Source organism: Nocardioides sp., from assembly GCA_037045645.1.
GTDB lineage: Bacteria > Actinomycetota > Actinomycetes > Propionibacteriales > Nocardioidaceae > Nocardioides.
Genome location: JBAOIH010000011.1, coordinates 1 through 57,671 on the forward strand (window position 1 = coordinate 1; position 57,671 = coordinate 57,671).

The 57,671-nt window shown below is 66.5% G+C and carries 45 protein-coding genes, 1 tRNA gene, 6 pseudogenes and 2 other annotated features (1 of these 54 running past the window's edge); of the genes and pseudogenes, 28 read left to right on the top strand and 24 right to left on the bottom strand.

Annotation, left to right across the window (positions count from 1 at the left end; genetic code table 11):
* Positions 1 to 67: 67 nt before the first annotated feature.
* The 12 genes and pseudogenes from V9G04_18025 (at position 68) to V9G04_18080 (ending at position 13,095) form a co-directional block, all read left to right on the top strand.
* Positions 68 to 766: pseudogene (locus tag V9G04_18025) on the top strand (ABC transporter permease).
* A gap of 150 nt (positions 767 to 916) precedes the next feature.
* A complete protein-coding gene (locus V9G04_18030; protein MEI2715135.1) occupies positions 917 to 1,705 on the top strand; it encodes a hypothetical protein in 789 nt (262 codons plus the stop codon).
* A 294-nt stretch (positions 1,706 to 1,999) separates the two neighbouring features.
* A pseudogene (locus tag V9G04_18035) lies at positions 2,000 to 2,191 on the top strand (ACT domain-containing protein).
* Between the two features lie 259 nt (positions 2,192 to 2,450).
* Complete coding sequence (locus V9G04_18040) at positions 2,451 to 2,798, top strand: GAF domain-containing protein (protein ID MEI2715136.1); 348 nt, start codon at positions 2,451 to 2,453, stop codon at positions 2,796 to 2,798.
* 53 nt (positions 2,799 to 2,851) lie between these two features.
* Entirely contained in the window at positions 2,852 to 4,303 is a 1,452-nt protein-coding gene (locus V9G04_18045) for a putative PEP-binding protein (GenBank protein ID MEI2715137.1), read from the top strand.
* Between the two features lie 118 nt (positions 4,304 to 4,421).
* Positions 4,422 to 4,610, top strand: coding sequence for a hypothetical protein (locus V9G04_18050; GenBank protein MEI2715138.1), 189 nt, complete (start codon positions 4,422 to 4,424; stop codon positions 4,608 to 4,610).
* A complete protein-coding gene (locus tag V9G04_18055; GenBank protein ID MEI2715139.1) occupies positions 4,585 to 5,316 on the top strand; it encodes a hypothetical protein in 732 nt (243 codons plus the stop codon). Before V9G04_18050 ends, V9G04_18055 begins: the two co-directional genes overlap by 26 nt.
* A gap of 331 nt (positions 5,317 to 5,647) precedes the next feature.
* Complete coding sequence (locus V9G04_18060) at positions 5,648 to 6,463, top strand: hypothetical protein (GenBank protein ID MEI2715140.1); 816 nt, start codon at positions 5,648 to 5,650, stop codon at positions 6,461 to 6,463.
* 151 nt (positions 6,464 to 6,614) lie between these two features.
* Positions 6,615 to 7,376 (top strand): annotated as a pseudogene (locus V9G04_18065) (DNA methyltransferase).
* Between the two features lie 645 nt (positions 7,377 to 8,021).
* Positions 8,022 to 9,262, top strand: a protein-coding gene (locus V9G04_18070) for an IS3 family transposase (GenBank protein MEI2715141.1) whose coding sequence is annotated in 2 segments (ribosomal slippage) — positions 8,022 to 8,304 and positions 8,304 to 9,262 — 1,242 coding nt in all. Because the reading frame shifts where the segments join, the coding sequence is not laid out codon by codon here.
* Positions 8,303 to 8,431, top strand: a sequence feature (AL1L pseudoknot). Its footprint overlaps the gene before it by 129 nt.
* A gap of 933 nt (positions 9,263 to 10,195) precedes the next feature.
* Complete coding sequence (locus V9G04_18075; protein ID MEI2715142.1) at positions 10,196 to 11,236, top strand: hypothetical protein; 1,041 nt, start codon at positions 10,196 to 10,198, stop codon at positions 11,234 to 11,236.
* Positions 11,233 to 13,095, top strand: a complete 1,863-nt coding sequence (locus V9G04_18080; GenBank protein MEI2715143.1) for a hypothetical protein — start codon at positions 11,233 to 11,235, stop codon at positions 13,093 to 13,095. The genes V9G04_18075 and V9G04_18080 overlap by 4 nt, the downstream gene beginning before the upstream one ends.
* On the opposite strand, the gene V9G04_18085 is transcribed toward V9G04_18080, so the two are convergent.
* Both V9G04_18085 and V9G04_18090 read right to left on the bottom strand, forming a co-directional pair.
* Positions 13,059 to 14,299, bottom strand: a protein-coding gene (locus V9G04_18085; protein MEI2715144.1) for an IS3 family transposase whose coding sequence is annotated in 2 segments (ribosomal slippage) — positions 13,059 to 14,017 and positions 14,017 to 14,299 — 1,242 coding nt in all. Because the reading frame shifts where the segments join, the coding sequence is not laid out codon by codon here. The two genes, V9G04_18080 and V9G04_18085, sit on opposite strands and share 37 nt — an antisense overlap.
* Positions 13,890 to 14,018: a sequence feature (AL1L pseudoknot), on the bottom strand. It overlaps the preceding gene by 129 nt.
* 196 nt (positions 14,300 to 14,495) lie before the next feature.
* Positions 14,496 to 14,582: transfer RNA gene (locus tag V9G04_18090), tRNA-Ser, on the bottom strand.
* 104 nt (positions 14,583 to 14,686) lie between these two features.
* Between V9G04_18090 and V9G04_18095 the strand changes: the two genes are divergently transcribed.
* Genes V9G04_18095 through V9G04_18115 form a run of 5 tightly spaced genes read left to right on the top strand, consistent with a single transcriptional unit; the run spans position 14,687 to position 22,784 of the window.
* Entirely contained in the window at positions 14,687 to 16,234 is a 1,548-nt protein-coding gene (locus V9G04_18095; GenBank protein ID MEI2715145.1) for a wax ester/triacylglycerol synthase family O-acyltransferase, read from the top strand.
* The gene (locus tag V9G04_18100; protein ID MEI2715146.1) at positions 16,231 to 18,072 is read left to right on the top strand and encodes a lysophospholipid acyltransferase; all 1,842 of its coding nucleotides are present in this window, start codon (positions 16,231 to 16,233) and stop codon (positions 18,070 to 18,072) included. Before V9G04_18095 ends, V9G04_18100 begins: the two co-directional genes overlap by 4 nt.
* Positions 18,069 to 19,514, top strand: a complete 1,446-nt coding sequence (locus V9G04_18105; protein ID MEI2715147.1) for an HAD-IB family hydrolase — start codon at positions 18,069 to 18,071, stop codon at positions 19,512 to 19,514. Before V9G04_18100 ends, V9G04_18105 begins: the two co-directional genes overlap by 4 nt.
* Positions 19,514 to 21,010 (top strand): wax ester/triacylglycerol synthase domain-containing protein, encoded by a 1,497-nt coding sequence (locus V9G04_18110; GenBank protein ID MEI2715148.1) that lies wholly within the window; start codon positions 19,514 to 19,516, stop codon positions 21,008 to 21,010. The genes V9G04_18105 and V9G04_18110 overlap by 1 nt, the downstream gene beginning before the upstream one ends.
* Before the next feature lie 10 nt (positions 21,011 to 21,020).
* On the top strand, positions 21,021 to 22,784 hold the full coding sequence (locus tag V9G04_18115; protein MEI2715149.1) for an acyl-CoA dehydrogenase: 1,764 nt from the start codon (positions 21,021 to 21,023) through the stop codon (positions 22,782 to 22,784).
* Between the two features lie 122 nt (positions 22,785 to 22,906).
* Here the strand turns inward: V9G04_18115 and V9G04_18120 are convergent, their stop codons facing one another.
* The 4 genes from V9G04_18120 to V9G04_18135 all read right to left on the bottom strand — a co-directional run bounded on the left by V9G04_18120 (position 22,907) and on the right by V9G04_18135 (position 24,422).
* Positions 22,907 to 23,311 carry a hypothetical protein gene (locus V9G04_18120; protein ID MEI2715150.1) on the bottom strand — a complete coding sequence of 135 codons (405 nt, stop codon included), beginning with the start codon at positions 23,309 to 23,311 and terminating at the stop codon, positions 22,907 to 22,909.
* A complete protein-coding gene (locus tag V9G04_18125) occupies positions 23,301 to 23,492 on the bottom strand; it encodes a helix-turn-helix transcriptional regulator (GenBank protein ID MEI2715151.1) in 192 nt (63 codons plus the stop codon). Before V9G04_18125 ends, V9G04_18120 begins: the two co-directional genes overlap by 11 nt.
* Before the next feature lie 235 nt (positions 23,493 to 23,727).
* Positions 23,728 to 23,907, bottom strand: a complete 180-nt coding sequence (locus V9G04_18130; GenBank protein ID MEI2715152.1) for a hypothetical protein — start codon at positions 23,905 to 23,907, stop codon at positions 23,728 to 23,730.
* Positions 23,908 to 23,996: 89 nt separating this feature from the next.
* On the bottom strand, positions 23,997 to 24,422 hold the full coding sequence (locus tag V9G04_18135) for a nucleoside deaminase (GenBank protein MEI2715153.1): 426 nt from the start codon (positions 24,420 to 24,422) through the stop codon (positions 23,997 to 23,999).
* A 65-nt stretch (positions 24,423 to 24,487) separates the two neighbouring features.
* On the opposite strand from V9G04_18135, the pseudogene upp reads away from it, so the two are divergent.
* The 3 pseudogenes from upp to pntB all read left to right on the top strand — a co-directional run bounded on the left by upp (position 24,488) and on the right by pntB (position 28,250).
* A pseudogene (upp, locus tag V9G04_18140) lies at positions 24,488 to 25,130 on the top strand (uracil phosphoribosyltransferase).
* 127 nt (positions 25,131 to 25,257) lie between these two features.
* Positions 25,258 to 26,801: pseudogene (locus V9G04_18145) on the top strand (Re/Si-specific NAD(P)(+) transhydrogenase subunit alpha).
* Positions 26,802 to 26,830: 29 nt separating this feature from the next.
* Positions 26,831 to 28,250, top strand: a pseudogene (gene pntB, locus V9G04_18150) (Re/Si-specific NAD(P)(+) transhydrogenase subunit beta).
* Positions 28,251 to 28,337: 87 nt separating this feature from the next.
* On the opposite strand, the gene V9G04_18155 reads toward pntB, so the two are convergent.
* The 4 genes from V9G04_18155 to V9G04_18170 form a co-directional block, all read right to left on the bottom strand.
* Positions 28,338 to 28,883, bottom strand: a complete 546-nt coding sequence (locus tag V9G04_18155) for a hypothetical protein (protein MEI2715154.1) — start codon at positions 28,881 to 28,883, stop codon at positions 28,338 to 28,340.
* A gap of 297 nt (positions 28,884 to 29,180) precedes the next feature.
* The gene (thpR, locus tag V9G04_18160) at positions 29,181 to 29,747 is read right to left on the bottom strand and encodes an RNA 2',3'-cyclic phosphodiesterase (protein ID MEI2715155.1); all 567 of its coding nucleotides are present in this window, start codon (positions 29,745 to 29,747) and stop codon (positions 29,181 to 29,183) included.
* Between the two features lie 45 nt (positions 29,748 to 29,792).
* Positions 29,793 to 30,239 carry a DUF2231 domain-containing protein gene (locus V9G04_18165; protein ID MEI2715156.1) on the bottom strand — a complete coding sequence of 149 codons (447 nt, stop codon included), beginning with the start codon at positions 30,237 to 30,239 and terminating at the stop codon, positions 29,793 to 29,795.
* Positions 30,240 to 30,328: 89 nt separating this feature from the next.
* Positions 30,329 to 31,066, bottom strand: coding sequence for a VIT family protein (locus V9G04_18170; GenBank protein MEI2715157.1), 738 nt, complete (start codon positions 31,064 to 31,066; stop codon positions 30,329 to 30,331).
* An 85-nt stretch (positions 31,067 to 31,151) separates the two neighbouring features.
* Between V9G04_18170 and V9G04_18175 the strand changes: the two genes are divergently transcribed.
* Positions 31,152 to 32,585, top strand: coding sequence for an ATP-binding protein (locus tag V9G04_18175; protein MEI2715158.1), 1,434 nt, complete (start codon positions 31,152 to 31,154; stop codon positions 32,583 to 32,585).
* A 398-nt stretch (positions 32,586 to 32,983) separates the two neighbouring features.
* On the opposite strand, the gene V9G04_18180 is transcribed toward V9G04_18175, so the two are convergent.
* From V9G04_18180 to V9G04_18190, 3 genes are all read right to left on the bottom strand, one after another.
* A complete protein-coding gene (locus tag V9G04_18180; protein MEI2715159.1) occupies positions 32,984 to 33,253 on the bottom strand; it encodes an acyl-CoA dehydrogenase family protein in 270 nt (89 codons plus the stop codon).
* Positions 33,254 to 33,351: 98 nt separating this feature from the next.
* The gene (locus V9G04_18185; GenBank protein MEI2715160.1) at positions 33,352 to 33,690 is read right to left on the bottom strand and encodes an acyl-CoA dehydrogenase family protein; all 339 of its coding nucleotides are present in this window, start codon (positions 33,688 to 33,690) and stop codon (positions 33,352 to 33,354) included.
* 65 nt (positions 33,691 to 33,755) lie between these two features.
* Positions 33,756 to 34,055: an acyl-CoA dehydrogenase family protein gene (locus V9G04_18190; GenBank protein ID MEI2715161.1), complete on the bottom strand. Its 300-nt coding sequence runs from the start codon at positions 34,053 to 34,055 to the stop codon at positions 33,756 to 33,758.
* Positions 34,056 to 34,518: 463 nt separating this feature from the next.
* Here V9G04_18190 and V9G04_18195 point away from each other — a divergent pair, with 463 nt between their 5' ends.
* The 5 genes from V9G04_18195 to V9G04_18215 are packed head-to-tail and all read left to right on the top strand — an operon-like array spanning position 34,519 to position 38,996.
* A complete protein-coding gene (locus tag V9G04_18195; protein MEI2715162.1) occupies positions 34,519 to 35,979 on the top strand; it encodes a glycosyltransferase family 2 protein in 1,461 nt (486 codons plus the stop codon).
* A 42-nt stretch (positions 35,980 to 36,021) separates the two neighbouring features.
* The gene (locus tag V9G04_18200) at positions 36,022 to 36,732 is read left to right on the top strand and encodes a hypothetical protein (protein ID MEI2715163.1); all 711 of its coding nucleotides are present in this window, start codon (positions 36,022 to 36,024) and stop codon (positions 36,730 to 36,732) included.
* 8 nt (positions 36,733 to 36,740) lie between these two features.
* Positions 36,741 to 37,187 carry a hypothetical protein gene (locus tag V9G04_18205; GenBank protein ID MEI2715164.1) on the top strand — a complete coding sequence of 149 codons (447 nt, stop codon included), beginning with the start codon at positions 36,741 to 36,743 and terminating at the stop codon, positions 37,185 to 37,187.
* A complete protein-coding gene (locus tag V9G04_18210) occupies positions 37,180 to 38,058 on the top strand; it encodes a response regulator transcription factor (protein ID MEI2715165.1) in 879 nt (292 codons plus the stop codon). The genes V9G04_18205 and V9G04_18210 overlap by 8 nt, the downstream gene beginning before the upstream one ends.
* 20 nt (positions 38,059 to 38,078) lie before the next feature.
* On the top strand, positions 38,079 to 38,996 hold the full coding sequence (locus tag V9G04_18215; GenBank protein MEI2715166.1) for a carboxypeptidase regulatory-like domain-containing protein: 918 nt from the start codon (positions 38,079 to 38,081) through the stop codon (positions 38,994 to 38,996).
* Here V9G04_18215 and V9G04_18220 read toward each other — a convergent pair.
* The gene (locus V9G04_18220; GenBank protein ID MEI2715167.1) at positions 38,968 to 40,653 is read right to left on the bottom strand and encodes a HAMP domain-containing sensor histidine kinase; all 1,686 of its coding nucleotides are present in this window, start codon (positions 40,651 to 40,653) and stop codon (positions 38,968 to 38,970) included. The two genes, V9G04_18215 and V9G04_18220, sit on opposite strands and share 29 nt — an antisense overlap.
* Before the next feature lie 284 nt (positions 40,654 to 40,937).
* On the opposite strand from V9G04_18220, the gene glgX reads away from it, so the two are divergent.
* Complete coding sequence (glgX, locus tag V9G04_18225; protein ID MEI2715168.1) at positions 40,938 to 43,103, top strand: glycogen debranching protein GlgX; 2,166 nt, start codon at positions 40,938 to 40,940, stop codon at positions 43,101 to 43,103.
* 5 nt (positions 43,104 to 43,108) lie between these two features.
* Positions 43,109 to 47,497, top strand: coding sequence for a malto-oligosyltrehalose trehalohydrolase (gene treZ / locus V9G04_18230; protein ID MEI2715169.1), 4,389 nt, complete (start codon positions 43,109 to 43,111; stop codon positions 47,495 to 47,497).
* Positions 47,498 to 47,570: 73 nt separating this feature from the next.
* Here treZ and V9G04_18235 read toward each other — a convergent pair whose 3' ends face one another.
* The 10 genes from V9G04_18235 to gabT all read right to left on the bottom strand — a co-directional run.
* Positions 47,571 to 48,536: a hypothetical protein gene (locus V9G04_18235; GenBank protein MEI2715170.1), complete on the bottom strand. Its 966-nt coding sequence runs from the start codon at positions 48,534 to 48,536 to the stop codon at positions 47,571 to 47,573.
* A gap of 162 nt (positions 48,537 to 48,698) precedes the next feature.
* Complete coding sequence (locus tag V9G04_18240; GenBank protein ID MEI2715171.1) at positions 48,699 to 49,385, bottom strand: NAD-dependent deacylase; 687 nt, start codon at positions 49,383 to 49,385, stop codon at positions 48,699 to 48,701.
* 1 nt (position 49,386) lies between these two features.
* Positions 49,387 to 49,836, bottom strand: coding sequence for a DUF4333 domain-containing protein (locus V9G04_18245; GenBank protein ID MEI2715172.1), 450 nt, complete (start codon positions 49,834 to 49,836; stop codon positions 49,387 to 49,389).
* Between the two features lie 114 nt (positions 49,837 to 49,950).
* Complete coding sequence (locus tag V9G04_18250; protein ID MEI2715173.1) at positions 49,951 to 50,703, bottom strand: alpha/beta hydrolase; 753 nt, start codon at positions 50,701 to 50,703, stop codon at positions 49,951 to 49,953.
* A gap of 239 nt (positions 50,704 to 50,942) precedes the next feature.
* The gene (locus V9G04_18255; GenBank protein ID MEI2715174.1) at positions 50,943 to 51,878 is read right to left on the bottom strand and encodes a 1,4-dihydroxy-2-naphthoyl-CoA synthase; all 936 of its coding nucleotides are present in this window, start codon (positions 51,876 to 51,878) and stop codon (positions 50,943 to 50,945) included.
* Positions 51,879 to 51,913: 35 nt separating this feature from the next.
* A complete protein-coding gene (locus V9G04_18260; GenBank protein ID MEI2715175.1) occupies positions 51,914 to 53,254 on the bottom strand; it encodes an NAD-dependent succinate-semialdehyde dehydrogenase in 1,341 nt (446 codons plus the stop codon).
* 62 nt (positions 53,255 to 53,316) lie between these two features.
* A complete protein-coding gene (locus V9G04_18265; GenBank protein ID MEI2715176.1) occupies positions 53,317 to 54,507 on the bottom strand; it encodes an acyl-CoA dehydrogenase family protein in 1,191 nt (396 codons plus the stop codon).
* Entirely contained in the window at positions 54,504 to 55,658 is a 1,155-nt protein-coding gene (locus V9G04_18270) for a CoA transferase (protein ID MEI2715177.1), read from the bottom strand. Before V9G04_18270 ends, V9G04_18265 begins: the two co-directional genes overlap by 4 nt.
* Entirely contained in the window at positions 55,655 to 57,205 is a 1,551-nt protein-coding gene (locus tag V9G04_18275; GenBank protein MEI2715178.1) for an aldehyde dehydrogenase family protein, read from the bottom strand. The genes V9G04_18270 and V9G04_18275 overlap by 4 nt, the downstream gene beginning before the upstream one ends.
* Positions 57,202 to 57,671 carry the 3' portion of a 4-aminobutyrate--2-oxoglutarate transaminase gene (gabT, locus tag V9G04_18280; GenBank protein ID MEI2715179.1) on the bottom strand. The gene runs 865 nt beyond the window's last position, so the window shows 470 of its 1,335 coding nt (coding positions 866-1,335); its start codon lies off the right edge, out of view — the gene reads right to left on this strand; it ends in the stop codon at positions 57,202 to 57,204. The genes V9G04_18275 and gabT overlap by 4 nt, the downstream gene beginning before the upstream one ends.

Genomic DNA, 57,671 nt, shown 5'->3' on the forward strand with positions numbered 1-57,671 from the left:
GCAATGAACTGGCGCGCGGTCTGGGCGATCTACAGTTTCGAGATGGCGCGCACGCTGCGCACGCTGGCGCAGAGCGTGGTGTCGCCGGTGCTGTCTGACCGCGCTCTATTTCGTGGTGTTCGGCGGCGCCATCGGCTCGCGCATCGAGGCCATCGACGGGGTCAGCTACGGCGCGTCCATCGTGCCCGGGCTGATCATGATGTCACTGCTGACGCTGTCGATCTCGAACGCCTCCTTCGCGATCTACTTCCCCAAGTTCACCGGCATGATCTACGAGATGCTGTCGGCGCCGGCGTCGGCCTTCGAGGCGGTGCTGGCCTATGTCGGCGCGGCGGCGACCAAGTCGATCGTCATCGGCCTGATCATCCTGGCCACCTCGGCGCTGTTCGTCGACCTGGAAATCCGCCACCCCTTCGTGATGCTGCTGTTTTTGGTGCTGACGGCATTGGCGTTTTCGCTGTTCGGCTTCATCATCGGGGTGTGGGCCGATGGGTTCGAGAAGCTGCAACTGATCCCGCTGCTGATCGTCACGCCGCTCGCCTTCCTTGGCGGCACATTCTACTCCATCTCCATGCTGCCGCCGGTCTGGCAGACGATCTCGCTGGTCAACCCGGTGGTCTATCTGGTCAGCGGCTTCCGCTGGGCGTTCTTCGAGACGTCGGACGTGGGGGTGGGGCTGAGCCTTGTGGCGACCGTCGGCTTCCTCGTGCTCTGCCTGGGCGTGGTGACCTCGGATCTCCGCACCGGCTACCGGCTCAAGAACTGAGCCTGTCGGCAGTTCCGCCAAGCCCTGCTTGCACTGACACAACCCTTTGGCTAAGGAGGCCGCGCATGAGCGCCTCGGCATGCCGGGGCGTTTTCGTTTGAATTCGGTCGGTCGGCGCGAGCCGCCGGCGGGGAGACGGGCCGCAACGGCATGGCGCGCATCGTGATGAAATTCGGCGGAACGTCGGTCGCCGACATCGCCCGCATCCGCAATGTCGCGCGCCACGTCAAGCGCGAGGTCGACGCCGGCCACGAGGTCGCCGTCGTCGTCTCGGCCATGTCGGGCAAGACCAACGAACTGGTCGGCTGGGTGCAGGCATGCCGAAGGCGCCGGTCGCACGCCATTCTACGACGCGCGCGAATACGACGCGGTGGTCGCCTCGGGCGAGCAGGTGACGTCCGGGCTTGCTGGCGATCGCGCTGCAGGCGATGGGCATCAACGCGCGCTCCTGGCAGGGCTGGCAGATCCCGATCACGCACCGACAACGCGCATGGCGCCGCGCGCATCGCCGACATCGACGGCAGCGATCTGATCAAGCGCTTCGGCGAGGGCGCAGGTCGCGGTGGTCGCCGGCTTCCAGGGCATCGGCCCGGACAACCGGCATCGCGACGCTCGGCCGCGGCGGCTCGGACACCTCGCGCGGTGGCGATCGCGGCGGCGGTGAAGGCCGACCGCTGCGACATCTACACCGATGTCGACGGCGTCTACACCACCGACCCGCGCATCGAGCCGAAGGCGCGGCGGCTGGCCAAGATCTCCTTCGAGGAAATGCTGGAAATGGCCTCGCTCGGCGCCAAGGTGCTGCAGGTGCGCTCGGTCGAGCTTGCCATGGTGCACAAGGTGCGCACCTTCGTGCGCTCGTCCTTCGACGATCCCGGACGCGCCGGGCATGGGCGATCTGCTGAACCCGCCCGGAACGCTCATTTGCGACGAGGATGAAATCGTGGAACAGCAGGTCGTCACCGGCATCGCCTACGCCAAGGACGAGGCGCAGATCTCGCTCCGCCGCGTCGCCGACCGGCCGGGCGTCGCCGCCGGCATCTTCGGCCCGCTCGCCGAGGCGCAACATCAATGTCGACATGATCGTCCAGAACATCTCCGAGGACGGCTCGAGCACCGACATGACCTTCACCGTGCCGTCGGGCGACGTCGACAAGGCGCTGGCGGTGCTCGACAAGGTGCAAGCGAGACGATCGGCTTCGACGTCGATCCAGCACGAGGACGGCATGGTCGAAGGTGTCGGTCATCGGCATCGGCATGCGCAGCCATGCCGGCGTCGCGGCCACCGCGTTCAAGGCGCTGGCCGACAAGGGCATCAACATCCGCGCCATCACCACGTCGGAGATCAAGATTTCGATCCTGATCGACGGCCGCCTATACCGAACTTGCGGTTCGGACTTTGCATTCCGTCTACGGTCTGGATAAGCAATAGCTGAAGTCACCGTCGGCACGGCAGCCGGCCGCGGCGGCGCGGTGCGCCGGCCGGCCGCGATACTGGCGCGTTGGAGAGAGCGCCGATGCGAGACCACGTCGGCCGGCCCGCGCGTGCTCCTGAGACGGCTCCGCGAGCTCATGGCGGAGCCGCTCGAGCCGCAGGACGCGGCTCGACCGGATCGTCGCGCGAGATCGCCGCACAACATGGTCGCGGAAGTGTGCTCGCTCTACGTGCTGCGCGCCGATCGGCGTGCTCGAGCTCTACGCCACCGAAGGCCTCAACCCGAGGCCGGTCCACCATGGCGCAGCTGCGGCTCGGCCAGGGCCTCGTCGGCACGATCGCGCGCGAGCGCGCGGCCGCTCAACCTGTCCGACGCGCAGAAGCCATCCGGCCTTCGCCTACCTGCCGGAGACGGGCGAAGAGATCTACAACTCCTTCCTCGGCGTGCCGGTGCTGCGCGCCGGCCGCACGCTCGGCGTGCTCGTCGTGCAGAACCGCACCAAGCGCACCTACTCGCGAGGACGAGGTCGAGGCGCTCGAGACCACGGCGATGGTGATCGCCGAGATGATCGCCGCCGGCGATCTGGCGCGCGCTGACCCGGCCCGGGCTGCGAGCTCGACCTGCGCGCGGCCGCGCAAGCTTCAAGGGCCTGGCGCTTCAACGACGGCGTCGGCCTCGGCCATGTCGTGCTGCACGAGCCGCGCATCGTCGTCACCAACCTGTTCAACGAGGACACGCGAGGCACGAGCTGCGGCGGCTCGACGAGGCGCTCGGGTCGCTCCGGCTCTCCATCGACGACATGCTGTCGCGCCGCGAGGTCGCCTTCGAGGGCGAGCACCGCGCGGTGCTCGAAGCCTACCGCATGTTCGCCCACGACCGCGGCTGGGTGCGGCGGCTGGAGGAGGCGATCCGCAACGGCCTGACGGCGGAAGCCGCGGTCGAGAAGGTGCAGAGCGATACGCGCGCGCGCATGCTGCACATGACCGACCCCTATCTGCGCGAGCGGCTGCGCGATTTCGACGATCTCGCCAACCGGCTGCTGCGCGCAGCTGATGGGGCACGGGCCGGAGACGCTGGCCGGCAGCCTGCCGAAGGACGCGATCATCGTCGCGCGCTCGATGGGCGCGGCGGAGCTGCTGGACTATCCGCGCGACAAGCTGCGCGGCCTGGTGCTGGAGGACGGCGCCGCCACCAGCCATGTCGTGATCGTGGCGCGCGCCATGGGCATCCCGGTCGCCGGCCAGGTCGAAGGGCGCCGTGTCCATGTCGGAAAACGGCGACGCGATCATCGTCGACGGCGAGGACGGCACGCGTGCATCTGCGGCCGCAGCCGGACCTCGAAGCGGCCTATGCCGAGAAGGTGCGCTTCCGCGCGCGCCGGCAGGAGCTCTACCGCGAGCTGCGCGACCAGCCGTCGGTGTCGCAAGGACGGCGTGCAAGATCGACCTGCATGATGAATGCCGGGCTGGCGGTCGACCTGCCGCAGCTGGCCGAGTCGGGCGCGGCGGGCATCGGCCTGTTCCGCACCGAGCTGCAGTTCATGGTCGCGGCGACCTTCCCGCGCGCCGAGGCGCAGGAGCAGCTCTACCGCGACGTGCTGGACGCGGCGCAGCGGCAAGCCGGTGACCTTCCGCACGCTCGACATCGGCGGCGACAAGGTGCTGCCCTATTTCCGCGCGCGCGCAGCGAGGAGAACCCGGCGCTCGGCTGGCGCGCGATCCGGCTGACGCTCGACCGGCCGGGCCTGCTGCGCACCCAGGTGCGGGCGCTGCTGAAGGCCGCCGGCGGGCGCGAGCTGCGCGTCATGCTGCCGATGGTCACCGAAGTCTCGCGAGATTCGCGAGGCGCGCGAGCTGATCGACCGCGAAGTGCGGCCATCTGTCGACGCTTCGGCCACCAGCTGCCGACCAGCCTGAAGGTCGGCGCGATGCTGGAAGTGCCGGCGCTGCTGTTGGCAGCTCGACGAGCTGATGGCGGCGGTGGACTTCGTCTCGGTCGGCTCGAACGACCTGTTCCAGTTCGTCATGGCGACCGACCGCGGCAATGCGCTGCGTCGCCGACCGGTTCGATCCGCTGTCGGCGCCGTTCCTGCGCGTGCTGAAGCAGATCGCCGACGCCGGCAGCGCGCACGAGCACGCCGGTGACGCTGTGCGGCGAGCTTGCCGGCAAGCCGATGTCGGCGATGGCGCTGATCGGCGCTCGGCTACCGCTCGATCTCGATGTCGCCGGCCGCGATCGGCCCGGTCAAGGCGATGCTGACCGAGCTGCCGCTCGGCGAGCTGGAGGTGTTCATGGCCGAGAACCTCGCAGGCAATGCCGCGATGGCGCCGATGCGTGCGCTGTTGCAGGGGTTCGCGGATCATGGGGAATACCGCTTTAGTCATGGCTTTTGGGGTTTTCATACATAGGTCCAATTCGATCTATGAAGACCGCCCAGCCGAGCAATACCAATTTCCGCGCCAATATCTTGGGCGAGTTCGTCCGCTCATCGGCGATTGGATCGTTTACCTCGAGCCGAGCAAGGTCCGAAATTCAAGAGGCTACTTTGCGATCGCCCAGGTACGCGATGTGATCCCCGACCCGGCTGCGGACGCAATGTATCTAGCGCTCATTGAGCCCGGGTCTTACCTCGATTTCACTAACCCGGTGCCGTTCTCCAACGCAGATGGGCTCGTCGAGCGCGGGCTCTTGAACGATGTGGGCAGGATTTCCGGGAGGGCACAATCGGCAGCACGGCCAATCTCTTCGATGGACTTCAATCGCATTCTCGAACTGGGATTTGATGAAGGCGAGGAGTTGCTCCCGCGGGTTGGAGCGGTACCAGCCAATCAATGGGGGGAAAGCCAACAAACTCCATTCGAGTACGACCAGGGCCGATCTCGGGTAAGCTATCTAAGTTCCCGAATTGTAAGAGACAGGATCTTTCGCAAGGTCGTTTTGCGTGCCTACGATTTCCGCTGTTCAATAACCGGCCTGCGTTTGATCAACGGTGGCGGGCGAGCCGAAGTAGACGCAGCTCATATCAAGCCAGTCGAAGCTAACGGGAACGGGAAAAAGCGAGGTGAGCCTGTCGGAACGGAAAGTGAGGTGGAGAGAGCAGAAGCCGGGTGTTGACGAAGTTCTGACAGCCGGACGGCAGGCGTGGAAAGAATCCAAAGGGGAAGCCGACAAGGCCACGGCGGCTTTCAAACTTTGGTGGAAACGAGTGCCAAAGCACCACCCAGCCAGCCACCTCCGCAGGTACGGGAACATTTGTGCCGAAACAGGGAGAGTCTTTTCTGTTTCTGACATCGGGTGGCCCGGAGGTGGAGGGCCACGCTATGAGGTCGTACATCCCATAACCAAGAAGCCTGTCCCAGTTCCCAAGGGAGGTTGGAGGTTCGGCACGCCCAAGAGCATGAGGCAGGCAATCCAAGATGGGCGTGTCCTGTTCAGAGAGGACCACATGAAGGGTATAAGCAAGAAGACCTTTCTTGACGAAACTACTGCTTCCCCAATCCCCTCTGCGTTCAATCAGGCTCGCGGGCGTGCATCCGTAAACCTCGCACGGCTGCTTGGTGAGAAGCGGTTTCCGTTTCCGAAGGACCACACGGTGTTGGCGCGGTGGTTTCGGATGGTGGCCCCGAAGGACGCGGTAATTCTCGACTTCTTTGGTGGGTCGGGCAGCACGTTGGAGGCGGTGTTGCGTCTGAACGCCGAGGATGGCGGGACGCGGCAGTGTGTGTTGGTGACGAACAACGAACTCGCGGCAACGGACCAGAAGCGGCTCACCAAGGAGGGGCACCGTGCGGGTGACCCAGCGTGGGAGGCGCTGGGGGTTCACGACTATGTGACCCGGCCTCGTGTCGAAACCCTGCTCACTGGGGTGCGCCCGGACGGCAGCGAATACGCGGATACGGTGCCGGGGAATGTGGTGTTCACGCGGCTCACCTACGAGAACGGGCAGTCGGTGGCGTACAACCGTGCGTTCACTCGTGTCGCGTGGCTGCTGTGGCTGAAGGCGGGGGCCACCGGCTCCTGTGTGGAGCACGTGACGGACACGTTCGCGGTGGCTGACACGTATGGGGTGTTGTTTGACCTCGACCACACCACCGGGTTCGTCCAAACCGTCGAAGCGGCTGGCACGGTGAGGATGGTGTTTGTGGTGACTGACGACGACGCGGGCTTCCAGACCGTGTGCGCCCGCCTCCCCCAGCACGTGGAACCTGTGCGCCTCTATGAGTCGTATCTGTCGAACTTCCGGGTCCAGCACGGCGGATAACGCTGTCCTGCTACGCAGGGTCGGTGGTCGTCTCTAGGGTGGCTTCCTGAAGGTAGGGGCCTGCTACGGGTGGTCCCTCGCTGATTGAGGGAGTCGGGCCGACGTGTCGACGCTGCGGGAACTGCTGGCCCAACTGGAGAAGACCGACCCAATGCTCGCGGGTGCCCTGTCGCGTGAAGTGCGAGCGTTGGCGCAACGCCGCGAGTTTGGTCTGAACTTTGAACGCCACACCCCCGAAGCAGTCGAGTTGCCAGGTCGTCCCGTCCGTAAGGGCGACAAGGTGCGGGTGCTGCCTGCACGTGACGGCAACGACAAGACCGACACCCGGCTCTGGGTGGTTACCCGGCTCACCACCAGCGACGGTGGGGAACGTGTCGCCCACCTGACCGCTGCCGTGGCGGACAAGGCCGGTGACCGTGACACGACCACACACCTCGTGGCGGATGTGGTGGTGGTTGCCGAATTCCGCGACACCATCTACCCCGGCCTCAAGTCCACCGGGACCGTGGAACACGGCGGCGATAAGCCGTTCCACACCGTGTTGAACGCCGAGAACTATCACGCCCTCCAAGCCCTGCTTTACACGCACGCAGGCCGGGTGGACGCCATCTACATTGACCCGCCCTACAACACGGGCGCGAAGGACTGGAAATACAACAACGACTACGTGGACGGGGAAGACATTTACCGTCACTCCAAGTGGTTGGCGTTCATGGAACGACGCCTCAAACTCGCTCGACGGCTACTCAACCCGACCAACTCGGTGCTCATCGTCACCATTGACGAGCGGGAGGTTCACCGGCTGGGTTTGTTGTTGGACCAACTGTTCGTTGGGGCGAAGCGGCAGATGGTGACTATCGCCATCAATCATCGTGGCGTGGCGCGTAACCGCGAGTTCACTCGCGTCGAGGAGTACGCGTTCTTTGTGTTCCTTGGCGAGGCGGGGCCGACCCTCAGTGTGGACGACCTCCTGTCTGCTGAATCGAAGTCTGACGCCTCGGAGCCAGTGCGGTGGGAACGACTCATTAAGGGCAGCAACAACGCCCGAAGGGTTGACCGGCCACGCCTGTTCTACCCGGTGTTCGTGGACCCGAAGAAGCGGTCAATCGAAGGCGTCGGGGACGCAATCGAACTGTCGGAGGGCCGAGATACCGTTCGGGTTCCCGAAGGCTGTGTGGCGGTGTGGCCGCTGTCTCGTGAAGGTGACGAGAAGCGGTGGCAAGTGTCGCCTGCGACCCTGCGAACACATGTGGCAAACGGTACCGCGAAGGTCGGCGCGTACGACGCGAAGAACGACCGATGGAGCATCCTCTACCTGAACCGTGGACAGTTGGAGCGCATCGAACGCGGCGAAATCAAAGTCACGGGTAGAGACACAAATGGGGTTCTGGAGTTGGTGTCAGTGACCCGCCCCCTGCGAGCAGCGATGACGGTGTGGAACCGTCCATCGCACAACGCCGGGTACTACGGCTCCGGCGTCGTCAACGCGTTGCTACCCGGTCGTAATGAACCGCCCCGGCATGTCCGGAGAGCTGCATTCGTTGGAAGGATCACTCTCATGGCACGTCCCTCGAGGTACCCGACCGAGCTGCGTGAGCGCGCAGTGCGGATGGTGATGGAGTCCAGGCGGGACTATCCGCACGAGTCCGCCGTGATCAGGTCGGTCGCGGCGAAGCTGGGCATCACCTCTACTGAATCGCTGCGTAAGTGGCTGCGGCAGGCCGAGATCGACGGCGGTGTCCGCGTCGGCAAGTCCAGCGAGGAGATCGCTGAGATCAAGGCGTTGAAGAAAGAGGTCGCCGAACTGCGGCGGGCGAACGAGATCTTGAAGAGCGCTTCGGCTTTCTTCGCGGCGGAGCTCGACCGCCCCAACAGGTTCTGATCGACTACATCGAGGACCACAAGGTGGAGTTCGGGGTCGAGCCGATCTGCCGCGTGCTCAGTGAGCACGGGATCAAGATCGCTCCGTCCACCTACTACGAGGCTCGCTCACGCCGGCCTTCCAAGCAGCAGATCCGCGACGCGGAGCTGGTCGAGATCATGGTCGCCGAGCGCAACCGGCAGAAGCTGGTCGCGCGGTTTGGTGCACGCAAGATGTGGCTGCACCTGCGCGGACGGGGCCATGACGTCGCTCGATGCACCGTCGAGCGGCTCTACCGTGAACAACGCTGGGTCGGGGCGCTACGTCTGAAGAAGTTCCGGACCACCATCGGCGACCCGGCCGCCGAGCGACCACTGGACCTGGTCGATCGGCAGTTCTGGGCGAGCAGGCCCAACCAGCTATGGGTCGCCGACTTCACATATGTCGCGACCTGGTCAGGCACTGTCTACGTCGCCTTCATCTTCGACGTCTTCAGCCGTCGGATCGTGGGCTGGCGGGCCGCCACGCGGATGACGACCGACCTGGTGCTCGACACCCTTGAGCATGCGATCTGGACCCGCCAGCAGGCCGGTGTCACCGACCTTTCCGGCCTCATCCATCACACCGATGCAGGGTCTCAATACGTCAGCTTTGCCTTCACCCAGCGCCTCGTCGACGAGGGGGTCGACCCCTCAGTCGGGTCTGTTGGCGATGCCTATGACAACGCCCTCGCCGAGTCCCAGATCGGGCTCTACAAAGCCGAACTCATACGTCCTGAAGGTCCCTGGCGCGGCGTCGAACACGTCGAACTAGAGACCCTGAACTGGGTCGACTTCTTCAACAACGAGCGCCCTCACGAGGCGCTCTCCGACCTCACGCCCATGGCGGCCGAGGAACTGCACTACGCTGCAAGAAACGAGCTCACGCCAACCGGCTGAGCCACCAAACCCAGCCTCCGGACTCGCCGGGGCGGTTCAGTACCTCGACCCGAGGGGACAGATTTCGTCCAGCAGTTCGGGTGGGAGTTGTGCGTCGTCTAGGTTCGCACCGAAATGGAATGGTTCTTGCGATTGTGTGTGCAAATGTGTCGGCTTCCGGTAAACACGCCCGCCTGTGTTTCAGGGGGCCGGGTAGTTTACCGTCCCATTCGTCGTTAAGTCGACCCGCGCAGAAATGCGACCCCACGTTTGTGCGGTTTCCAACAAGCCTGTGAAGGTGGGTTCCCGTACGTACGCACCCATGAGATGTACGTCGTTTAGCGTCATCGGGTAGCGGCCTGCCATAACCCGCCGCACATGGTCGATGGTGACCCCAAGAAACATTGCTAACTGTGTGGTGGTTTTGTCGCGTGCGAGTAGTACTGCCCGGATGTCGCGGACGAAGTGGTGTTGCTGTTCAGCGGCTTGTAGCGCGGCGAGTTCGTGGAGGCTGTGGTGGGGTTTCCATGCGGGTCGGGTGATGTGGATGCGCCCGAACTTGTCGTGTCGCGGGTCGTCTGCGAGCCACCAGCGTGGCTCCCTGATGGTCCTGCGCGGCACCCCACACCCTTGGTTGGTAACGATTCGGTAACTGGGCAAGCGGTTGGACCGCTTGTGCATGTCCTCTACCTAACCATTCGTGTCAACCGTCCGTAATACGTTCTTTGGGTCCGCTCCCACGTGAGGCCCCTAACCGATGGAAACTTGCTTAACCCTGTTTGCGAATGGCATACTCTTCGTCCGCTCAAGCCGCGTCTGCCGGTTTCCTATGGGCGAAACCGTAAGTAGATACACCTGTCTCTCAACCTGTCACCCGTCGAATCCGACTATCCGTCTATTCGCTGGCAGGAACACCTCAAGGTGTGCGACAAACCGCGCCGCTGCACACACACGGTGGAGTTGCCGGAATGGTGGGTGGGTCTCGTGACCGCCCGCGCCGACTACCACCCGGCGTCGGTTGACCCGTTGTTTACGGAAACGAATCGTCGTATCAACCGTTACCGGGGCGCAGGCTATTCGGACGCGGTCGTGTTGTTTACGCAGGCCGCCGCTCGTGATTGTTTGTGGAAGGCGACGTTGCCGCTCCCGGCTGCGTGGCCGAACTTCACCCTCTCCACCATCGGGGCGCTCGCTGACTGGTGCGAAACCACCGGGTTGCCGTTGGAACGCAACGTCGTGTTCCACCGCCGCACCATCAACCGTTTCCTGTCCACCGCCCCCATCACTAAACGGTCGCAGGCGTCGTATCGGAGTCGTCTCGACACCATCGCGGTGGCGCTGTTGGCGGCACCCGTCTACCGGGGTGGCTACGACCGGCCCACCCTCGGGAAACCCGAAACGTATGTCCCGTTCTCGCTGGAGCAGGAAACCGATTTGTGGGCGTGGGTGTGCGGTATCCAACCCGCCCCAAGGCGTCGGCTCCTACAGGCCGGGTTTCTGCTCGCGGTCGGGTGTGGTGCCCGCGTCACCGACTTCAACAACCTGTACCGGCGTGACCTCGCAGCGACCGAACTTGGGGTGGAGGTGACGTTCCCGCCGTTCTACATGACCGGGCACGCTGACCGGCCACGACCAGCCCGCACCGTCACATGTCGGGCACGGTGGGAATCCGAACTCGCAGACCTCTTCAACGACGTGGACCCAGACGACTTGTTGTTGTCGGTGGGCACTAGCCGCACCACCCGTTTGGATGACGCTTTCCACGCCGCGAAGAAGAACTCGGTAGCGAAGACGCCGCCGCCGTTCGACTTCACCTTGGCGCGGCTCCGCACCACATGGATTGGACGCCACCTAGAAGCAGGCACCCCACTCCAACTCCTACTCCCCGCCGCTGGCCTCACCGGGTTTGAACGACTAGAACGCATCTACCCGCTCATCACACCCGTCGACCACGCCACCGACCTGCTGCGCGGCACCGGGGGTGGTCCCCTGTGACCACCGCACGGCACCTACGCCACACCATCAGCACCGGCACGGTCACCGACCAGCAAGGGTTGTTGCCGGTTTCCCCGGAACTTGCCGGAAGCACCGTCGACCTCGTCACCGCACCCAGCCGCAACCGTGTCACCGACCGGGACGCCGAAAAAGCCCGAAGCGTGCTCGCTGAAACAGGTGTCACCGAGTTCTTCGTCCAGAGTTTGAAGAAGACAACCGGACGCCCCGCGAGGGTCACACCCGAAGCCGTCTTGGTCGCCATGTGGTTGGCAGCGACGACGAACCGGCCCATGAACGTCAACGTCTTCGCGGACATTCTGTTTCATGGACTCACCCCCGCCATGCGCTCCATTTTGAGTGTGAGTGACGGCACCGTGCGGCGTGGCGGCACCGCCGCCCAACAGCGTCGTTGGGACCGTACTGCCGCCGTCGCCGTAGGCCGCACCCTCACCCGCATGGTCGGCTGCATCGACCCCTCCAACCACCCCTCTGGCCGCAACATGCCGTGGACCCTCCTCCCGTCACGTGGCCTGTCTGACGCGGAAGCCACCGAACGGCAAGCACTCCTCGATTGGGTGTGCAACCAAATGCTCACCATCCCCCTCAACCAAATGCCCCAGACCGTGCGGGCGCAGTGGGACGGGTCCGCGTGTATCGACGCCACCCCAATGGAACTCCCCAGCCGTGGACGCGGCTTGGACAACCCGGAATGTTCAGCCGACCCAGACGGTGGGTTCTACATCCGCGAGGCCGACCACAACGGAGACGCCGACACTGCGGCCCCGGTTGGACGATTCACCCGTAGGAACCCGTCACGCATGTGGGCGCTCGACCTCGCTGTCGTGGTCGCAGCCGACCCCACCGAAGGCACACACCAGAAGTTCCCCGCCATCCCCATCGCCCTCACATCAGACCGCCCCGGCGTCGACCCCGCAGGTGCCGCGAGACGCGTCTTCGCCACCATCAAACAACGCGGCCTCCCCACCGGCACGTTGACTGGTGACGGCCTCTACGCCCACGCAGCCCATGTCACGTTCCAGACCCCGGCACGCCAAACCGGCTACGACCTGATTCTCCCTATCCGGTCGGAAAGTGAAGGGCTGCAGGAGACCCATAGGTCGGGAATGTTGCTGGTGGACGGCACCTACCACTGCCCCGCCATGCCCACCGCCTTGCAGACCGCCGTCACCGACTACCGCAACGGCACCATCACCCTCGACCAGTTCAAGCAACTCATCAAAGAACGCAACACCTACCGGATGCGCACCCACCAACGCCCCGACGCGAACCTGCAAAACGAACGACTCGCCTGCCCCGCATCGGGTGCGAATCCCACCGCCGTCTGCCCTTTCAAGCCCGCGTCCGAAAACCCCCGCACCACGTCGGTGCGGAACGGGCAACGGGTCGATGAAAGGCCCCAAATTTTCCCCACCCACGAACCTCTCGGGGTCTGCCGCAGCAACACCGTCACGTTGCGCCCCGAAGACGGCGCACGGTTCCGGCAAGCCATCCCCTTCGGCACCGACCAACACCACGCCACCTACACCCGGTTGCGCCAATCCCAAGAAGGACTCCACGGCTTCGTCAAAGACGAAGCATATGAAGCACTCGGTGCCCCAACTCGCCGCAGGAAACGCGGCAAAGCAGCCCAAACCCTGTACGCGGCGTTCCTTTTCGCTGCCGCAGGAGTCCGCAAAATCCGGGTCTTCCTCCAACGCGCAGTGACACTTCCAGACGGCAGCCTCGGTGTGCCACGTCCCGCCGTCGCACAAAACATTCCCCTTGAACCGCCCCGGCGAGTCCGGAGGCTGGGTTTGGTGGCTCAGCCGGTTGGCGTGAGCTCGTTTCTTGCAGCGTAGTGCAGTTCCTCGGCCGCCATGGGCGTGAGGTCGGAGAGCGCCTCGTGAGGGCGCTCGTTGTTGAAGAAGTCGACCCAGTTCAGGGTCTCTAGTTCGACGTGTTCGACGCCGCGCCAGGGACCTTCAGGACGTATGAGTTCGGCTTTGTAGAGCCCGATCTGGGACTCGGCGAGGGCGTTGTCATAGGCATCGCCAACAGACCCGACTGAGGGGTCGACCCCCTCGTCGACGAGGCGCTGGGTGAAGGCAAAGCTGACGTATTGAGACCCTGCATCGGTGTGATGGATGAGGCCGGAAAGGTCGGTGACACCGGCCTGCTGGCGGGTCCAGATCGCATGCTCAAGGGTGTCGAGCACCAGGTCGGTCGTCATCCGCGTGGCGGCCCGCCAGCCCACGATCCGACGGCTGAAGACGTCGAAGATGAAGGCGACGTAGACAGTGCCTGACCAGGTCGCGACATATGTGAAGTCGGCGACCCATAGCTGGTTGGGCCTGCTCGCCCAGAACTGCCGATCGACCAGGTCCAGTGGTCGCTCGGCGGCCGGGTCGCCGATGGTGGTCCGGAACTTCTTCAGACGTAGCGCCCCGACCCAGCGTTGTTCACGGTAGAGCCGCTCGACGGTGCATCGAGCGACGTCATGGCCCCGTCCGCGCAGGTGCAGCCACATCTTGCGTGCACCAAACCGCGCGACCAGCTTCTGCCGGTTGCGCTCGGCGACCATGATCTCGACCAGCTCCGCGTCGCGGATCTGCTGCTTGGAAGGCCGGCGTGAGCGAGCCTCGTAGTAGGTGGACGGAGCGATCTTGATCCCGTGCTCACTGAGCACGCGGCAGATCGGCTCGACCCCGAACTCCACCTTGTGGTCCTCGATGTAGTCGATCAGAACCTGTTGGGGCGGTCGAGCTCCGCCGCGAAGAAAGCCGAAGCGCTCTTCAAGATCTCGTTCGCCCGCCGCAGTTCGGCGACCTCTTTCTTCAACGCCTTGATCTCAGCGATCTCCTCGCTGGACTTGCCGACGCGGACACCGCCGTCGATCTCGGCCTGCCGCAGCCACTTACGCAGCGATTCAGTAGAGGTGATGCCCAGCTTCGCCGCGACCGACCTGATCACGGCGGACTCGTGCGGATAGTCCCGCCTGGACTCCATCACCATCCGCACTGCGCGCTCACGCAGCTCGGTCGGGTACCTCGAGGGACGTGCCATGAGAGTGATCCTTCCAACGAATCAGCTCTCCGGACATGCCGGGGCGGTTCATTTCGCCACCTCGACGGCAACCACGACGCCGAAAACCCGCCACGCGCACGGTCCCACCCGCCCCGGAACGCCAAAACTCCCCACAACCAGACGGTTGCGGGGAGTTTCGTGGCTACTCACAAATAGTTTCGTGGACAGCCCTCGGCGGTGGCGGAGGGATTTGAACCCTCGGTGGGCTTGCACCCACAAACGCTTTCGAGGCGTTCTCCTTAGGCCGCTCGGACACGCCACCGCGGGGAAGATTACCGGAGCCGGGCGGCCGACACAGAATCCGGTCCGCATGAGCTCGGTCCACAAGGCTGACGCGGGCCGTACGCACGGGTAGCGTTCGGTCGCATGGCGAAGAAGCGGCGAGTCCCAGCCCAGGACGCGATGTTCCTCTGGGGTGAGACACCCGAGACCAAGATGCACGTGGCCTCGGTGATGCCGTTCACGCCACCACGAGACGCCGGTCCGAGCTATCTGCGCGACATGGTCTACAAACTGCGCGACGCGCCCGTCGAGTCACCGTGGAATCTCAAGCTCACGCACCCGCACCTGCTGATGCACCCACTCCAGGCCTGGGTCGAGGACGACGACTTCGACATCGAATACCACGTACGCCGCTCCGCGCTGGCCAGCCCGGGCGACGAACGCGAACTCGGCGTCCTGGTCAGCCGATTGCACAGCACCCAGATCGACTTCACCAGGCCCCCCTGGGAGGTGCACTTCATCGAGGGTCTGACCGGTGGCCGCTTCGCGATCTATACGAAGGTGCACCACGCATTGGTCGACGGTTTCACGGCCGTCAAGATCCTCGGTCGCAGCCTCAGCCGCGACCCCGAGGCGCGCGATCAGCCGTACTTCTTCAGCCTCAAGCCGACCAAGCGCGCCAAGACTCCTGCCCCCACGAAGTCGCTGCTCAGCAAGATCACGGCGCCGGTGACCGGCGTCGCGCAAGGAGTCGGAGCCGTGGCGAGCATGGGCACCGATGTCACCAAGGCGGTGCTCAAACTCGAGACCGAGAAGCTGCGCGACAGCGAGATCATCAACAGCGTCAGCGCGCCCAACACGATCCTCAACGGGCGCACGGGTCGCAACCGCCGGTTGGCGACCCAGCAGTACGACATGGCGCGGATCAAGGCACTCGGCGAGCGCTCCGGCGGCACCCTGAACGACGTCGTGATGGCGATCTGTGGCGGCGGGCTGCGCAAGTTCCTTACCGAGCAGGGGCAACTGCCCGAGAAGCCGCTGATCGCGTTCATGCCGGTCAACATCCGCAACGAGGGCGACGAGGGCGGCGGCAACATGGTCGGCGCCTCGCTGGCCACGATGGGCACCGACATCGCCGATCCGATCAAACGGCTGGAAGCCGTGATCGCCTCGACGCGGGCCGCGAAAGCGTCCATGAAGGGGATGGGCCAACTCGGGGCGCTGGCGTGGTCGGGTTACATGCTCGCCCCGCAAGCACCGCAGGTGCTGGCCTCGATGGCAGGGCTGAAGAGTCCACTGCCGGTGGCGTTCAACGTATGCCTGTCCAACGTGCCCGGCCCACGCGAGACGCTCTACCTCAACGGGTCGCGGCTCGAAGCCGTCTACCCGATGTCGATCCCGATCCACGGCATGGCGCTCAACATCACCTTGGAGTCCTACGCAGGCACGCTGAACTTCGGCTTCATCGGCTGCCGTGACGCGGTGCCGAGTCTGCAGAACCTCGCGGTCTACACCGGCCGGGCGCTGCAGGAGTTGGAGGACGCGTACGCGAGACGCGACGGCTCCCGTCTGCTCAAGGAGCCCGCTCCCAAGCCTGCGACGAAGAAGGCACCGGCCAAGAAGAGCACCACGACGAGTGCGAAGTCGCGAGCCCTGGCGACCAAGAAGACGGCAGCGAAGAAGAAGGCATGAACATCCTCGGCAAGGTCCGCGATCTCGCGGAGAAGACACTGCCCACCCCTGCGCTTCCCGGGGAGGCCGAAGCACTGCTGGAGGACCGCCGTTTCGGCGAAGCCCTGGCACGCGAAGCCAGTGATGCCGGGCGCGACATCGACGACGTCCGCGACGAAGCGGCCGAATACCTGCGCGAGATGGCCGCCAGCCACGGCCCTCGTACGACCGCCCAGTGGGCCAAGGCCGGCGACTGGTTCGCCCGCGCGTACGACGTGCTCGTCGACGAGGACCAGATCGCCCGGTTGAAGAAGCTCGACCGGCAGCACAGCCTGGCGCTGGCGTTTAGCCACCGGTCCTACCTGGACGGCGTGATCGTGCCCAACGTGCTGCGCGCGCGACGCTTCAGTCCTACCTTCACCTTCGGCGGCGCCAACCTCGATCTGCCGTTTCTCGGGCCGCTGGTGAGCCGCAGCGGCTTGATCTTCATCCGCCGCAAGACCAGCGAGATCCCGGTCTATCGGGTCACGTTGAAGTCCTATATCCGCGAACTCGTCAAGCACCGGCGCAACCTCGCCTGGTCGATCGAAGGCGGGCGGACCCGCACGGGCAAACTGCGACCGCCCGTGCACGGGATCTTGAAGTACATCGTGGAAGCGGTCGAGGGCGACTCTGCCGACCCCGATGCGCAGGTCGTCCCCCTCTCGATCGTGTACGACCAGCTGCACGAGGTCGCCAACATGACCGCCGAGGCGCGCGGGGCGCGCAAGAACCCCGAGGATCTGCGGTTCGTGGTGCGGTTCGCGAGCTCGCAGCGCAAGCGGATGGGACGGGCGTACCTCACCGTCGGTGAGCCCTTCTCCCTGCGTGGGCGCCTCGACGAGTTGCACGCCGACGGCCTCACCACACACCAGGCGATCGAACGGATCGCGCTCGACATCAGCCACCGGATCAACCGCGCCACCCCGGTCACCGTGACGGCGGTGGTGTCCTTGGCGCTGCTCGGCGCCGACCGCGCGCTGACGCTCGATGAGGTGCTGGAGACCGTCAAACCGCTCGCGAACTACATCGAGACCAAGGGCTGGCCGGTGGCGGGCGCGGCCAACCTGCAGGACCGTTCGACCGTACGCCGGGCTTTGCAGGACCTGGTGACCAGCGAGGTTCTGACGTCGTACGACCGGGGCACCGAGCCGGTCTGGCGGATCGCGCAGGGCCAGCACCTGGTGGCCGCCTTCTATCGCAATACGCTGATCCACCTGCTCGTCGATCGTGCGATCGGCGAACTCGCGCTGCTGACCGTGAGCGAGCTGCCGCCCGATGCCGATCTGCCCCCCGAAGGCGAGCTGCGGGTCGGCTGGGACGAGGCCAAGCGGATGCGCGATCTGTTGAAGTTCGAGTTCTTCTTCCCGGGGCGCCAGGAGTTCGAAGAGGAGTTGCGTCGCGAACTGCTGATCCTCGTGGGCGAACAGGTCACGGAGGTCTCCCCCGCGACCGCTCGCGAACTGCTCGTCAATGCTCAGCCACACCTGGCGCATCTGGTGCTGCGGCCCTTCCTCGACGCCTATCTGGTGCTCGCCGATCGGCTCGCCGAACACGGCGACGACGCGGTCAACGAAGACGACCTGCTGGACGAGACCCTGGCCGTCGGACAGCAGTGGCAGTTGCAGCGCAAGATCGCGTCGGCCGAATCGGTGTCGCTGGAGTTGTATAAGACGGCGCTCGCCCTGGCTCGCCACCGTGGGCTCCTAGAACAGGGCGAAGGGGTCGCAGAGAAGAGGCAGACCTTCGCGGCCGAGATCGCGGATTCGGTACGCCGGGTGCAACTCATTGCCGACCTCGCCGCCGAGGCGACATCGTGAGCGGACTGTCGGACGCCGTTCGTGATGTCATCGCCGCGATCGAGGCAGGCCCGTCGGGCCCTGAGATCGGCGCCTTCTTCGACCTCGACGGGACCCTGGTCGCCGGCTATACCGCCGCGACGTTCTATGGGGATCGGCTGCGCCACGGCGAGGTCTCGCCCGGCGACTTCCTGCGTACGGTCGTCAACGTCATCGACGGCGAGGTGCTGGGCGGCGACCCGACGCGGGTGGCGTACCTGGCCTTCACCGCGCTGCGCGGTCAGAGCGAGGAGACCTTCGCCGAGCTTGGTGAACGACTGTTCCGGCAGAAGATCGCGCACACCATCCGCGGCGAGGCACGCGCGATCGTACGCGCGCATCAGCGGATGGGACATACGATCGCCGTCGCCTCGGCGGCGACTCGGTATCAGATCGGGCCGGTCGCGCGAGACCTCGGCATCGATCATCTGATCTGCACGACCCTGGAGGTCGAGGACGGCATCTTCACGGGCGAGACGATCGGGCCGATGCTGTGGGGCAAGAACAAGGCGACCGGCGTGCGTACGTTCGCGAAGGCGCATGGGGTGTCGTTGTCTGACTCCTACGCCTACGGCAACGGTTATGAGGACGTCGCCTTCTTGTCGACGGTCGGGTACCCGACCGCGTTGAGCCCGCACAGCGGCTTGCGCGCCGCCGCCGAACGGCTGGGGTGGCCGGTGCTCGACCTGCGTGATCCGGCCGCCGGAGGGATGGTGCCGCTCGTGCGTACGTTCGCCGCCCTCGGCGGGATGAATGCGGCGGTGACGACCGGCCTCACCCTGGGCGCGCTGACCCGCAACCGGCAGCGCGGGCTCAATGCGGCCGTGTCTCTCGCGACCGGGCTGCCGCTGGCACTGGCCGGGGTGAAGCTCAACGTCCGTCATGAGGACCGGATCTGGTCGCACCGACCGGCGATCTTCGTGGCCAATCACCAAAGCTCGCTCGACATCGTGGTGATGGGTGCGCTGCTGAAGGAGGACTTCACCTTCTTGGCCAAGAAGGAGGCGAAGTACGACCCTCGCGCGATGGTCGGCTCGTTGCTGATCGACCCCGCCTTCATCGATCGCTCCAACTCCGAGCAGGCGCGCACGACCCTCGATGCGCTGGTCGCGCGCATTCAGGGCGGCACGTCGCTGATGATCTTCCCCGAGGGGACCCGCTCTCGTACGCCCGTGCTCGGACCGTTCCGCAAGGGTGCCTTCCACCTCGCGATCCAGGCGGGCGTGCCGATCGTGCCCGTCGTGATGCGCAACACCGGCGAGCTCATGCAGAAGGGGTCGCTGGCGATCAACCCCGGCGTGATCGACGTGGTGGTGCTCGAACCCGAGACCGACTGGACGGTCGAGAATCTCAACGACCACGTGGCGGCGCTGCATCGCCGCTTCGAGGAGACCCTGGCCCGCTGGCCGGAGGAGGACGACTGATGCCGACCGCCAAGAAGGCTTCCTCAACTCAACGCCCAGCGAGGGCCAAGTCAACGGACAGGGAGCCCGAACTCGACTCCGACGTCACCGATCTCGAGCGCTGGGCAGCCGCCGCCGTCTGGTCGCACCGCGCCGAGTTGGACGCCGTCGAGACCGCGCTGTGGCGCTCAGAGCGACACCCGGCGTTGTCGGCGACCTCGTGCATCCTGATCATGCTCGATTCCGAGCCGGAGTGGGAACGCTTCCGAGCCGCGACCGAGTGGGGCACGGCTCTCGTACGCCGGCTGCGGCAGCGGATCCTGGAGCCCGCACTGCCGACGACCAACCCGATCTGGGTCGATGACGAGCACTTCACCTTGGACTACCACCTACGCCGTCAGCCGGTCGGTGGTTCCGGATCGCTGGCGGACACCTTGACGGTGGCGCAGCAGATCGCGATGACGCCCTTCGACCGGACCCGGCCGTTGTGGGAGGGCGTCCTGCTGACCGGGCTGGCCGACGGCGGGGCGGCGTACCTGCTCAAAATCCACCACACGTTGGCCGACGGGCTGGGGACCGTTCAACTGCTTTCGTTGCTGCAGTCGCGCACTCGTACGCACACCTCCGACAAGCCGACAGCTCCGACGGCTCCAGCGGGCAGTCCGGACGATGCGGTCGCTTTGGCCACGTCGGGGCTGCTGCACGATCTCTCGTCACTGCCTGCGCGCGCGGGGGTCGCGGTGCGGCACGGGCTGTTCGCGGCGCGGCATCCGCGCACGGTGGTCGCGGAGACGCTGCGCTATGCGGCTTCCGTACGCCGGCTCGCGTCACCGCCGCCAACCTCCGGGTCGCCGCTGCTGGAGGACCGCGACGGACGCTCGTGGAACTTCCTGGCGCTCGACGTGCCGCTGGCCGAGCTGCGAGCGGCCGGTCGTACGGTCGGGGGCTCGCTGCAGGACGCCTTCATCGCGGCACTTCTGGGCGGCATCCGGAAGTATCACAACTACCACGATCTGGCGGTCGAGGATCTGCCGATCAGCCTGCGAGTGTCGCTGGATCGCGCCGACGATCCGATGAGCGGGAACCGCTTCGCGGGCGCGATGATCGCGGCGCCCGCGGGGTTGGTGGATCCAGCGGATCGGATCGCGGCGGTGCGCGGCGAAGTGCTGTCGTTGCACACCGAGCGAGCGCTGGACGCGTTCCGGGCGTTCGCGCCCGTGGCGAACGTGCTGCCGTCGGACGTCACCACCTTCGCGTTGCAATCGGGTGCCGCGGCCGACCTGTCCGCGGCAGTGATCCCGGGGCCGGCGCGCGAGTCGTTCATGGCGGGCGCGCGCGTCAACGGGATGTACGCGTTCGGCCCGCTGCCTGGTGTCGCGATCTCGGCGACACTGTTGACGTGTGGCGACACTGCGTACGTCGGCCTCAACGTCGACGGCCTCGCGGTGCCTGACCTCGACGAGTTGCGCCTGTTCCTGATCGAGGGGTTCGACGAGGTGCTGGCGCTGGCTCGTTAGGGTCCGTCGTATGTCGGTCCTGCTCTCGCGCCACAACCTGGAGTTCTGTCTGTACGACTGGTTGGGCACTGACGAGCTGACATCGCGGTCCCTCTATGCCGACCACGATCACTCCACGTTTGCGGGTCTGTTGGAGTTGAGTGAGCAGTTGGCGACCGAGAAGTTCGCGCCACACAACCGAGCCAGCGACCTGACTGAGCCCACCTGGGACGGCACCACGGTGACGGTGCTGCCCGAGGTCGGGGAGGCGATCCGGGCCTTCGCAGATGCGGATCTGATGGGTGCGTCCTTTCCTACGTCAGCGGGCGGGATGCAGTTGCCGATCTCGGTGCATACGGCTTCGATGTTGTGGTTCCACGCGGCCAACGTGGCGACAGCCGGATATCCCCTGCTGACATCGGGCAATGCGCATGTGCTGCTGGAGCACGCTTCTGCCGAGGTCGCCGACATGTTCGTCCCACACCTGCTGAGCGGCCGTTTCCTCGGCACGATGGCGCTCTCGGAGCCCGCTGCCGGGTCGAATCTCGCCGACCTCACCACGCGCGCCGAGCGGCAGGACGACGGGGCGTACCGCCTCTTCGGCCAGAAGATGTGGATCTCCGGCGGCGACCACGAGTTGTCGGAGAACATCGTCCATCTGGTGTTGGCCAAACTGCCGGATGCGCCTGCGGGTACGGCAGGCATCTCGCTTTTCGCCGTGCCGAAATTCCTGGTGAACCCCGATGGCTCCTTGGGCGAGCGCAACGACGTCGTGCTCTCGGGGATCAACCACAAGATGGGGTGGCGCGGCACGGTCAATACGGCTCCGGTCTTCGGGTCCGGTGCTCATCTGCCCGGTGGTGCACCCGGCGCGGTCGGCTATCTGGTCGGGGAGGAGAACCGCGGCCTGCGCTGCATGTTCACCCTGATGAACGAGGCGCGGATCGGGGTCGGGTCGGCCGCGGCTGCTTTGGGCTCGACGGCCTACCTGAAGTCGCTTTCCTATGCGCGCTCTCGGCCCCAGGGCCGCTTGCTCGGCGCCGCTTTGGACTCACCGCAAGTGCTGCTGACGCAACACGCAGACGTACGCCGGATGCTGCTGGCCCAGAAGGCGTACGCCGAGGGCGCGATCGCGCTGGTGCTCTATGCCTCGCGGCTTGTCGACGACGAGCGATCGTTGGAGGACGGGTCCGAGTCCTCGCGGTTGCTGGCGTTGCTGACCCCGGTCGCGAAGTCGTGGCCGGCCCAGTGGTGCCTGGCTGCCAACGATCTGGCGATCCAGGTGTTGGGCGGGGCGGGGTACACCCGCGACTACGACGTGGAGCAGCACTATCGCGACAACCGGCTCAACCCGATCCACGAGGGCACGCACGGGATCCAGGCGCAGGACCTGCTGGGGCGCAAGGTGCTCGGCGACGGCGGGGCAGCGCTCTCGCTGCTGGCGACGCGGATGGCGAAGACGGTGGCGCGCACGGATTCTGTTCACGGCGAGGCGCTTACCCAGGCGATGGAGTCTCTCGGCTCGGCGACAACACGAGTCGGCGCAATCGCACTGGAGGATCCCGCCCGGGCGATGGCCAACGCGACGGCCTATTTGGAGGCGTTCGGCCACATCGTGGTCGCGTGGCTGTGGCTGGATCAGGTGGTGGCCCTGGGAGACCGCGCCGATTCGTTCGCACGCGGGAAGCGGGCGGCGTGCGAGTGGTTCTTCGCCTCCGAACTGCCGCGTGTGGGCGTCTGGTTGGACTCGATGGCCGACGAGACGGCCTTCGAGTTGGATCCGGACTGGCTCTGAGCGCGCAGACTCGTTCCTAACTAAGGCAGTTCACAGCGGCTGAGCAACCTCACCGGCGCGGGGAAGCGGCTCCCGCACGCGATTCACCTCGAACTGCCTTAGTTAGTCACAACTCGCGGGCGTCACATCCGCCGACTGTGCCACACGTAGGCCCCGATCAGGGTGACCAATTGCCCCCACACCATTACGGCACCGGGGATCTCGGGCCGGACGCCAACTCCGATCAGGAGGACGGCCATCGCCATCCAGCCGAACGAGGCGAGGCCGGCAAATGCCAACGCCTTCTCGGTGACCCGGTTGTCGCGCTCATCCGCCAGGCCAGCCATGCCGCGCTCGGCCGCCGAGACGCCCCCGGGGTTGCGATTGGCGCGCCAGAACGCGAATGCGGCAACGGCCAACGCGAAGGCACCACCTTGGGCGAGTCCTTTGGCCATCGAGGCGTTGTGTGGGTCGACAAGCAGGAATAGCGTCACGATGATGGCGGCACCCAGGGCTAGTCCGAGTGCTTGTTGGGACTTAGTCGACATGGAAGATCTCCTCCACGGTGGTCTCGAAGTGTCGGGCGATCGCGATCGCCAGCGGCAGTGAGGGGTCGTACTTCCCGGTTTCGATCGAGTTGATCGTCTGGCGCGAGACCCCGAGCGCCGCGCCGAGCGCGGCCTGGGAGAGACCGCGCTGATCTCGCAATGCCCGGACATCGTTGTTCATCGCGCGTTGCCAGTCAGCAGCAACGCGTTGGCACGTGGCTCGTGGTGCGTCATGTCTCTCTCCTCCCGGTCAGTCCCGCTAGCGCACGCGCCCGCGGCTCAGACAGGTGGTGGGCGCCGAGAGTGTTCCTAACCAAGGCAGTTCCCAGTGGCAGGGGCGGCCTCCCCGCGTGAAAGAACTGCGCGTAGGTGCCTTCCGCCTCGAACTGCCTTAGTTAGTGACACGTCAGCCCGACTCAGTCCTTCTCGGCGCGATCCTCACGGCGCCCCACGACTACGGACCCGATCAACAACACGATGGCCAGCCCCAAGAAGAGCCCGCGCAGCACGGCCAGGCCCCCGGATGCGTTGATCCCCATCGCCGCGATGAACGCGGCGAGTCCGGTGACCAGCAGTTGGGTCGACTTGCTCATCATCTGAGTCCTCCTTGCGGTGACGGCGTCAAGGCACCTTGACATGTCAAGCATGCTTGACAGCCGTTCGAATGTCAAGTGACCTTGACAACTCAGGATCGGAAGAAGTCCGTCAGCAGCGCACCACATTCGGGTGCCAAGACACCGCCGACAACCTCCGGGCGGTGGTTGAGTCGCCGATCGCGGACGACATCCCACAGCGAGCCGACCGCACCGGCCTTGTCGTCGAAGGCCCCGAAGACCAAGCGGCTGACTCGGGCTAGGACGAGCGCACCCGCGCACATCGTGCACGGCTCCAAGGTCACGACCAGGGTGCAGCCGTCGAGCCGCCATTCGCCACGTGCCGAAGCAGCCGCCCGCAGCGCGACGACCTCCGCGTGACCGGTCGGATCGCCGACCGCTTCGCGCACGTTGTGACCGCGACCGACCACCTCTCCGGACGCCTCGACCACCAACGCACCGATGGGGACATCACCGGTCGCCAAGGCCAGCCGCGCCTCGTCGAGCGCGGCGCGCATCAGGTCGTCGTACGCCTCCACGATCTCAGCCTGACAGACCCCGGCGAGGCATTAGTGTTTCCGCCATGCGCATCCTCGTCGTCGACCACCCTCTCGTCGCCCACAAACTCACCGCCTTGCGCGACGAGAACACCGACTCGCCGACCTTCCGGCGCCTGGCGGACCAGTTGGTGACGCTGCTTGGCGTACGAGGCCACGCGCGACGTGCGCGTCAACGCGGTCGACATCAATACGCCTGTCGGACCCACCAGTGGCGTGAAGCTCTCGACGCCGCGGCCACTGGTCGTACCCATCCTGCGCGCGGGACTCGGCATGCTCGAAGGCCTGATGCGATTGCTCCCCACCGCCGAGGTCGGCTTCCTGGGCATGGTGCGCAACGAGGAGACGTTGGAGGCCTCGACGTACGCCGAGCGCCTGCCCGAGGACCTGTCGGGACGCCAGTGCTATGTGCTCGACCCGATGCTCGCGACCGGCGGCACCCTGGCGGCTGCGATCGAGTTCCTGACCGACCGCGGCGCCGACGACATCACCGCGATCTGCCTGCTCGCCGCGCCCGAGGGCATCGCGCGGATGGAGAAGGAACTCAAGGACCTCTCCGTCCCGGTCACACTGGTCACGGCCGCGATCGACGAGAAGCTCAACGAGAAGGGCTACATCGTGCCGGGCCTGGGCGATGCGGGCGACCGGCTGTACGGCCTGGCGCAGTAGCCACTCACAATCCGCAGGTCGGCGATCTCGTCAAGGTGATGAGTGCCACTCCCCCGAGTGATGGACCCCACGCCATGGGCGCTGTCGCTCGGTTAGGTTGAGGTCGCTATCACCTTTGGAGGCCCGTGTGCGCATCGGAATTCCCCGCGAATCCAAGTCCGGCGAGACGCTCGTCGCAGCGACGGCCAAGACGGCCGAGCAACTGCAAAAACTCGGCTATCAGGTCGTCATCGAGTCCGGTGCCGGCACCGCCGCCGATCAGCCCGACGAGGCTTTCATCAGCCTGGGCAACGATCAGGTGAGCGTCGGCTCGGCCGACGACGTCTGGTCCAGCGATGTGGTCATCAAGGTCAACGCACCCACCGACGAGGAGATTGGTCGGCTGCGCCCCGGCGCGACGATCGTCTCGATGATGGCGCCCGCTCGCTCGCCTGAACTGCTGGAGCGACTGCAACAACAAGGCGTCACCGCGCTGGCGATGGACGCCGTCCCCCGCATCTCGCGCGCCCAGTCGATGGACGTGTTGTCTTCGATGGCCAACGTCGCGGGCTACCGCGCCGTGATCGAGGCGGCGCACGAATACGGCCGGATGTTCACCGGGCAGGTGACCGCAGCGGGCAAGACCGCGCCGGCGCGCGTCTTCGTCGTCGGCGCCGGTGTCGCCGGCCTGGCCGCCGATCGGTGCGGCCAACTCGATGGGTGCGATCGTGCGCGCCTTCGACGTACGCCCCGAGGTCGCCGAGCAGGTCGAGTCGATGGGCGCGGAGTTCGTCCGCGTCGAGATGGAGCAGGAGGTCTCCACCGACGGCTACGCCAAGGAGATGACGGCCGACCAGGAGGCCGCGACGGCGGCGATGTACGACGAGGAGGCGCCGCAACGCCGACATCGTCATCACGACCGCGCTGATCCCGGGCCGCCCGGCGCCCAAGCTGATCACCGCCGACACCATCGCCGCGATGGGCAACGGCAGCGTGATCGTCGACATGGCCGCGGCCAACGGCGGCAACGTCGGCGCTGACCGAGACCGACCAGCGGGTCGTCACCGACAACGGCGTGGTGATCCTCGGGTACACCGACCTCGCAGGGCGACTGGCCGCGCAGACCTCGCCAGCTCTACGGCACCAACATCGTCAACCTGCTCAAGCTGCTGACGCCCGAGAAGGACGGCCAGCTCACGCTCGACATGGACGACGTGATCCAGCGCGGCATCACCGTCGCCCGCGACGGCGAAGTCGATGTGGCCGCCGCCGCCCGTACAGGTCTCGGCAGCCCCGAGCCGCACCCGCGCCGGTCGCCGCGCCGGCCGCGCCCGCGAAGCCGAAGGACCCGCGCCGCAAGTGGTACGCCGCCGCGCTGGCCGCGGTCCTGTTCGCGCTCGCCGCGGCGTTCGCCGCCTGGCACTTCCTTGAGCCACTTCACGGTGCTTCGCGCTCGCGGTGGTCGTGGGCTACTACGTGATCTCCAATGTGTCGCACGCGCTGCACACACCGCTGATGAGCGAGACCAACGCCGTCTCCGGGATCATCCTGGTCGGCGGCATCCTCCAGGTGGGCAGCGACAACCCGCTGGTGATGGTGATCGCGCTCGCGGCCGTCTTCGTGGCAAGCATCAACATCTTCGGTGGCTTCCTGGTGACGCTGCGCATGCTCGAGATGTTCCGGAAGGACTGACCAAATGAATGATCTGCTGACTTCCACACATCTCACCGGTCTCGTCACCGGCTGCCTACATCATCGCGGGCCTGCTCTTCATCGCCGCGCTGGCTGGGCTGAGCAAGCACGAGACCGCCAAGGCGGGCAACCTCGCCGGCATGATCGGCATGGCGATCGCGCTGATCGGCACGCTGCTGCTGGCCGGCCAGAAGGCCGAACTCGACGGCGAGCGTTCGTTCTTCATCACCTTGATCATGATCGCCGTCGCGATGGCGGCCGGTGCGTGTCATCGGGGCCTGGAAGGCGCGCACCGTCGAGATGACCGGCATGCCCGAGCTGATCGCGATGCTGCACAGCTTCGTCGGTCTCGCTGCGGTGCTGGTGGGCTTCAACTCGTACTTCGAATCGCAGGAGATCGCGCATCGCAACGGCGTTCACGACCTCGAGGTCTTCATCGGCGTCTTCATCGGTGCGCTGACGTTGACCGGCTCGATCGTGGCCTACCTGAAGCTGAGCGCGAAGATGAAGTCCGCGCCGCTGATGCTGCCGGGTCGGCACTGGCTCAACCTGGCGATCGTGCTCGTGTCTGCGGCGCTGTGCGTGTGGTTCCGCGTCACCGAGAGCGACCTAGCGGTCGTACCCGCTGTTGGCGATGACCGTGCTGGCGCTGATCCTCGGCTTCCACATGGTCTCCGCCATCGGTGGCGGCGACATGCCGGTCGTGGTGTCGATGCTGAACTCGTACTCCGGCTGGGCCGCAGCCGCCGCGGGCTTCATGCTCTGCAACGACCTGCTGATCATCACCGGGTCGCTGGTCGGGTCGTCCGGTGCGATCTTGTCCTACATCATGTGCAAGGCGATGAACCGCTCGTTCATCAACGTGATCGCGGGCGGTTTCGGCGCGGACACGTCCGGTGGGGGCGAGGACCGCGACTACGGCGAGCACCGCGAGATCCAGGCCGACGCTGCGGCCGAACTTGCTCGCCGACGCCAACTCGGTGGTGATCACGCCCGGTTACGGCATGGCGACCGCGCAGGCGCAGTACGCCGTGGCCGACCTGACCTCGAAGCTGCGCGCGCGCGGGGTCGAACGTACGCTTCGGCATCCACCCGGTCGCCGGGCGACTGCCCGGGCACATGAACGTGCTGCTCGCCGAGGCCAAGGTGCCCTACGACATCGTGCTGGAGATGGACGAGATCAACGAGGATCTCTCCGACACCGACGTCGTGCTCGTGATCGGCGCCAACGACACCGTCAACCCGGCGGCGTTGGAGGAGCCCAACTCCCCCATCGCCGGCATGCCGGTGCTGGAGGTGTGGCACGCGCGCGACGTGATCGTCTTCAAGCGTTCGATGGCGACTGGCTATGCCGGGGTGCAGAACCCGCTGTTCTTCAAGGACAACACCCAGATGCTGTTCGGTGACGCGAAGGACCGTGTGGAGGACATCATCAAGTCGTTGCCCTGAGTGACCGGGCGGATCTCGGGGTAGTGCCTGACGCGTGATCCAAAGTTCGGTGGCTTCACTTGCAGCAGGTTTCGAAGCCGCCAAACGTTACGGGCCCGAACCGGGGACGAACTCGTCGTCGTACTGGTCGACCTTCCACTGCGACCCTTCGCGCACGAGATGCGCAGTGAAGGTGATGTCGCCCGGAATGTCGCGGACCATAGTGCGGTCCTTTTGTACGAGCGCGGAGTTCAGCCAGATGGTCGCCGTTCCGGAGACGGTTGCTTCGGCCCCGTCGACAACCACTCTGGTTGTCTTGAAGTTGTCCACACCTCCGGTGAAAACGTAGTCGCCTGTTATAGACGGGTCGGCGGCGGGAGACCCGGGTGCACCGTCTCGCAGGGTCAGTCCCTTGTAGCGTCCGGGCTGCCCGCCGTCGACTTCGAGGAAGTGGTCGAGTTGGGCACCGGCAAAGTAGGTGCGCAGCCGCTTCTGGCTCGCGGCCTGCATCGCCTGGATGCGACCCACGCTTAGTTGACGGAGTTCGGGTCGCTTCCCCTTCGCGAGGTCGCCAGGAGCCTGAACGGCAGCGACGTTCGCGTCCGGGTTCGGGGACAGGGCGTCGATCGCTCCGATCTGCTGCATGGACTCCATGGCCAGTCTCGTGGCTTCGCGAACGGCCCCTGCTTCAGGCTGCGACTGGCAGGCAGAGACGAGCGCGAACGTCACGGCTACTGCGACGAACGACAGCTTGCCCCGGCGAAGTGCGCGGCGGGTCTGCCTCGAGGCAGTGAGGGGATTGCATTCCATCAGGACGCTCCGTCCGCGATCGCGACGATGTAGTAACTGGTGCTGGCCTTGTGAGGATTGAACACCCACAGGTCCCAGTTGGCGTGGTCGCGGTTCGACTTCTGGCCGTGCACCAGGGTTCCGGCGCGAGTTGCGCACGGATCAGGGTCGAGTGTGGAGAGCGAACTCCTCCACGACCTCATAGCGCGGCCTCCTGCGCGGGCCCTCACCCAGATGCGACTCGATCAGAGTGACGCGATCTGCACGCCAGGAGGGGCCTTCGTACGCCTCCAGCAGCCGGACCCAGTTGCTCATCTCGGTTGGTCGCCCTAACCGCGCCACTGTGAGGTGGGGCGCGAAGCGTCGACCGTCGACTTCGATGCCGGCAGTGGCGGCGGCCGTACGAGCCCCCGCCGCAGCCCGCTCCAGTTCGCTGCGCCCCGCGTCGTCGGTCTGTGCTCCCGCCCACAGCACGCGAGCGGACGCCGGGTCAGGGAACGCTCCCCCGCCGCTGATCCGAAGTTCGAAGGAAGTCCGCTTGGCCGCGGCGCGCTCCAGCCGGTCCACGAAGTCATCGGACTTGCCACCCGGCACCGCCGCGCAGAAGGCCAGCGTGAAGTGGAACTGCTCCGCAGGCGTCCAGCGAAACGATCCGGACTCTCGGCGTACGTCCAAGAACTCGTCGAGGTGCTCCACCGCCTCCTCGGGAGGCACGATCGCGACAAACATCCGGGCCACGGAGCCATCGTGCCATCCCGACAGGTGGCGGACCGATCAGTTCTTGGTGATGACGCCGTTCCACGCCGACGAGGCGCCCGAGTGCCCGGCCAGAATGACGGCTGTGAGCACGAAGGCGGCAGCGCCGATGCCCAGGACGATGGCCGGCCATGACCGGCCCTTGCCCGGGGCAGCCAGCCAGAAGATCACCGCGCCAACCGCGCCGAGCATGACGTACGTCGAGATCGCCGCCAGGTCCCCACGTGCGGCGTGATCGAAGCCCGGTTCGCCCACCCGGTGCTCCAGCGCTTCGCCGCTCTGGGTGGCGACGAAGGCGCTGATCGCCGCGATGGTGCTCAGGCCGAGCAGGGGCCACTGCAGACCGCGCTGCCAGGCGGGCTTGAGGACGTACGTCACCAGCAGCAGCGCTGCCAGCGGCGCCAGCACCACCACCGCGTGGACGACGAGTGGGTGGACGGGCAGGCCTGCGATCGAGTCGAACATATGCGGATCCGTTCAGTGAAGGTCGTTGCCGTGTCGGCAACCTACGTCCAGGGTGGTTGCGCAACCTGTGAACAGGCTGTGAGCAGGTGCTAGCCCAACTGTGAGCCGACCAGATCGCCGACCAAATAGGTGATCCCCATCGCGAGGAGCCCGCCGGCCACATTGCGTACGACAGCCGGAACCCACGGCGCCAGACCGAGACGAGCGCTGACGTAGCCCGTGAGGGCGAGCGCCGCCGCGACGCTCGACACCGTGGCGATCAGTCGGGCAGAGGAGGGAGTGAATGCCACGATCAGCAACGGGAGCAGCGCCCCGAGAGTGAAGGCGATCATGGAGGCCCAGGCGGCATGCCAGGGGTTCACCAACTCGTTGGGATTGATGCCGAACTCGAGTTCGGCGTGCGCGGCCAAGGCATCGTGTGCAGTGAGTTGCTCGGCGACCTTCTCGGCTAGCTCGGGCTCCAGACCCTTCTTCTCATACATCTTGGCCAGTTCGGCCAGTTCCGTCTCCGGCATCCGCCGCAACTCTTCGGCTTCGAGGGCGAGGACCGCCTTCTCGGAGTCGCGCTGCGTGCTCACCGAGACGTACTCCCCCGCAGCCATGCTGATCGCCCCGGCGACCAGTGCCGCAGTGCCGGCGACCAGAATCGCGTTGTGGTCGGTGGTCGCTCCGGCGACACCCATCACCACACCGGCGGTCGACACGATGCCGTCGTTCGCGCCGAGGACCGCGGCTCGCAGCCAGTTGAGTCGGCCGCCCTCGCTGGGATCGACCTCGTCGTGCCAGTGGGCGGGCTGTTCGTCGGTGCCGATGTGCGGTTGGCTCACTCGCTGATCCAAACTCGGTCCGAGGGTCGGCGCAACGAAGGTGAGGCTTGCCTGTCGCTTGCGTTCAGTCACTAGATTTCAGTACGTGGACGAGCGCGGCTGGGACGTCATCAAAAGCATCCAGGTCTTCCTCGACGAGGCGATAGACGAGGTGCGCCAGCGTGGCGACGAGAGTGGCCCTTGGCTCATCGATGAACTGACCTCGCATCTAGGCACCGACGCGTCGAAACTGCCGGTCACACGGATGGAGGTGCCCGGGCATCAGTTCGTGAATCTGGACATCGCGATGCAGGCCCTCGTCGAGCAGCACGGCGGCGGCTCCGTACTCGGTGTCGGCGGCGGGGATAGACGCCACCACTCGTCCTTCGGTGACCTGCTGCAACGCAACTGGAGGGTGCCGATCGGCTCGGTCGACCGCGATCGCGTCGACACCGGGCCCGACTCCTCCCGCGACGCGGTGACGTTCGGCATCCACCTGTTCTCCTACGACGGCGTGCCGGTCGCGGCACTGCAGAAGCGCCGCAAGGAGCAGTACGACGGCGCCAACGGCCTGGAGATCCTGGCTGCGGACGACGTGGTCGAGGCCCTGCTCGCCGACCTGCGCCGGATGATGCTGGAGAAGTCGGTCTTCCGCGGCCAGGTGTTGAGTTTCGGCAATGCGGACCCGATGTATCACCGGGGCTCTGGCGGCATCGTCTTTCTGCCGCGCCCCGCGATCAGCGCTCACGATCTGGTCTTGCCCGAAGGCGCGGCGCACCGGATCGAGCGACACGTGGCCGGACCTGCCCGCCACCGCGAGCGCCTGCGGGCGGCCGGGCAGCACCTCAAACGTGGGCTGCTGCTGTACGGCCCCCCGGGCACAGGCAAGACCCATTCGGTGCGGTATCTGCTCTCACAATTGCCGGACGTCACGGCCGTCGTACTCGCCGGAAACTCCCTTGGACTGATCTCGGAAGCAACCGAACTCGCCCAGGCACTCGAGCCCGCGATCGTGGTGATGGAGGACATCGATTTGATCGCCGAGCACCGCGAGTATCACGGGCCGCAGCCGCTGCTCTACACGCTGCTCGACGCGATGGATGGCCTCAACGCGGAGGCCGATGTGGCGTTCGTACTCACCACCAACCGCGCCGATCTGCTGGAGGAGGCGTTGTCGCAGCGGCCCGGGCGCGTTGACCTGGCACTGGAGGTGCCGCTGCCGGATGCGGCGGCGCGCTCGAAGTTGCTGCGTCTGTATGCCGGGTCGCTCGGGCTGTCGGACGAGGCGATCGAGTCGGCGGCGAAGCGTACGAACTGCGTCACCGCGTCGTTCTTCAAGGAACTCGCGCGGCGCGCGGTCCTGGTCTCGGCCGACACCTCACGTGAGATGTCGGATGCGCTGTTCGGCGAGGTGCTCGACGAGATGCTCGGGGACAGCGAGGCGTTGACCCGGTCGTTGCTCGGCTCGACGGGGCCGGGCTCGGGCGGGATGGGTTCACGAGGTCGATCGGCCGGACCGTCCGGCTTCGGCACCATCTGACCTGTCGCATCTGCTCTTCGCGAACCCGCCGAGCTGTCGCATCTGCTCCGCGCGAACCCGCCGAGCTGTCGCATCTGCTTCAGTTATGCACAGGCGCCGAAGCAAACGCGACAGGTCGAGGCCCTCCGCCGAAGCAAACGCGACAGGTCGACTACAAGCCGAGTTGAAGCGGGCCCCTTCACCTCCACTCGTCAGTCACACCCGGCTACGCCGGGGCTCCCTCCTCGCTCCGGCTCAGAGACCCACCTGATCGGGCCCCTTCACCTCCACTCGTCAGTCACACCCGGCTACGCCGGGGCTCCCTCCTCGCTCCGGCTCAGAGACCCACCTGATCGGGCCCCTTCACCTCCACTCGTCAGTCACACCCGGCTACGCCGGGGCTCCCTCCTCGCTCCGGCTCAGAGACCCAGGTCCCGCGCGATCAGCATCTTCATGATCTCGTTCGAACCCGCCCAGATCTTGGTGACGCGGGCGTCGCGCCAGGCGCGGGCCACGCGGTACTCGTTCATGTAGCCGTAGCCACCGTAGATCTGTACGCAGTGGTCGAGCACGTCGTTTTGCACCTGCGACGTCCACCACTTCGCCTTGGCCGCGTCGACCGCGGTCAACTCTCCGGCAGCGTGCGCGATGACGCACTGGTCGACGTACGCCTGACGTGACCTCGACACGGGTGGTCAGGTCGGCCAGCAGGAACTGGGTGTTCTGGAAGGCGCCGATCGGGTACGCCGAACGCGGTGCGGTCCTTGGCGTACTGCGATCGTCTCCTTCAAGGATCTGCGGCCGCGTGCGCGAGGTTGGTGACCGCCGAGCCGAGCCGTTCCTGAGGCAGGAACTGCATCATCGAGATGAAGCCGGTGTCGAGCGGGCCGATCAGGTCGGCGTTGGACACGCGTACGTTCTCGAACGACAACTCGGCCGTGTCGGACTCGTCCTGGCCGACCTTGTCGAGCACGCGACCGACCGAGAAGCCGGGCAGTGTGGTGTCGACGCCGAAGAGCGAGATGCCCTTGGCCTTCTTCTCCGGCGACGTGCGCGCCGCGACGATCGACCAGGTCGCGCTGAACCGCCGTTGGTGATGAAGGTCTTGGAGCCGTTGATGATCCAGTCGTCGCCATCGCGTACGGCAGTGGTCTTGAGGTTGGCGAGGTCGGAGCCACCCGACGGGCTCGGTCATGCCGATCGCGGTGACGAGTCTCGCCGGTGGCGAACTTGGGCAGCCAGCGCTGCTTCTGCTCCTCGTTGGTCAGGTGCACGAGGTACGGCGCGCATGATGTCGGCGTGGATGCCCAGGCACGACGGCAACGTCATGTTGACCTTGGCGAGTTCCTCGGTGAGCACCGCGTTGAAGCGGTAGTCGCCGGCCTCGGCGCCGCCGAACTCCTCCGGAATCTCCAGGCCGAGCAGACCCGCCTCGCCCGCATCGAGCCAGAACTGCCGGTCGAGGCCGTGATTCTCGGCGTACTTCTCCAAGTTGGGGACGACCTTGCGGTCGCAGGAACTCCTTGACGGAGGCGCGGTACGCCTCGTGGTCCTCGTCGTAGATCTCGCGCTTCATGCCATCGATCCTACTGCTGGGTAACCGGTTCGCGTGACCCGATGCGTACGCCCGCTGTCGGCGCCGTGGCAACCCGCGCTTTGTCCGCGTGCGGCGGGGCGATGGGGTCTCGACTCAGCTCGACCGACCCGACGGCCCGCTCGGCACCTTCCCCCGCCCTGGCTGGGCACCCGACTGCGGCCGATCATGCCCAACGGGTACGGCGAGATCCGCCCCACGCCCCCGGCGCTGCGCGTGCCTTTGCGCCCGCTCGGCGGATTTCACGCGTGCGTTCGCGCCCGCTCGGCGGATTTCACGCGTGCGTTCGCGCCCGCTCGGCGGGTTTCTACGTAGTCACCTACGGACGACGTCTCGCCAGGACGGCCATAGCGTCGACGCGTGGTCGTTCACGATGCCAACACCTCACCCGCAGCGGGACCTTCGCGCGGCGCGCTGGTCAGTTTGCGCGTCCCGACACCCAGAATCGACCCCAGCGCGGAGGTCTTGGGCTCCTACCGTCCCTCCATCGGGTGCGTGATCCCGGCCTACAACGAGGCTGACTCGATCACTCAGGTCCTCGAATCGCTGCTGAACCAGACCCGCCTGCCGGACGCGATCCACGTGGTGGTCAACAACTCCACCGACGATTCGGTCGAGGTGGCGCGGCGTTATGCCGGACTGCACGTACGCGAGGTTGACGGGGTCGACGAGTTCACCGAGGTCTACATCCACGACATCGGGGACAACCCCGACAAGAAGGTCGGTGCGCTCAACTACGGCTTCCGCCTCGTTGACGGCGTCGACTACTTCCTCGGTGTGGACGGCGACACCGTGGCGGAGCCGGATGCCATCGAGCACCTGCTCACCGAGATCGAAAGCGACCACCGCATCGGTGGTATCTCGGCGATCTACGACATCGACGACCGCCACATCAAGGGCGCGGTGGCCCGCTTCCTGATCGCCGGTCAGCGCCAGCAGTTCGCGTCCTTCAACATGCAGAACCTGCTGCGTGGCAGGCAGATGGCCGTCCTCGGTGGGCAGTACTCGATCTTTCGCATGTCGGCACTGCAACGGGTGATGGAGGAAACCCACCAACAGCACCCGTGGGTCCGTGACAGCGAGATCGAGGACTCACTGCTGTCACTGCAGATCCGCAGCGCCGGGTTCCTGACCAAGATCAGCGCACATGCTCGCGCCCACGTCGGCGGCATGCTGACGTTGAAGTCGCTCGACGCCCAGCAGGTCAAGTGGAACGCCGGCGCCATCGACTTGATGTGGCCCGGCCAGCGTGGCGACACCCGCGGCCAACCGCTGCACCCCAACCTGCGGCTGCGCTGGTTCGAGAACTTCGCGATGCTGCTCAACACCTACACCCGATTCTCCCTGGTGGTGTTGTTCATCTGCTCGATGCTGATGGACGCTTTCGTCTTCAGTTGGGTCTGGCTGACCCCGCCGCTGATCGCGACTCTGCTCAACCTGCGGATCGCGCATTCGATGAAGGCCCGCACGTGGCGCGACTACGCGTTCGCGTTGTTGTGGTTCCCGGCCGAGATCTACATCTGGGCCCGGATCGGGCATTTCGTACGCGCGTGGGCGAAGTTCTTGTCTCGCTCCGACGCCGACAACTGGGCCTTGCAGTCACAAGCCGAACGAGGCCGCGGTTCGCACGCCTACTTGGCGCCGTACGGGATCGCACTCGTCAGCGCGGCTGCGCTGATCTTGATCTTCTTGCAGTTGCCGGAGTCCTGGCGGATCGTCGCGCTCTATGTCGGCTGGATCTCGCTGGCGATTCTCACGATCGCGCAGAGCAGTTGGCTGTTCTTGAAGTGCCTGCGCAACTACCGCGGCTACCAGGTCTAGCCGGCCATGAGACGCAATCCGAAGCCACGAGGGGAGTCCACGATGACCGGTACCCATCCATTGCGGATCCTGGTTGGGCTGCTGGCCGCCGTCCTGCTCACGACGGCCTGCACGCCCGCCACCGGGACCGATCCACAAACCACCCAGACGCCGGAGCCGCAGCCCTTCGTACGCGAGGCTCCGTTCGGGTCGGAGTTCTCCCGCGACGGCACCCTGCAATCGCACATCCGGATCAACGGCATCGACTTCGTCTACACGGTCTGGTCGGCCAAGGCGACGCCACGGATGCAGGAGTGGTACCCCAAGGGCGACAAGTTCTTCTCGTTCTCCTTCCAGGCCTACGACACCCGCCGGCGCCTGAGAGACCCCTTCGCGACCAAGCGACTTGTGTGGTTGGAACGTACGCAGATCACGTCGAGCACCACGACCAAGTCAGGGACCGTGGAGTCGCCGTACGCCCTCGACGCGCGCGCCGAGGACATCACCTTCGATCCCGAACCTCGCACCCTGCGTCGGAGGGGGATGCTGATCACCTCGCCCAAGGGTGCCTTCGAGTTGCGCAACCAGGCGATCAAGGACATGGCCGACGACACCGAGGGCGTGACGCTGACCTTCCGGTTCACCGTGCACGTGCAGGCCAAGCCCGGATCGCGGCGCTATTTCAGGCGCGATGTGGTGCAGGAGTTGCCGATTGCGATCTTCTCCTCCGAGTACGCCACCCGTCCCCAACCTGTTCCCTACAACGCGACGTAGGTGCCGCCATGTTCAAGATCATCGCCCTCACCACCGCCGTACTCAGTGCCGTGTCGACGTGCAGTTCTCCGCAGGAGGAGAGCACACCGGCCCCGACCTCGGTGGTGCAACGGGTCCAAGACGTCCTCCCGAAGCCGGTCGCGGCCATGCGCCAAGAACAGTTCGCGCTGCTCTACGTCCGAGCCGATGCCCAAGCGTGTGCGAACGTCTGGGCCGCGGGCGTACGCCTGCCCGCGAACTATGAGTGGTGTTCGGACGACAAGGGAGAGCCCGTCGCCGGCGTCCGCATGGGGTCGTGCGAGGTCGTCGCGTTCGACAACCGGCTCTATGCCGTGCCGGGTACGCGGATCCGGCAGGTGCGCGGGGAGATCACCTCTGACCAGCGCTATCTGCGCGCCTTGACCACGTGCCCCTTGCGTGGCCGGGCGCAGGCTTCGGGAGGTGGCCATGAGTGATCCCACGGCCCACCGACTGCGCCGTGCGGTCGTGATCGACGACGATGACGACATCCGCGAATTGCACGGCCAGATCATGACGCAGAGCGGCTTCCAGCCGTTCCTTGCCAGCAACGCTGTGGACGGCCTGGCGATGGTGCGCGAACTCGACCCGATCGTCACCATCGTCGACGTGTCGATGCCCGGCATGGACGGCTTCGCCGCGGCTCGGCTGATTCGGGAGTTCAGCGACACCTACATCCTGATGGTCAGCGCACTGTCCGACGAGATCGACATCATCGAAGGCCTGTCGGCCGGGGCCGACGACTACCTGCGCAAGCCCTTTCGCCCACGGGAGTTGCGCGCGCGGGTCGAGGCGTTGCTGCGCCGACCTCGCGGATTCACCGAGCTGGCGGGCGAACCGAGTCCGCCGGCGCCGGCGCCGGCGGCGGTCGAGCCCGAGGTCACGAAGGCCGCTGTCCTGGTCGACCCGGTCGTGCACACCCCGACCGGTCATGACGAGGATCCCGTCGAGGTCGTCGTGGCAGACACCGGCGGGGACCAGGACGAGGAGGTCGTACGTTGTGGCTCGCTGGCCCTGAACACAACGCGGCAGGAAGTCAAGGTCGACGGCACCGAGATCGGGCTCAACCCCAGCGAGTACGCGCTCCTGGCGGCGCTGGTCGAGTCGGGCGGCCGGGTCCGCAGCACCGCCAACCTGGTGCTCTGCTTGCGAAACGAGGGCTATGTCACCGACTACCAGATCGACGAGAACGACCAGCGCACGGTCCGGGCACACATGTCCAACCTGCTGCGCAAACTCGGCGACACGGGGGTGACACCGAAGTGGGTGGAGAACGTACGCGGCGTCGGCTACCGCATGTGCATGTGAGCAGCAGAAGTGAGGCACAGATGAGATTCAAGGCAGCTCTGGCAGGCGTGACGGGACTGATGTCAGCACTCGCACTGACCGGACCGTACGCAGCCGCTGCACACACCACCGAGGTGCCGGGGTCGGGCCTCGGCGAGGTGGTGGGGCGCGCGATCGGCCTGGACGGCGAGGGCGCCGCCCGGGTCAAAGTGGCACTCTTCGACACCAACTGGACCTTCCTGCGCGATGCCACCACGACGGCGACCGGGCGCTTCTCCTTCGCTGGGCTGACTCCGGCCGGCTATCGCCTGCAGTTCTCCGACCAGGGGCCGCGCTGGCGCCTGGATGCCTTGATGACGGTCGACCGCTTCGTCAGCGTCACTGCGGACGCCACGACCGCCACCAGCATCCGGTTGCGCCGCGGCGCGTACGTCACCGGCCGGGTCGTGGCCGGCCCGCAACAACGCCCGGCGCGTGCGGTGACGGTGGTGGCCAGCGATGCCTCCGGGGTGTCGTACGAGGTGCGCGCGAACTCGCGCGGCGAGTTCGCGATGGGCGGGCTGCCGAAGGGAAAGGTCACCTTGTGGGGACGTGATCGCCGCGGGCGTTGGGTCGGGCGCGGACTGGACGTGCGATTGGAGCGGCCCGGGGCCGGGCCGGACGTACGCCTGCGACTGCCGGTGCGAGCCGGAGGCCTGCAGGGGTTCGTCTTCACCGGCACCAGCCTGCCCACGGAGTCGATGTGGGTGACCGCGGTCAGCAAGCGCACCGGCCAGTGGTGGAGTGCCCGGGCTCGGCGCGGTGACTTCTTGTTGCGTGGCCTGATGCCTGGTCGCTACACGTTGATCGTGCCGGGCACCGCGGGCTACCCGGGAGCCGAGGTGTCGCCTCGGGTACGCGTACGCGCCGGCAGGACTCGCCAGGTCGAGGTCAGGCTGTCGCCATTGCCGGGAACGTGACGGTGAACGTGGTGCCGACGCCCAGGCGCGAGGAGACGTCGATCTGACCGCCGAGGCGCTCCACGGTGCGCCGTACGATCGGCAAGCCCAATCCCGTCCCCGGACGTCGCAGCGCCTCGACGTTGGTCGAGCGGAAGAAGTCGGTGAAGAGTTTGCGCTGGTCGGCTTCGGAGATGCCGAGGCCTTCGTCGCGGCACTGCAAGCTCACCTGCTCTCCGTCGCGGCTCAGGCTCAGGTGCACGACGCCACCGGCATCGGAGTATTTCACCGCGTTGCTGACCAGGTTGTGCAGCGCGTCGAGCAGTGCTTGGGCATCACCCGACACCACAGTCGCCGCCTTGGGCACCTCGGATGTCAGCGCGATGCCGCGTCGGGTCGCCGCGGCGAGGTTGAGTTCCACCGCGTCTCGTACGGTCGAGTTGAGGTTGACCGGCACAAGGGGTGCGCCGGCCTCCTGCACCACCGAGGACAAGGTGCCCAGGTCGTTGAGCAGGCGCTCCAGCCGCAGGGTGCCGCGCGCGATCGCGTCCAACGCCGTCTCCTGACTTTGCAGGTGCGGCCCGTCCTGCAGGACCTCGACGTAGGACGACAACAAGGTCAGAGGGTTCTTGAGTTCGTGTGACACGGTGCGAGCAAACTCGTTGCGCAGCCGGTCGACCCGGCGAAGCTCCTCGATGAGTTCCTGCTCGCGATCCAGCGCGTGTGCCAGTTGCACCGCCCGTCCCAGGTCCTGACCCATGTCGGTGGCCGCGACGGACTCACCGCCGGTCCACCGCGACGACCCACGCGTGAAGAGCACGGCGCCGACGAACTCATCCGCGGCTCCGATCGGCAACACGATCATTGGACGGTTGGCCCGGGCCGCGACGTGAGCAGACAGAGCTGTGGCATCTGCCAAGGACAGGGACGGGTCGCCCCAGACCTCCTGGGATTCGACGATCAGCACCGCGCCCCACTCCCAACACCGCCGAGCGGACCGATCGATCACGGCAAGCAACGACTGGGGCAGATCGCCGATGTTCTCCGAGATCGTCTGGTTGTCGAGCCGGAAGACCAGTTCGTCCGCGCGCAGTCCTGCGGTGAGATAGGGCCGTGCGGCATCGAGGAAGGCACTGACTCCGCCGCGACTCGACAACCGGCGTACGGCCTCCCCCGCAGCGCTGAGCAGACGGGCGCGGTGTGCGAGTTCCTCACGTTCGAAGGCGGTCAGCAGGGCGCGCAGTGGCAGCGCCAGATCCGACGTCAGTTCACTGAGTTGGCGATCGGTGCGGCGCAGCCCGTCGAGAGGTTCATCGAGATAGAGGAAGCCACGCAGGTCGCCGCGGTCGTCTCGAATGCTTGCCACCAACATGTCCTCGGCTCGCCACCGGTGCACGTCGGATGAATCAGGAAGGTCCGGGATGTGCCCATACTCGGCGAGCAGTGCCTTGGCGTGCGAGGTCAGCCACTCGGTCGCCACGAAGGTGAAGTCGCCATAGATAGCGCCCAATCGCAGAGCCGGCGTCATCGCCGCGAGCGGGGAGGCCGTACCGAGCAGGGCCCGCCCGGTTGCTGCACTGCCCGCGATGGCCACGAACTCCAGCATCCCGTCGGCGCGCAGCACCTCGATGGCACAGACCGCGAAGCCGGTGCGAGCGCGGACATCCTCAGCGATCACCAGCAGCGCCTCGCGATCCGATGGCGCGCCCCAGGTGTTCGAGCGGGGCCTGGAACGTGGGCTGGCGTCCTGGTCCACGTCCTTGTCCTCCCTGCCGTTCGTACGGTGTCGGGTCCATCATGACTGCCAAGGTGGCCGGCGGCGGCACATGGACCAGGATCGACGGGATGCGAGTCTGGCGGCGCCGCGTGGGTGAGGTCACCCACCGGTGAGGTTTTATCGTTCCAAGCAGGTGCATGCTTGACTCGTTCGTCCGTCTCGGCGACCCCTGAGGAGTTCCACACATGCAGGTCTGGCCCGGCAACGCGTACCCCCTTGGCGCGACGTACGACGGCAGCGGCACCAACTTCGCGATCTTCAGCGAGGCGGCCGACAAGGTCGAGTTGTGCCTCTTCGACGAATCCGGGGAGGAGACGCGAGTCGAACTCACCGAGGTCGACGCGTACGTCTGGCACTGCTATCTGCCGCAGGTGCAGCCCGGGCAGCTCTACGGCTACCGCGTGCACGGACCGTACGAGCCCGAGCACGGCACCCGCTGCAATCCGAACAAGCTGCTGCTCGACCCGTACGCCAAAGCCACCAGCCGCGACATCGACTGGGACCAGTCACTCTTCGGCTACAACTTCGGCGACCCCGACAGCCGCAACGACGACGACTCGGCAGCGCACATGACGCTCGGTGTCGTGATCAACCCGTTCTTCGACTGGGAAGGCGACCGGCTGCCGGGCACGCCGTACAACGAGACCGTGATCTATGAGGCCCACGTCAAGGGTCTGACCAAGCTGCACCCCGACGTGCCCGAGGAGCACCGCGGGACGTACGCCGGCCTTGCCCACCCCAGCATCATCAGCCATCTCAAGAAGCTCGGTGTCACCGCGATCGAGCTGATGCCGGTGCACCAGTTCATCCAGGACTCGACGCTGCTCGACAAGGGGCTGCGCAACTACTGGGGATACAACACGCTGGCCTTCTTGGCGCCGCACGAGGACTACGCCGCGAACAAGGGCGGTCAGCAGGTCCAGGAGTTCAAATCGATGGTCAAGGCGATGCACGCCGCGGGCATCGAGGTGATCTTGGACGTGGTCTACAACCACACCGCCGAGGGCAACCACATGGGCCCGACGCTGTCGCTCAAGGGCATCGACAATGCGGCCTACTACCGCCTCGTCGAGGACGACAAGCGCTATTACATGGACTACACCGGCACCGGCAACAGCCTCAACGTCCGGCACCCGCACTCGGTGCAGCTGATCATGGACTCGCTGCGCTATTGGGTCACCGAGATGCACGTCGACGGCTTCCGGTTCGACCTGGCCGCGACCTTGGCGCGCGAGTTCTTCGACGTCGACAAGCTCTCCACCTTCTTCGAGCTCGTCCAGCAGGACCCGATCGTGTCGCAGGTCAAGCTGATCGCCGAGCCCTGGGACATCGGCCCGGGCGGCTATCAGGTCGGCAACTTCCCGCCGCTGTGGACCGAGTGGAACGGCAAGTACCGCGATTCCGTACGCGACTTCTGGCGCGGCGAGCCCACGCTGGGCGAGTTCGCGTCGCGGTTGGCCGGCTCGTCTGATCTGTACGAGCACAGTGGTCGCCGTCCCTTCGCGAGCATCAACTTCGTGACGGCACACGACGGCTTCACGCTGCGCGACCTGGTGTCGTACAACGAGAAGCACAACGAGGCCAACGGCGAGGACGGCAACGACGGCGAATCGCACAACCGCTCGTGGAACCACGGCGCCGAGGGCCCGACCGACGACCCCGCGATCCGCGAGTTGCGAGCGCGCGCACAACGCAACTTCATCGCCACTCTGCTGCTCAGCCAAGGCGTGCCGATGCTGCTGCACGGCGACGAGTTGGGGCGTACCCAAGACGGCAACAACAACACCTACGCCCAGGACTCCGAGATCTCGTGGGTGCACTGGGACGACGCCGACAAGCCGCTGATCGAGTTCACCTCGGCGGTGGCGGCGTTGCGCGCGGCGCATCCGACCTTCCAGCGCAAGCGCTTCTTCACCGGCGACTCGGTCCGTACGGGTGACGGCGAGCGACTCAACGACATCGTGTGGTTGGCCCTGGACGGCACTCCGATGACCGAGTGGAACAACGGCGGTCAGGCCGTCGGCATGTATCTCAACGGCCACGGAATCCCCGGCACCGACCGTACGGGGAACCCGATCACCGACGACCACTTCCTGCTCTACTTCAACGCCAGCGGCGACTCGGGCGAGGTCACGTTGCCACCGGTGGAGTACGCCGAGGGCTGGGACGTCGTGATCGACACCTCGGGAGCGGCGGTGGACAGTGCACCGCACGCAGCCGGTTCTTCACTTGCGCTGGCGGGGCGCTCGTTGATCGTGCTGCAGCAGCACTCGGGACCTGCCGAGGACGTCGACCACTCCGTCGCGGCATCTTTGGCGGCTGCGGCGCAGGCGCCGGTCGTCAAGCCCTGATCGCCATGCGGATCCCGGCAAGCACCTATCGCCTCCAGATCACCGACGACTTCGATCTTCTGGCCGCCGCGCGGACGTTGGCGTACCTGCACGACCTCGGCATCGACTGGGTCTATCTGTCGCCGCTGCTGGCGGCGGAGTCGGGGTCGTCGCATGGGTACGACGTCTCGGACCACTCGGCGATCGATCCGTCGCGTGGTCGTGGCTCAGGGCTGTCGGCGCTGTCGAGCGAGGCGCGGCGCCTCGGGATGGGCGTGCTCGTCGACATCGTGCCCAACCACGTCGGCATCGCGCGGCCGTACGAGAACCCGTGGTGGTGGCACGTGCTCACCCACGGGGAGTCCTCGGAGTACGCCTCGGCCTTCGACATCGACTGGGCTGCTGGCGATGGTCGGGTGCTGATCCCGGTGGTCGGCGACGACGATCTCCTCGATGACGGCCGGATCGCGAACCTGCGTGTCCTGGCGGGCGAGTTGCATTACCACGATCAGCGCTTCCCGCTGGCTCCCGACAGCGCTCCGCTCGGGCCGGACGAAGACGCCAACGCGGTGCACGCGCGACAGAATTACGAGTTGGTGTCGTGGCGACGTGCCGACACCGACCTCAACTATCGACGGTTCTTCTCGGTCAACACGTTGGCGGCGATCCGGGTCGAGGATCCGGAGTGGTTCGCGCGCTCTCACGAGGAGGTCGCGCGGTGGTTCTCCGAGGGGCTGGTCGACGGCCTGCGGATCGACCATCCGGACGGTCTTCGTGACCCGGGCGGGTATCTTCGCGATCTCGCCGACCTGACCGACGGGGCGTACGTCCTGGTCGAGAAGATCCTCGAGCCCGGCGAAGCGCTGCCTTCCGAGTGGGACACCGCAGGAACGACGGGGTACGACGCGCTGGCGCTGATCGACCGCGTGTTGACCGACCCTGCGGGCGAGGAGCCGCTTGGTGAGTTGGAGTCTCGACTGCGCGGATCGGTCTTGGACTGGCCGGCGCTGATCCACGGCACCAAGCGCGACGTCACCGACCACGTGCTGCGCGCGGAGGTCCGCCGGATCGTACGGGAGCTGGCGCCGCTGGTGGGCGATGGTTTCGCACCCCCGGTGGGTGCCGATGGTTTCGAGACGCTCACTTCGTCCGCTCCTCAACCACCGGACTCATCGGTGGTTGAGGAGGGCGCAGCCCCACCGGTGGTTGAGGAGGGCGAAGCCCGACCGGTGGTTGAGGAGGGCGAAGCCCGTCTCGAAACCACACAATCATCGGGTGCCGATGGTTTCGAGACGCTCACTTCGTTCGCTCCTCAACCAACGGACTCATCGGTGGTTGAGGAGGGCGCAGCCCCACCGGTGGTTGAGGAGGGCGCAGCCCGTCTCGAAACCACACCGCTCGAGGACGCGGTCGCCGAACTCCTCGCGTGCTTCCCGGTCTACCGCTCCTACCTCCCGCTGGGCCGAGAGCACCTGGAGGAGGCGTTCGCGCTGGCGCGGCAGCATCGGCCCGATCTCCACGCGACGCTCGACCTACTCGAACCCATCCTCGGCGACGGCGCCGCGGACGCGACGCAGAGGTTCCAGCAAACCTCCGGCATGGTGATGGCCAAGGGGGTCGAGGACTGCGCCTTCTATCGCACGTCCCGGCTGACCTCGCTGAACGAGGTCGGCGGCGACCCGTCGGTGTTCTCGCTCTCCGTCGACGACTTCCACACCGCGATGGCGCCCCGTCAAGCCGAGTGGCCGGCGGCGATGACAGCCGCCTCGACCCACGACACCAAGCGTGGTGAGGACGTCCGCGCTCGGATCGGCGTGCTCGCCGAGATCCCGCAGGCCTGGACCGCGGCAGTCGAACAAGTCCAGCAACTCGCCCCGATCCCGGACCCCAACTTCGCCAACCTGCTCTGGCAGGCCGTCGTGGGCGCCTGGTCGCACGATCCCGCCCTGCGCGAACGGCTCCATGCGTACGCCGAGAAGGCGATGCGCGAAGCGGGCGACCGGACGACCTGGACCGACCCCGACGAGGCGTACGAGTCGAGCGTGCACGCGGCCATCAACGCGGCTTTCGACAACGAGGCGGTTCGGGCGATCCTGGACGAGGTGCTCGACCAGATCGTCGACGCCGGCTGGTTCAACGCGCTCTCGGCCAAACTGCTGGGCCTGACGCTCCCCGGCGTACCCGACCTCTATCAGGGTTCCGAGCTCTGGGAGCAGTCGCTGGTCGACCCGGACAACCGGCGATCCGTCGACTTCGAGACCCGGGCCGAGGCACTGGCCGAGCTTGGCGTGCCCGTGCTCACCGGGGGGCTCGACGACCCCGGCCTGGCGAAGTTGCTCGTCGTCACGAAGACCCTGCAACTGCGCCGCGACGAGCCCGGCGCCTTCGAGTCGTACGCGCCGGTGCGCGCCAACGGCGAAGCGAGCGATCACGTGGTGGCGTACGACCGGGGCGGCGTCGTCGCGGTGGCGACCCGCCTGCCACTCGGCCTGGCGAAGCGCGGCGGTTGGGGCGAGACGACCCTGGAGTTGGCGCCGGGTCGGTGGCGAGACGAGTTCACGGGCGAGGTCTTCGCCAGCGACGGCGCGATTCCTCTCGCCAACGTGCTGTCCACGTTCCCGGTGGCGCTGTTGCGCCCGTTGCCCCACAGGTCACGCCAGCGTGGGACGTACGACGTGTGGGCGCCGCGTCCGGAGCGCGTACGCCTCCAACTCGGCGACGAGACCATCGAGATGAAGCGCGGCGCGGGCGACTGGTGGCATCCGACCGAAACGGTGGAGGAGCGCACCGGGGTCGACTACGGCTACCTCCTCGACGACGACGAGACGGTGCTGCCCAACCCGCGCAGCCGCTGGCAGCCCCACGGCGTGCACGGCCCGAGTCGTACGTTCGACCCCGACGCTTTCGCATGGACCGACCGGGCCTGGACCGGACGCCAACTCGCCGGCTCGGTGCTCTATGAGCTGCACTTGGGCACCTTCACCCCCGAGGGCACCCTCGATGCAGCGATCGAGAAGCTGCCGCACCTGCGCGACATCGGTGTCGACCTGATCGAACTGATGCCGGTCAACGCCTTCAACGGCGAGCACGGCTGGGGTTATGACGGCGTGCTCTGGGGTTGCGTACACGAGGCGTACGGCGGCCCGGCCGCCTACCAGCGTTTCGTCGACGCCGCCCACGCACACGGGCTCGGCGTGATCCAGGACGTAGTGCACAACCACATCGGGCCGTCGGGCAACTACCTGCCGCGCTTCGGTCCGTACGTCACCTCCGACAGCAACGACTGGGGTGACCGGATCAACCTCGACGAGGAGGGATCGGAAGAGGTACGCCGCTTCATCCTCGACTCGGTGACGTCATGGCTGCGCGACTTCCACGTCGACGGGCTGCGCCTGGATGCGATCCATGCCCTGGTCGACTCCTCCGAGACTCATCTGCTCGAAGAACTCTCCACCGAGGTCGGCGCACTGTCGGCACACCTGGGTCGGCCGCTGACGTTGATCGCCGAGAGTGACCTCAACGACCCGCTGCTGATCACGCCGCGTGAGGGTGGCGGCACCGGCATCGATGCCCAGTGGAGCGACGACTTCCATCACGCGTTGCACGTCGCCCTGACCGGCGAGACGGATGGCTATTACGCCGACTTCGCGCCGTTGTCGGCGCTGGCGAAGGTCTGCGAGCAAGGCTTCTTCCACGACGGCACGTACTCCTCCTTCCGCGGTCGTGACCACGGTGCGCCACTCGACGTCGCGCGGGTGCCGGGCTGGCGGCTCGTGGTGGCCAACAGCAACCACGACCAGGTCGGCAACCGGGCGCGCGGTGATCGGCCCGATCTCGACGTCGATCAGGCGCAGGTGGCGGCACTGCTGACGCTGGCGGGGCCGTTCACGCCGATGCTGTTCCAAGGTGAGGAGTGGGGTGCGACGACTCCGTTCGCCTTCTTCACCTCGCACCCCGAAGCAGACTTGGGCGAGGCCGTCTCGGCTGGACGGCTGCGCGAGTTCGCACGGATGGGCTGGGACCCCGACGAGGTGCTCGACCCGCAGGACCCGGCGACGTTCACGGCCTCGAAGCTGGACTGGAGCGAGACCTCCACCGAGCGGGGCGTTGCGTTGATGGAGTTCTATCGCTCGATGGCGCAGGTGCGGCGAACGTTGCCCGCGTTGACCGACCCCGACCTACGCAAGGTGCGGGCAATCGCGGACGAGGACGCGCGTACGTTCGTGCTGCACCGTGACTCGGCTTTCGGGTCGGTGGTCGTCGCGGTGAACTTCTCCACCGCGGAGCAGGTGATCGATCTCGGCGTGAACGGCGCGGAGTTGGTCGTACGCCTGGCCACCGCCAGCGGCGCGACCCTGAATGAAGGTGTCCTCACCCTGCCGCCACATGCCGGTGCGTTGCTGACTTCGCACTGAAAATGCCGAACGGCCGGTCCGGGCTGCACAAGGCAACCCGGACCGGCCGTTACGGTGTTCGATCAGGGTTTGATCAGGCGACGGTCGTGTTGAGGAACTTCGCCGGCACGCCGGTGGGCACGTTGCGATCGGTGGTGTAGGGGTACACCGTCGTCGAGAAGACGACCGGGCCCGCCGAGTCGAACTCGAAGTCCTGTCCGGCCGCAGCGGTCTTGGAACCGTTGGCGGGGACGCCCATCGCGGCCAGGCCGGTGGGCGGCGTGGACATCCGGATCTCGGTGCGACCCGGGCCGGGCTCGTAGCCGGGCTCGAACACGATCCCGAGGTTGGCAATGTTCTGGCCGAACGCCTTCATGCTGAGGATGGCCTTGTCGGACACGATCCGGACACGAATGCCGGCCGCCGCCGCGTTTCCGTTGTTCTTGAACGTGGCCGGCGGAACCGTCACCACAGTCGCGCTCTTGCGGGTCGGGGGCGCCGGGGTGGACGTCGCCAATGCAGGTGCGTTCTGGTCGGCGAGCGGAACAGAGGCGAAGGCGGTCGGAACACCACCGTTGCCCGCGGCGACGTTCACCGAGAAGTTCAGGGCCTTGGTCGAGTCAAGGTCGAAGTCGAGTCCCAGCGGCAGGTCGAACGACGCACCGGGAGCGATGTTGACCACGGCCGCGGAGATCGTGAGGGTGACCGACTCCGTGCCGACACCGGTCACGTCGACCAGGCCGGCGAAGTCAGCGTACGGCTGGCCGCCGATGCGGACGTCGGTGATGTTGCCGCGACCAGCCGCGCGAGAGCCCGGGTCCGTGGTCGAGATCGTCGCGATCAGGCCCTCAGCCGCAGCAAGGCCGGTGTTGGTGAACGTCGTGGTGTTGGGCGGGATGGACACAGTGCTGTCCAGCGGCACGCGGGTGGGGGTGCCCGCGGTCGAGGTCGACAGGTCGGGGGCGGGCGGGGGGGTACCTGCAAAAGCGGGGGCGGTCGAAGCCACCGCCACGACCGGCGCAGACCAAGCAGCCGTGCGGACCACCGTGCGTCGGTCCACTGCGGGACGCTTGTTCAAATCCATTTTTCTCCCTCTCAAGAAGTCGCCCGGGGGCGGGAACGTGACGAGGCTAACCTCATTCGAGCAAAATGAGAACAGGTTCCACCCATTGGTCAACCTTTGTTCAACACCGCCTGCGCCTTCGGCCGCATTTGCCGCGGTTCAGCCCAGTACTTCGTCCACCCATTGCGGCACAAGCGCGGTCGCTCGGCCTCGCCGCGACTGCCTGAAGTCGCCACTCGTTCCCGTCGCGTCGAGATTGAGCTCCAAGGTCGCCGCGCCAGCCCCCGCCGCGAAGTGCACGAAACCGGCCGCTGGATAGACCTGCGCGCTCGTCCCGATCGCCACGAAGAGGTCACAGGTGTCGAGGCGTTCGAAGATGTCGTCCATCGCCAACGGCATCTCACCGAACCAGACCACATCGGGTCGCAGCAACGTACGACTGCAACTCGGGCACCCGGGACGGTGTCCCAATGCGCCCTCCCATTCATGCCGGGCTCCGCAACCAGCGCAGCGAGCGCTGCGCAACTGGCCGTGCATGTGGTGCACCTGCGGCGAGCCGCCACGCTCGTGAAGATCGTCGACGTTCTGGGTGACGAGGTAGAGATCGTCTTGCAGGGCCTGGCCGAGCCGAGCCAGCGCACGATGCGCGTCGTTGGGCTCGACCCGCTTGAGGGCCGCCCGGCGTTCGTCATAGAACCGTTGCACCAGGTCGGGGTCCTGGGCGTACGCCTGCGGGGTCGCGACCACCGCAGGGTCGTAGCCCTCCCATAACCCATCCGCGTCGCGGAAGGTCGGCACCCCGCTCTCGGCGGAGATGCCGGCTCCGGTGAGGACGACGATGCGCATGTCAGCCCTTGAACGTGAAGTCGATGGTGAGTCCCTCGACCTTGGTCACGTCGACGTTGACCGGGGTCGTACCGCCGCTCGTCGTGACCTCACAGTCCTGATGCGCGCCGACCTCGCCGATCAACTCGCCGTCGCAGTGGCCGGTGACTCCGGTGTAGCCCTGCATCTCCAGGCTGCCGGCGATGGTGTCCACCACGGCGTCGGCGCCGAGGAACGGCAGTACGTCGAATCCACCCCGGGCATCTGTGGCCGTCGCCCGGACGCCGACCAACTTGCTGCCGTCGGTCGCCTCGCAGTCCGAGGTCGCGCCGGCTTGGCCGGCCAGGCCCTGGGGGCAGGTGACCTTCAGGCCCTTCTTCTGATATCTGGCCCTGACCTGTTTGGCGAGGCGGGTGGGCGACAGAAGCTTCTGGCGAGGCGGTTGTCTGCGATGTCTCCGGCCGCTGCGCATCCGCCCGGGGTTTGCCCTGGTCCTCGGCCGCGCAGCCGGAGAGCACCAGGGCGAACGCAGCGAACGCGCCGCAGAGTCGGATCGAAACCATGCCCAGACGTTAGGACATCGCACCTATTGCGCCATCTCGATGCCGGCTCGGATCGTCTCGGCACACAGCGCGGGGTCGTCGATCATCGGGCAGTGCCCCACGCCAGGGAGTACGACGTACGTCGCTGCGGGCATGAGTTGCTGGGCGGTAACGCCGTTGACCTCAGGAGGGAAGAGCCGGTCATGTTCGGACCAGGCCAAGGTGATCGGGCACGGCAACGGGTCAAGCGGCGCAACGCTCTCGGTGGTGTTCAGCATGTCTTCGGTGGCGGTGCAACCTTCGAGATCTTGGAGCATGCCGATGGCTTGGCGAGCCGTCAGTCGTTCACCATGCTCGGCCGCGATCCGCATGCCGAGGTGTCGTACGAACCCCAGCCGCATCGCCAGCGGCGCGACCGCAGAGAACCTGCGCGCGAGTGCCACCTTGCTGCGGATCTGCTCCGTGGCGATCGTCTTGTCGGCTGCGCCGGGGGTCCAGCAGCCCGCCGGCGAGAAGGCGCACACGCTCAACGCCCGGCCGCGCCGCGCCAGCTCGATGGCCATCCAGCCGCCCATCGAGTTGCCAGCGAGGTGTACGGCTCCAAGCCCGCGGTGGTCCAGCAGTTGTTCCACCTCATCGACGAGCCCGCTGAGCGTGACCGGCTGCGTACGCGGTCGGCCACCGCGGTGGCCGGTGGCCGTCGGGATGATCAGGTCGAACTCGGGCAGAAGCGGGGCGACGTCGTCCCACGCACGCGCCGAATGGGTGACTCCGTGCAGGAGCAGGAGCGGGGTCATGGCGGGCGAGTGTAGGGGGATTGACTGGGCGTACCCCGCCTTGCGGTTCTTGGTGGTGTCACCCAGTAGCACCAGCAAGCACCCGTACGCCGCGACTGGTCGCCCCAGGCGTTCTCGGCCGAGCTCACAGGCTTCGCGTCACTCGGCGGCGGCTTCGGATCTCGCCCAAGCGATTCTTTGCGCCCAGTACGCGCCCAGTAGCGCCGGGACAGGCTGCTGACCTGCGGCGGAGCGTTCTCCTAGTAGTACCAGGGGTACGGAGTCCAGTCCGGCTCGCGCTTCTCCAGGAACTGGTCGCGGCCCTCCTGCGCCTCGTCGGTCATGTACGCCAGCCGGGTGGTCTCACCCGCGAAGAGCTGCTGGCCGACCAGCCCGTCGTCGATCAGGTTGAACGAATACTTCAGCATCCGCTGCGCCGTCGGGGACTTGCCGTTGATCATCCGGCCCCACTCCAGGCCGACCTTCTCCAAGTCGGCGTGCGGCACGGCGCGATTGACCGTACCCATCCGCATGCCGTCATCGGCGTCGTACTTCTCTGCGAGGAAGAAGATCTCGCGCGCGTACTTCTGCCCGACCTGGCGGGCCAGGTACGCCGACCCGAATCCGCCGTCGAAGGAGCCGACGTCGGCGTCGGTCTGCTTGAAGCGCGCGTGCTCGCGCGAGGCCAGCGTCAGGTCGCAGACCACGTGCAGCGAGTGACCGCCGCCGGCCGCCCAGCCGGGCACCAGACAGACCACCACCTTGGGCATGAAGCGGATCAGCCGCTGGCATTCGAGGATGTGCAGCCGCGCGAGGCGGGCTTTGTCGATCGGGTTGGGCTCGGCCCCTGCGTCGTCGTGGCCGGGCGTCTCGTACTGATAGCCCGCCTTGCCGCGGATCCGTTGATCGCCGCCGGTGCAGAACGAGTGCTTGCCGTTCTTCGGCGAGGGCCCGTTGCCGGTCAGCAGCACGCAGCCGACATCGGCGGACGTACGCGCGTGCTCCAGCGTGCGCAGCAGTTCGTCGACCGTGTGCGGACGGAACGCGTTGAGCACGTCGGGGCGGTCGAACGCGATGCGTACGGTCCCGTGGGCGCGCGCCCGGTGATAGGTCAGGTCCGTCAGATCCTCGAAGCCGGGTACGACATCCCAGGCTGACGGGTCGAACGTGTCAGAAACGCCCTCGATAGCACTCATAGGACTGAGGCTATCGAGGGCGTTCGAGGCAGAGATCAGCCGATCCGGATCATCTTCCGGTTCACGAACTCCTCGATGCCGAAGCGACCCAGCTCGCGGCCGACGCCGGAGCGCTTCACGCCACCGAAGGGCAGCTCGACACCATCGGCGTCGACGACGTTGACGAAGACCATGCCGGCCTCGATCTGCGACGCCACCCGCTTGGCCTGCTCGGGGTCGTTGGTGAAGACGTACGACCCCAGTCCGAACGGGGTGTCGTTGGCCAGGTCGATGGCCTCGGCCTCGTCCTTGACCTTGAAGACCATCGCGACCGGCCCGAAGAGCTCCTCATAGAAAGAGTCGCTGTCGCGGGTCACATTGGTGAGTACGCCGAAGGGGTAGTGCGCGTCCTCGCGCTCACCGGCGGTGACCAACTCGGCACCGTTGGCGGTCGCGTTGGTGACCTGTTCGGCCAACCGCTCGGCTGCGGGCAGCGACGAGAGCGGGGCCTTGCCGCCGGCGGTGATCCCGGCGGTGAACTTGCCGAGGAACTCGTCGTAGAGGTCCTCCTGCACGATGAAGCGCTTGCCCGCGTTGCAGGCCTGACCGGTGTTGCCCAGCCGCGCCGCCAGCGCCGCCTCGACGGTGGCGTCCATGTCGTCGGTGCCCAGCACGATGAACGGGTCGGAACCACCCAACTCCAAGACGACCTTCTTGAGGTTGCGACCTGCGACCTCGGCCACGGCGGCACCGGCACGCTCTGATCCGGTCAGCGACACGCCCTGGATGCGCGGATCCGGGATCACGATGTCGGCGATCTGCTCGTTGGTGGCGTAGATGTTGACGTACGCCCCCTCGGGGAAGCCCGCGTCCTTGAAGATCTGCTCGATGGCCGCCGAAGACGACGGGCACTGGGGCGCGTGCTTGAGCAGGATCGTGTTGCCCAGGCACAGGTTGGGTCCGGCGAAGCGGGAGACCTGATAGGCCGGGAAGTTCCACGGCATGATGCCGAGGAGTACGCCCAGCGGCTCGCGCGTGATCATCGCCGAGCCCTCGCCGTCGAGCAGCGTGATCTCCTCGTCCTTGAGGAACTCCTCGGCGTTGTCGGCGTAGTACTGATAGATCGCGGCGCTGAACTCGACCTCGCCGACGGCCTCGTCGCGGGGCTTGCCCATCTCCTCGACGATCAGGTCGGCGAGCTCGTCGACGCGCTCGTTGTGGAGCTCGGCGACGCGCGCCACCAGCGCGGCGCGCTCGGCGACGGTGGTCGTACGACCCCAGGTGCGGTAGGCGTCCTGCGCCTTGTCGAGGGCGGCGCGGATGTCCGCGTCGGTGGCGGTGTCATAACTGCGCACCAGCTCGCCGGTGGCGGGGTTGCGGACGGCGTACTCGGTCACGGTGTCTCCTTCGGTTGCTGCGTTAGGGGTAGTCAAGCCCTCTGGATCGAAGGCCACAAGGGTCAGCGGTAGGCGGTTTCGCCGGTGACGGCTTGGCCGAGGACCAGGGTGTGCATCTCGACGGTGCCTTCGTAGGTGAGTACGGACTCCAGGTTGTTCATGTGCCGGATCACCGGGAACTCCAACGAGATCCCGTTCGCACCAAGAATGGTGCGTGAGGTACGACAGATCTCCAACGCCTCACGCACATTGTTGAGCTTGCCGATGCTCACCTGTTCGGGACGCAGCACGCCGGCGTCCTTGCGCCGGCCGAGGTGGATCGCGAGCAGGACACCCTTGATGTATTCCAGGTGCATGTCGGCCAACTTGGCCTGAGTCAACTGGAAACCGCCGAGCGGGCGACCGAACTGGGTGCGTTCCTTGGCATACGTCTGCGCCGCCATCAACGACGACCGCGCCGCCCCCATCGCACCCCACACGATCCCGTACCGGGCCTCGTTCAAACACGACAGTGGACCCTTCAACCCGCCCACCTCGGGCAGCACCGCACTGTCGGGCAGCCGTACCCCATCCAGCACCAGTTCACTGGTCACCGAGGCCCGCAACGACAGCTTGTGCTTGATCAACGGCGCCGAGAACCCAGGCGTGTCGGTCGGGACCACGAAACCTCGGATCCCTTCGTCGGTCTGGGCCCACACCACCGCCACATCGGCGACCGAACCGTTGGTGATCCACATCTTGCGACCATCCAGAACCCAGTCCACACCATCGCGGCGTGCCCTGGTGCGCATCGACCCCGGGTCCGAACCATGGTCAGGCTCGGTCAGACCGAAACAGCCGATCGCCTCACCAGTAGCCATCCGGGGCAGCCACTCCTGTTTCTGCTCCTCCGAACCCCACCGCCAGATCGCGAACATCGCCAACGACCCCTGCACCGACACCAACGACCGGATCCCCGAGTCAGCCGCTTCGAGTTCCAGACACGCGATGCCGTACTCGGTCGCGGTCATCCCCGCACAGCCGTACCCCTCCAAATGCATGCCCAACAGCCCGAGCTTGCCGAACTCCCGCGCCAGCCCACGAATGTCGTCGATCTCGCCACGCTCGAACCAATCGGCCACATAAGGATCGACATGATCAGCACACAACTGCCGCACCGACTCCGCCACCGCCAACTCGTCAGGACTGAAGAGATCATTGAGCGCCGCCGGATCACGCGGGTCCAGAGGGGGCAACTTGGTCGAGGTGCTCATGAGTGGTCTTCCTGTCGTGAGGTGGTGAGCCAGCGGCGCACGTCATCATCGTGCTCGCCGAGGCGCGGGGGTGGGCGATAGTCGGTGACGGGAGTCGCCGAGAAGGTGATCGGATTGCGGACTTGAGCCGGGACTTGCGAGCCCACGTCGACGAGCGGGTCCAGGCCTAACGAGGAGGCCAACTCGAAAGCCGAGGCCAGATCCCCGACCTGGCCGGCCGGGAGGCCTGCGGCAGTGAGAGCGGTGACCCAGTGCGTCGCGGTGTTCGTGGCGAGCAACTCTTCGAGGGAAGCCACGAGTGCGGCCCTGTTCAGCACCCGATTCGCGTTGGTGGCAAAACGTGGATCGGCGCTGAGGTGCGGCGAGCCGAGGACCGAGCAGAGCCGAACAAACTGGCCGTCGTTGCCGCACGCGACCGCGATCGCCCCGTCGGCGCAACGCAGCGACTCGTACGGCGCGATCGAGGGATGCGCGTTGCCCATCCGACCCGGGGATTGGCCGGTGGCCAGGAAGGACGACGCCTGGTTGACCAGTGAGCCGAGCAGGCTGCTGAGCAGGTTGACCTCGACCCGCTGTCCGAGGCCGGTGCGAGCGCGCGTGGCCAACGCCGCCAGGATGCCGACGGTGGCATCCTTGGCGGTGAGTACGTCGACCAGCGCGACGCCGACCTTCGTCGGTTCTCCGTCGGGATGCCCGGTAATGCTCATCAGGCCACCCATGGCCTGGACCAGGAAGTCGTACCCCGCCAGATCACGGCCTCCGCGCGAACCGAATCCGGTGACCGAGCAGTAGACCAGGCCAGGGTTGTCGCGCGACACGGACTCGAAATCCAGGCCGTGCTTGACCAAGGCGCCGTCTCGGAAGTTCTCCACCATCACGTCGGCCCGGCGCGCGAGTTCGCGGGCCAGCCGCAGGTCGCCGGGATCGGCGAGATTCAAGGTGAGGGATTCCTTGTTGCGGTTGGCACTCTCGAAGTACGCGGCGGAGTTCTCGGTCCAGGGTGGACCCCAGGAGCGGGTGTCGTCCCCGGCGCCGGGACGCTCGACCTTGACCACCCGCGCGCCAAGATCCGCCAGCGTCTGGGTCGCCAGCGGACCGGCGAGAACGCGACTGAAATCGGCAACGAGGATGCCCTCCAGTGGCAGCGTCATGAGCCTCGTGGCTTTCGCGTACGAGATGCTGCCGGGGTGGCGGTCTTGCGTGGGGCGCGAGGAATGATCAGTCGACCGTCGACTCGCCTCGGGATCCGCCACGGGTTGCCGGTGCGCGCCGGCTCGGGAAGCCACGAGTCCGCGACCGACTGATAGGTCACGGGTCGCACAAATCGGTCCAGCCCGGCGGCACCGACCGAGGTTGCTTTGGCGTACGACGTGGCGGGCCACGGACCGCCGTGGTTTTGTGCCCAGGTGTACGCCACGCCGGTGGGCCAGTCGCCCACGGTGACGCGACCGGCGTTGAGCGCCAACGTCTCGACCAGCCAGCCGGCCTCGGCGTCGTCGACTCCGCCGCTGACGACGGTGGCGGCCAGGTGACCAGGCAGCAATGTGAGCGCGTGGTGCAACTCGGCGGTGTCGGCGTACTCCACCACCAGCGTGACCGGGCCGAAGCATTCCGCCAGCAGGTCACTGCCAGGGCTCAGCGCCGAGATCGGCGCGGCCAGCACCGCTGCGGGGGCGTACCACCCGGTCCCCGAGCCGGGCACGAGGCCCGCGACCACGGCACCAGCGTTCTGGAGACGCGCCAGGCCTTCGCCGACACCGACGGCGATGCCGGACGTGAGCATGGTCGGCTCCGGCACGGCAGCCAGCAGCGCCTCGGCGATCGTGGCGGCCGCCTCGCGGCCGGCCGGAGCGAAGAGCAGCCCCGGCTTTGTGCAGTATTGACCGTTGCCGAGCGTGAACGACTCGACGAAGCCCTTCGCGACCGCGGCGAAGTCGGCCATCCCCGCCGACGTGACGACGACCGGATTGACAGTGCCCATCTCCGCATAGACGGGGATCACGCGGGTACGAGAGTTGGCCGCAGCCCAGATTGCCATGCCACCCGCTTCGGACCCGGTGAACGCGACGGCCTCGATGCCGTCGGCCAGGACCAGGTCGATGCCGGCCTGCTGTCCGGACACCAGGGTCAAGGTGCCCTCGGGAGCTCCCGCGGCGGCGAGCGCCTCGATCGCCAGATCCGCCAACCGGTGGCTCAGTCCGACGTGTGCGGGGTGTGCCTTGACCACGACGGGACAACCCGCAGCGAGAGCCGCGCCGGTGTCGTTGCCCAGCACCGAGAAGGCGAACGGGAAGTTGCTCGCCCCGAAGACGGCAACCGGGCCGATGGGCCGATTGAGACGGACCAGGCTCGGAGTCGTCGCCGTCGCGGTGTCGAGCGTGAGCCCCAGGTACGAACCTTCGACCGCGACGTCGCCGTAGAAACGCAGTTGGCCTGCCGTGCGCGCGAGCTCTGCGGTGAGCCGAGGCACGCCTAGGGCGGTTTCGGCGTCGGCAAGCGCGACGAGTTCGTCCTGGTTCTCCTCCAGGGCGCGAGCGATCGCCTCCAGCCACTCCCGGCGTACGGCGGGGGCTGAGGCGGCAAGCACCGGAGCCGCAGCCTGCGCCAGCCGCACTCGGATGTGGACAAGGTCGGTGTCAGCATCGGGCAGCGTGGCCACAACTTGGCCAGAGCGCGGGTTGAAACTGCTGGTGATCACGAGTTCTCCTTGATGGCCGCGATCAGCACATCGAGTCCGTCGTTGAGGAGTTCGTCTCCGATGACCAGCGGCGGCAACAGCCGGATCACACTGCCGAAGGTGCCGCAGGTGAGCACGAGGACACCCTGCTCGTGACAGCGCGCGGCCACCGCCTTGGTGATCTCCGGGGCAGGTTCAAGGGTGCCCGGCTTGGTGAACTCGAGCGCCAGCATGGCGCCGCGTCCGCGCACCTCGGCGACCGACGAACCTTCGCCCACGAGCTCCTGAAGGCGCGTCTTGGCGATGCTCTCGATGTGTCGCGCCCGACCGGCGAGGTCGTCGCGCTCGATGACCTCCAGGGCCGCGAGTGCGGCTGCACATGCCACCGGGTTGCCGGCGTACGTGCCGCCCAGACCACCAGGAGGCACCGAGTCCATGATCTCCGCGCGCCCGGTGACAGCGGCCAGCGGCATGCCACCCGCCAACG

Excerpts from the sequence above, each read along its gene's own strand:
- V9G04_18135 (MEI2715153.1), bottom strand. The coding sequence starts at position 24,422 with ATGCGCGCCGCGCTCGACGAGGCGCGGCTGGCCTTGGCGACCGGTGAT.
- V9G04_18205 (MEI2715164.1), top strand. The coding sequence starts at position 36,741 with ATGTTCAAGATCATCGCCCTCACCACCGCCGTACTCAGTGCCGTGTCG.
- V9G04_18200 (MEI2715163.1), top strand. The coding sequence starts at position 36,022 with ATGACCGGTACCCATCCATTGCGGATCCTGGTTGGGCTGCTGGCCGCC.
- treZ (MEI2715169.1), top strand. The coding sequence starts at position 43,109 with ATGCGGATCCCGGCAAGCACCTATCGCCTCCAGATCACCGACGACTTC.
- V9G04_18165 (MEI2715156.1), bottom strand. The coding sequence starts at position 30,239 with ATGTTCGACTCGATCGCAGGCCTGCCCGTCCACCCACTCGTCGTCCAC.
- thpR (MEI2715155.1), bottom strand. The coding sequence starts at position 29,747 with ATGTTTGTCGCGATCGTGCCTCCCGAGGAGGCGGTGGAGCACCTCGAC.
- V9G04_18120 (MEI2715150.1), bottom strand. The coding sequence starts at position 23,311 with ATGTCGACTAAGTCCCAACAAGCACTCGGACTAGCCCTGGGTGCCGCC.
- V9G04_18270 (MEI2715177.1), bottom strand. The coding sequence starts at position 55,658 with ATGACGCTGCCACTGGAGGGCATCCTCGTTGCCGATTTCAGTCGCGTT.
- V9G04_18240 (MEI2715171.1), bottom strand. The coding sequence starts at position 49,385 with ATGCGCATCGTCGTCCTCACCGGAGCCGGCATCTCCGCCGAGAGCGGG.
- glgX (MEI2715168.1), top strand. The coding sequence starts at position 40,938 with ATGCAGGTCTGGCCCGGCAACGCGTACCCCCTTGGCGCGACGTACGAC.
- V9G04_18100 (MEI2715146.1), top strand. The coding sequence starts at position 16,231 with ATGAACATCCTCGGCAAGGTCCGCGATCTCGCGGAGAAGACACTGCCC.
- V9G04_18265 (MEI2715176.1), bottom strand. The coding sequence starts at position 54,507 with ATGAGCACCTCGACCAAGTTGCCCCCTCTGGACCCGCGTGATCCGGCG.
- V9G04_18245 (MEI2715172.1), bottom strand. The coding sequence starts at position 49,836 with ATGCGCAGCGGCCGGAGACATCGCAGACAACCGCCTCGCCAGAAGCTT.
- V9G04_18210 (MEI2715165.1), top strand. The coding sequence starts at position 37,180 with ATGAGTGATCCCACGGCCCACCGACTGCGCCGTGCGGTCGTGATCGAC.
- V9G04_18115 (MEI2715149.1), top strand. The coding sequence starts at position 21,021 with ATGTCGGTCCTGCTCTCGCGCCACAACCTGGAGTTCTGTCTGTACGAC.
- V9G04_18130 (MEI2715152.1), bottom strand. The coding sequence starts at position 23,907 with ATGATGAGCAAGTCGACCCAACTGCTGGTCACCGGACTCGCCGCGTTC.
- V9G04_18250 (MEI2715173.1), bottom strand. The coding sequence starts at position 50,703 with ATGACCCCGCTCCTGCTCCTGCACGGAGTCACCCATTCGGCGCGTGCG.
- V9G04_18255 (MEI2715174.1), bottom strand. The coding sequence starts at position 51,878 with ATGAGTGCTATCGAGGGCGTTTCTGACACGTTCGACCCGTCAGCCTGG.
- V9G04_18095 (MEI2715145.1), top strand. The coding sequence starts at position 14,687 with ATGGCGAAGAAGCGGCGAGTCCCAGCCCAGGACGCGATGTTCCTCTGG.
- V9G04_18050 (MEI2715138.1), top strand. The coding sequence starts at position 4,422 with ATGTCGCCGGCCGCGATCGGCCCGGTCAAGGCGATGCTGACCGAGCTG.
- V9G04_18125 (MEI2715151.1), bottom strand. The coding sequence starts at position 23,492 with ATGAACAACGATGTCCGGGCATTGCGAGATCAGCGCGGTCTCTCCCAG.
- V9G04_18215 (MEI2715166.1), top strand. The coding sequence starts at position 38,079 with ATGAGATTCAAGGCAGCTCTGGCAGGCGTGACGGGACTGATGTCAGCA.
- V9G04_18110 (MEI2715148.1), top strand. The coding sequence starts at position 19,514 with ATGCCGACCGCCAAGAAGGCTTCCTCAACTCAACGCCCAGCGAGGGCC.
- V9G04_18060 (MEI2715140.1), top strand. The coding sequence starts at position 5,648 with ATGAAGGGTATAAGCAAGAAGACCTTTCTTGACGAAACTACTGCTTCC.
- V9G04_18030 (MEI2715135.1), top strand. The coding sequence starts at position 917 with ATGGCGCGCATCGTGATGAAATTCGGCGGAACGTCGGTCGCCGACATC.
- V9G04_18055 (MEI2715139.1), top strand. The coding sequence starts at position 4,585 with ATGGCTTTTGGGGTTTTCATACATAGGTCCAATTCGATCTATGAAGAC.
- V9G04_18155 (MEI2715154.1), bottom strand. The coding sequence starts at position 28,883 with ATGGAGTCCATGCAGCAGATCGGAGCGATCGACGCCCTGTCCCCGAAC.